Origin of the sequence: Thalassobaculum sp. (genome assembly GCF_040219615.1) — a bacterium.
In the GTDB taxonomy this organism is placed as follows: domain Bacteria; phylum Pseudomonadota; class Alphaproteobacteria; order Thalassobaculales; family Thalassobaculaceae; genus Thalassobaculum_A.
The window spans coordinates 168,232-218,101 of record NZ_JAVJSE010000008.1 but is presented as its reverse complement, the minus strand read 5'-3'; the positions used below and the strand labels follow the sequence as shown (position 1 = coordinate 218,101).

At 70.3% G+C, this 49,870-nt stretch carries 52 protein-coding genes (1 of these 52 cut by a window edge); 23 read left to right on the top strand and 29 right to left on the bottom strand.

Annotated features, from left to right (window positions below; all coding sequences use genetic code 11):
• From RIC31_RS04120 to RIC31_RS04105, 4 genes are all read right to left on the bottom strand, one after another.
• A partial coding sequence (locus RIC31_RS04120) for an SDR family NAD(P)-dependent oxidoreductase (RefSeq protein ID WP_350103335.1) occupies positions 1-162 on the bottom strand: 162 nt, incomplete at its 3' end.
• Positions 163-205: 43 nt separating this feature from the next.
• Complete coding sequence (locus tag RIC31_RS04115) at positions 206-457, bottom strand: glutathione binding-like protein (RefSeq protein WP_350103334.1); 252 nt, start codon at positions 455-457, stop codon at positions 206-208.
• 24 nt (positions 458-481) lie between these two features.
• On the bottom strand, positions 482-868 hold the full coding sequence (locus RIC31_RS04110) for a glutathione S-transferase family protein (protein WP_350103323.1): 387 nt from the start codon (positions 866-868) through the stop codon (positions 482-484).
• Positions 869-1,081: 213 nt separating this feature from the next.
• Positions 1,082-3,421, bottom strand: a complete 2,340-nt coding sequence (locus RIC31_RS04105; protein ID WP_350103322.1) for a xanthine dehydrogenase family protein molybdopterin-binding subunit — start codon at positions 3,419-3,421, stop codon at positions 1,082-1,084.
• A 252-nt stretch (positions 3,422-3,673) separates the two neighbouring features.
• On the opposite strand from RIC31_RS04105, the gene RIC31_RS04100 reads away from it, so the two are divergent.
• From RIC31_RS04100 to RIC31_RS04075, 6 genes are all read left to right on the top strand, one after another.
• Positions 3,674-4,141, top strand: coding sequence for a CYTH domain-containing protein (locus tag RIC31_RS04100; protein ID WP_350103321.1), 468 nt, complete (start codon positions 3,674-3,676; stop codon positions 4,139-4,141).
• A gap of 94 nt (positions 4,142-4,235) precedes the next feature.
• Positions 4,236-5,741: a M81 family metallopeptidase gene (locus RIC31_RS04095; protein WP_350103319.1), complete on the top strand. Its 1,506-nt coding sequence runs from the start codon at positions 4,236-4,238 to the stop codon at positions 5,739-5,741.
• A gap of 32 nt (positions 5,742-5,773) precedes the next feature.
• Positions 5,774-6,688 (top strand): DMT family transporter, encoded by a 915-nt coding sequence (locus RIC31_RS04090; RefSeq protein ID WP_350103318.1) that lies wholly within the window; start codon positions 5,774-5,776, stop codon positions 6,686-6,688.
• A 229-nt stretch (positions 6,689-6,917) separates the two neighbouring features.
• On the top strand, positions 6,918-7,625 hold the full coding sequence (locus RIC31_RS04085; protein WP_350103315.1) for an SDR family NAD(P)-dependent oxidoreductase: 708 nt from the start codon (positions 6,918-6,920) through the stop codon (positions 7,623-7,625).
• 41 nt (positions 7,626-7,666) lie between these two features.
• The gene (locus RIC31_RS04080; protein ID WP_350103313.1) at positions 7,667-8,581 is read left to right on the top strand and encodes an aldo/keto reductase; all 915 of its coding nucleotides are present in this window, start codon (positions 7,667-7,669) and stop codon (positions 8,579-8,581) included.
• Entirely contained in the window at positions 8,582-9,235 is a 654-nt protein-coding gene (locus tag RIC31_RS04075; protein ID WP_350103312.1) for a DUF6064 family protein, read from the top strand. It begins immediately after the preceding gene.
• Between the two features lie 37 nt (positions 9,236-9,272).
• Here RIC31_RS04075 and RIC31_RS04070 read toward each other — a convergent pair whose 3' ends face one another.
• Complete coding sequence (locus RIC31_RS04070) at positions 9,273-10,523, bottom strand: M20/M25/M40 family metallo-hydrolase (protein ID WP_350103310.1); 1,251 nt, start codon at positions 10,521-10,523, stop codon at positions 9,273-9,275.
• A 185-nt stretch (positions 10,524-10,708) separates the two neighbouring features.
• On the opposite strand from RIC31_RS04070, the gene RIC31_RS04065 reads away from it, so the two are divergent.
• Both RIC31_RS04065 and RIC31_RS04060 read left to right on the top strand, forming a co-directional pair.
• A complete protein-coding gene (locus RIC31_RS04065) occupies positions 10,709-11,038 on the top strand; it encodes a type II toxin-antitoxin system RelE/ParE family toxin (protein ID WP_350103308.1) in 330 nt (109 codons plus the stop codon).
• Positions 11,035-11,394 carry a helix-turn-helix domain-containing protein gene (locus RIC31_RS04060; protein ID WP_350103307.1) on the top strand — a complete coding sequence of 120 codons (360 nt, stop codon included), beginning with the start codon at positions 11,035-11,037 and terminating at the stop codon, positions 11,392-11,394. Before RIC31_RS04065 ends, RIC31_RS04060 begins: the two co-directional genes overlap by 4 nt.
• A gap of 7 nt (positions 11,395-11,401) precedes the next feature.
• On the opposite strand, the gene RIC31_RS04055 is transcribed toward RIC31_RS04060, so the two are convergent.
• The 7 genes from RIC31_RS04055 to RIC31_RS04025 form a co-directional block, all read right to left on the bottom strand.
• Positions 11,402-12,244 carry a GNAT family N-acetyltransferase gene (locus RIC31_RS04055; protein WP_350103306.1) on the bottom strand — a complete coding sequence of 281 codons (843 nt, stop codon included), beginning with the start codon at positions 12,242-12,244 and terminating at the stop codon, positions 11,402-11,404.
• Positions 12,241-13,158 (bottom strand): allantoinase PuuE, encoded by a 918-nt coding sequence (puuE, locus tag RIC31_RS04050; RefSeq protein ID WP_350103304.1) that lies wholly within the window; start codon positions 13,156-13,158, stop codon positions 12,241-12,243. The genes RIC31_RS04055 and puuE overlap by 4 nt, the downstream gene beginning before the upstream one ends.
• On the bottom strand, positions 13,155-13,889 hold the full coding sequence (locus RIC31_RS04045; protein WP_350103303.1) for an aspartate/glutamate racemase family protein: 735 nt from the start codon (positions 13,887-13,889) through the stop codon (positions 13,155-13,157). The genes puuE and RIC31_RS04045 overlap by 4 nt, the downstream gene beginning before the upstream one ends.
• A 183-nt stretch (positions 13,890-14,072) precedes the next feature.
• Entirely contained in the window at positions 14,073-14,972 is a 900-nt protein-coding gene (locus tag RIC31_RS04040; RefSeq protein WP_350103302.1) for an ABC transporter permease, read from the bottom strand.
• 1 nt (position 14,973) lies between these two features.
• Complete coding sequence (locus RIC31_RS04035; protein ID WP_350103301.1) at positions 14,974-15,855, bottom strand: ABC transporter permease; 882 nt, start codon at positions 15,853-15,855, stop codon at positions 14,974-14,976.
• A gap of 219 nt (positions 15,856-16,074) precedes the next feature.
• Positions 16,075-17,367 carry an ABC transporter substrate-binding protein gene (locus RIC31_RS04030; RefSeq protein ID WP_350103298.1) on the bottom strand — a complete coding sequence of 431 codons (1,293 nt, stop codon included), beginning with the start codon at positions 17,365-17,367 and terminating at the stop codon, positions 16,075-16,077.
• A gap of 41 nt (positions 17,368-17,408) precedes the next feature.
• Complete coding sequence (locus RIC31_RS04025; RefSeq protein ID WP_350103297.1) at positions 17,409-18,416, bottom strand: ABC transporter ATP-binding protein; 1,008 nt, start codon at positions 18,414-18,416, stop codon at positions 17,409-17,411.
• Positions 18,417-18,545: 129 nt separating this feature from the next.
• Here RIC31_RS04025 and RIC31_RS04020 point away from each other — a divergent pair, with 129 nt between their 5' ends.
• Entirely contained in the window at positions 18,546-19,412 is an 867-nt protein-coding gene (locus RIC31_RS04020; protein WP_350103295.1) for a MurR/RpiR family transcriptional regulator, read from the top strand.
• Between the two features lie 66 nt (positions 19,413-19,478).
• Here RIC31_RS04020 and RIC31_RS04015 read toward each other — a convergent pair whose 3' ends face one another.
• Positions 19,479-19,799: a hypothetical protein gene (locus RIC31_RS04015; protein ID WP_350103294.1), complete on the bottom strand. Its 321-nt coding sequence runs from the start codon at positions 19,797-19,799 to the stop codon at positions 19,479-19,481.
• Between the two features lie 135 nt (positions 19,800-19,934).
• Here RIC31_RS04015 and RIC31_RS04010 point away from each other — a divergent pair, with 135 nt between their 5' ends.
• Both RIC31_RS04010 and RIC31_RS04005 read left to right on the top strand, forming a co-directional pair.
• Positions 19,935-20,801: an isocitrate lyase/PEP mutase family protein gene (locus tag RIC31_RS04010; protein ID WP_350103293.1), complete on the top strand. Its 867-nt coding sequence runs from the start codon at positions 19,935-19,937 to the stop codon at positions 20,799-20,801.
• A gap of 23 nt (positions 20,802-20,824) precedes the next feature.
• Positions 20,825-21,274: a PAS domain-containing protein gene (locus RIC31_RS04005; protein ID WP_350103292.1), complete on the top strand. Its 450-nt coding sequence runs from the start codon at positions 20,825-20,827 to the stop codon at positions 21,272-21,274.
• Between the two features lie 8 nt (positions 21,275-21,282).
• On the opposite strand, the gene RIC31_RS04000 is transcribed toward RIC31_RS04005, so the two are convergent.
• From RIC31_RS04000 to RIC31_RS03975, 6 genes are all read right to left on the bottom strand, one after another.
• The gene (locus tag RIC31_RS04000; RefSeq protein ID WP_350103290.1) at positions 21,283-22,185 is read right to left on the bottom strand and encodes a sugar ABC transporter substrate-binding protein; all 903 of its coding nucleotides are present in this window, start codon (positions 22,183-22,185) and stop codon (positions 21,283-21,285) included.
• Between the two features lie 55 nt (positions 22,186-22,240).
• A complete protein-coding gene (locus RIC31_RS03995; protein ID WP_350103289.1) occupies positions 22,241-23,167 on the bottom strand; it encodes a polysaccharide deacetylase family protein in 927 nt (308 codons plus the stop codon).
• A complete protein-coding gene (locus tag RIC31_RS03990; protein WP_350103287.1) occupies positions 23,164-23,835 on the bottom strand; it encodes an aspartate/glutamate racemase family protein in 672 nt (223 codons plus the stop codon). The genes RIC31_RS03995 and RIC31_RS03990 overlap by 4 nt, the downstream gene beginning before the upstream one ends.
• Before the next feature lie 30 nt (positions 23,836-23,865).
• Positions 23,866-25,173 carry a TRAP transporter large permease gene (locus RIC31_RS03985; RefSeq protein WP_350103286.1) on the bottom strand — a complete coding sequence of 436 codons (1,308 nt, stop codon included), beginning with the start codon at positions 25,171-25,173 and terminating at the stop codon, positions 23,866-23,868.
• Entirely contained in the window at positions 25,173-25,694 is a 522-nt protein-coding gene (locus RIC31_RS03980; RefSeq protein ID WP_350103285.1) for a TRAP transporter small permease, read from the bottom strand. The genes RIC31_RS03985 and RIC31_RS03980 overlap by 1 nt, the downstream gene beginning before the upstream one ends.
• Positions 25,695-25,778: 84 nt before the next feature.
• A complete protein-coding gene (locus tag RIC31_RS03975) occupies positions 25,779-26,759 on the bottom strand; it encodes a TRAP transporter substrate-binding protein (protein WP_350103283.1) in 981 nt (326 codons plus the stop codon).
• 297 nt (positions 26,760-27,056) lie between these two features.
• Between RIC31_RS03975 and msrQ the strand changes: the two genes are divergently transcribed.
• The 4 genes from msrQ (at position 27,057) to RIC31_RS03955 (ending at position 31,662) form a co-directional block, all read left to right on the top strand.
• A complete protein-coding gene (gene msrQ / locus RIC31_RS03970) occupies positions 27,057-27,965 on the top strand; it encodes a protein-methionine-sulfoxide reductase heme-binding subunit MsrQ (protein ID WP_350103282.1) in 909 nt (302 codons plus the stop codon).
• A 176-nt stretch (positions 27,966-28,141) separates the two neighbouring features.
• Positions 28,142-28,366, top strand: a complete 225-nt coding sequence (locus RIC31_RS03965) for an Os1348 family NHLP clan protein (protein WP_350103281.1) — start codon at positions 28,142-28,144, stop codon at positions 28,364-28,366.
• Positions 28,367-28,654: 288 nt separating this feature from the next.
• Positions 28,655-30,640, top strand: a complete 1,986-nt coding sequence (locus tag RIC31_RS03960; RefSeq protein WP_350103279.1) for a cyclic nucleotide-binding domain-containing protein — start codon at positions 28,655-28,657, stop codon at positions 30,638-30,640.
• Complete coding sequence (locus RIC31_RS03955) at positions 30,637-31,662, top strand: polyprenyl synthetase family protein (protein WP_350103278.1); 1,026 nt, start codon at positions 30,637-30,639, stop codon at positions 31,660-31,662. Before RIC31_RS03960 ends, RIC31_RS03955 begins: the two co-directional genes overlap by 4 nt.
• A 39-nt stretch (positions 31,663-31,701) precedes the next feature.
• Here the strand turns inward: RIC31_RS03955 and RIC31_RS03950 are convergent, their stop codons facing one another.
• The 6 genes from RIC31_RS03950 to RIC31_RS03925 all read right to left on the bottom strand — a co-directional run bounded on the left by RIC31_RS03950 (position 31,702) and on the right by RIC31_RS03925 (position 37,038).
• Positions 31,702-32,532: an FG-GAP repeat domain-containing protein gene (locus RIC31_RS03950; protein WP_350103277.1), complete on the bottom strand. Its 831-nt coding sequence runs from the start codon at positions 32,530-32,532 to the stop codon at positions 31,702-31,704.
• The gene (gene upp, locus RIC31_RS03945; RefSeq protein WP_350103275.1) at positions 32,532-33,167 is read right to left on the bottom strand and encodes a uracil phosphoribosyltransferase; all 636 of its coding nucleotides are present in this window, start codon (positions 33,165-33,167) and stop codon (positions 32,532-32,534) included. The genes RIC31_RS03950 and upp overlap by 1 nt, the downstream gene beginning before the upstream one ends.
• A gap of 105 nt (positions 33,168-33,272) precedes the next feature.
• Positions 33,273-33,941 (bottom strand): TetR/AcrR family transcriptional regulator, encoded by a 669-nt coding sequence (locus RIC31_RS03940; protein ID WP_350103332.1) that lies wholly within the window; start codon positions 33,939-33,941, stop codon positions 33,273-33,275.
• A gap of 76 nt (positions 33,942-34,017) precedes the next feature.
• Positions 34,018-35,097, bottom strand: coding sequence for an NAD(P)H-dependent flavin oxidoreductase (locus tag RIC31_RS03935; protein ID WP_350103273.1), 1,080 nt, complete (start codon positions 35,095-35,097; stop codon positions 34,018-34,020).
• Positions 35,098-35,210: 113 nt separating this feature from the next.
• Positions 35,211-36,095 carry a LysR family transcriptional regulator gene (locus tag RIC31_RS03930; protein ID WP_350103272.1) on the bottom strand — a complete coding sequence of 295 codons (885 nt, stop codon included), beginning with the start codon at positions 36,093-36,095 and terminating at the stop codon, positions 35,211-35,213.
• 58 nt (positions 36,096-36,153) lie between these two features.
• Complete coding sequence (locus tag RIC31_RS03925; protein ID WP_350103271.1) at positions 36,154-37,038, bottom strand: LysR substrate-binding domain-containing protein; 885 nt, start codon at positions 37,036-37,038, stop codon at positions 36,154-36,156.
• 104 nt (positions 37,039-37,142) lie between these two features.
• Between RIC31_RS03925 and RIC31_RS03920 the strand changes: the two genes are divergently transcribed.
• Complete coding sequence (locus RIC31_RS03920; protein WP_350103269.1) at positions 37,143-38,456, top strand: aspartate aminotransferase family protein; 1,314 nt, start codon at positions 37,143-37,145, stop codon at positions 38,454-38,456.
• 395 nt (positions 38,457-38,851) lie between these two features.
• On the top strand, positions 38,852-39,463 hold the full coding sequence (locus tag RIC31_RS03915; protein ID WP_350103268.1) for a DUF1989 domain-containing protein: 612 nt from the start codon (positions 38,852-38,854) through the stop codon (positions 39,461-39,463).
• Positions 39,464-39,470: 7 nt separating this feature from the next.
• Here the strand turns inward: RIC31_RS03915 and glyA are convergent, their stop codons facing one another.
• Both glyA and RIC31_RS03905 read right to left on the bottom strand, forming a co-directional pair.
• Positions 39,471-40,793: a serine hydroxymethyltransferase gene (gene glyA, locus RIC31_RS03910; RefSeq protein ID WP_350103267.1), complete on the bottom strand. Its 1,323-nt coding sequence runs from the start codon at positions 40,791-40,793 to the stop codon at positions 39,471-39,473.
• A gap of 60 nt (positions 40,794-40,853) precedes the next feature.
• Positions 40,854-41,765 (bottom strand): DMT family transporter, encoded by a 912-nt coding sequence (locus RIC31_RS03905; RefSeq protein ID WP_350103266.1) that lies wholly within the window; start codon positions 41,763-41,765, stop codon positions 40,854-40,856.
• Between the two features lie 93 nt (positions 41,766-41,858).
• Here RIC31_RS03905 and RIC31_RS03900 point away from each other — a divergent pair, with 93 nt between their 5' ends.
• Positions 41,859-42,764, top strand: a complete 906-nt coding sequence (locus RIC31_RS03900; RefSeq protein WP_350103265.1) for a LysR substrate-binding domain-containing protein — start codon at positions 41,859-41,861, stop codon at positions 42,762-42,764.
• Between the two features lie 41 nt (positions 42,765-42,805).
• Entirely contained in the window at positions 42,806-43,681 is an 876-nt protein-coding gene (locus tag RIC31_RS03895; RefSeq protein ID WP_350103264.1) for a hypothetical protein, read from the top strand.
• A gap of 33 nt (positions 43,682-43,714) precedes the next feature.
• On the opposite strand, the gene RIC31_RS03890 is transcribed toward RIC31_RS03895, so the two are convergent.
• Complete coding sequence (locus RIC31_RS03890) at positions 43,715-44,671, bottom strand: tetratricopeptide repeat protein (protein WP_350103263.1); 957 nt, start codon at positions 44,669-44,671, stop codon at positions 43,715-43,717.
• An 8-nt stretch (positions 44,672-44,679) separates the two neighbouring features.
• The gene (locus tag RIC31_RS03885) at positions 44,680-46,437 is read right to left on the bottom strand and encodes a hypothetical protein (RefSeq protein ID WP_350103262.1); all 1,758 of its coding nucleotides are present in this window, start codon (positions 46,435-46,437) and stop codon (positions 44,680-44,682) included.
• A gap of 180 nt (positions 46,438-46,617) precedes the next feature.
• On the opposite strand from RIC31_RS03885, the gene RIC31_RS03880 reads away from it, so the two are divergent.
• The 4 genes from RIC31_RS03880 to RIC31_RS03865 all read left to right on the top strand — a co-directional run.
• Positions 46,618-47,682, top strand: a complete 1,065-nt coding sequence (locus RIC31_RS03880; protein WP_350103261.1) for a glycosyltransferase family 17 protein — start codon at positions 46,618-46,620, stop codon at positions 47,680-47,682.
• An 86-nt stretch (positions 47,683-47,768) separates the two neighbouring features.
• Positions 47,769-48,545 carry a glucose-1-phosphate cytidylyltransferase gene (gene rfbF, locus RIC31_RS03875; protein ID WP_502989927.1) on the top strand — a complete coding sequence of 259 codons (777 nt, stop codon included), beginning with the start codon at positions 47,769-47,771 and terminating at the stop codon, positions 48,543-48,545.
• Positions 48,527-49,783, top strand: a complete 1,257-nt coding sequence (locus tag RIC31_RS03870; protein WP_350103260.1) for a methyltransferase domain-containing protein — start codon at positions 48,527-48,529, stop codon at positions 49,781-49,783. Before rfbF ends, RIC31_RS03870 begins: the two co-directional genes overlap by 19 nt.
• A protein-coding gene (locus RIC31_RS03865) for a dTDP-4-dehydrorhamnose 3,5-epimerase family protein (protein WP_350103259.1) crosses the window boundary here: on the top strand, positions 49,783-49,870 show its beginning. 443 nt of this gene lie beyond the right edge of the window; the window shows 88 of its 531 coding nt (coding positions 1-88); its start codon is at positions 49,783-49,785; its stop codon lies off the right edge, out of view. The genes RIC31_RS03870 and RIC31_RS03865 overlap by 1 nt, the downstream gene beginning before the upstream one ends.

Here is a 49,870-nt window from a genome sequence, read left to right as displayed (position 1 = left end):
GCCGCGCAGATCGCCCACGGCGGCATCGACCTTGGCTGCATCGCGCCCAGCCATCACGACATGGAAGCCGTGGTCCCGGGCGAGTTGCCGGCAAATCTCAAACCCGATGCCGCGATTGGCGCCGGTGACGGCGGCGATCTTTTTGTCTGTGGTTTCAGTCATGGCTTTCTTCTCTGCATGGTCCTGATGGTCCTGGGCGTGGCGGCTATTCGGCGATCTTTGCCGCCCACGGCGCACCGACTTTCTTTTGTTCGTCGGTCGGAATGGCGAGGCCGCGTTGAACCGCCGGGCGCGCCGCGATGGTCTCCATCCAACGATTGAGGTGGGGCAGGCCCTCGATCGAGACGCCTGAAAACTCGAACACCCGGACCCAACCGAAGCAGGCAATGTCGGCGATTGAGTAGTCGCCCGCGAGATAGGGGTTGTCAGAAAGCCGAGACTGAATAACTTCGAAAATCCGCAGGGTCTCGTTGACTTACCGCTAGATCGCCTTGGGCGTATTTTCTTCCTGCCGGTTCCACCACCCGGCTTGGCCCTGCATTGGGCCAAGGCCGCCCATCTGGAACATCAGCCACTGGATGACCTGGTAGCGGGCACCCATCTCCTGCGGCATCAGCTTGCCGGTCTTCTCGGCCAGGTACATCAGCATCGCGCCGGACTCGAACAGCGTGTAGGGCTTGCCCCCCGGGCCGTCGGGATCGACCAACGCCGGGATCTTCGAGTTCGGGTTGATCGCGATGTATTCCGGGGTGAACTGGTCGTCCTGTCCGATGTTGATCGGGTGGACGTTGTAGGGCAGCCCGAGCTCCTCGAGCATGATCGAGGCCTTGCGGCCGTTCGAAGTCTTCCAGGTGTAGAGTTCGATCATCGGGCTATCCCCTCGTCTCTTGGATGGCGGCGGCGCGCGCCGTGAACAGCGAGGGCGCGCTCGGACGGCGCGCCCGGAAGGACGGCAGCGACCATATCCCGGCCGGTGGGGGGGTCAAGCCCGCGGCCGGATCACGAGGCGGAGAGGCCCGGCAGCACGCTTATCCCGGACCGCCCCCCGACTCGACCGAGGGGCGGAGCCGGGACCCCGCCTCTACGCCGCCTTGCCGGCCTTGGCCGCCTGCAGGGCCTGCCAGATCGACAGCGGGGTCGCCGGCATGTCGATATGGGTCAGGCCGGTGCTCGGGCGCAGGGCGTCGACCAGGGCCGAGATCAGCGCCGGCGGCGCGCCGATCGCCCCGGCCTCGCCCGAGCCCTTGATGCCGAGCGGGTTGGTGGTGCAGCGCACGTTGTGGACGTTGAAGTCGAACATCGGCACGTCGCTGGCCCGCGGCAGGGTGTAGTCCATGAACGACCCGGTCACGAGCTGGCCGGAGCCGTCCTCGTACACCGTGTGCTCCTGGATCGCCTGGCCGAAGCCCTGGACGATGCCGCCATGCACCTGGCCGGCCAGCAAGGCCGGATTGATGGTGTCCCCGAAGTCGTCGACGATGGTGTAGCGCTCGATCGACATCTCGCCGGTGTCCGGATCGACCTCGATCTCGCAGACATGGCAGCCGTTCGGGTAGGTCGCGGCCTCCGGCACCCGCTCGTGGATCTCGTCCAGCCCCGGCTTCATGCCGTCGTCCAGGTTCGCCGGCTCCTTCGAGGCCTTGGCCACCTCCTCGATGGTCATGCGCTTGTCGGTGCCGGCGACCGTGAAGACGCCGTCGCCGAACTCGATGTCGGCGGCGGCCGCCTCCATGACGTTGGCGGCGATCTTCCTGGCCTTCTCGACGATCTGCCGGCCGGCCAGCAGCACCGCCGCGCCGCCGACCGGAACCGAGCGCGAACCGCCGGTCATGCCCGGCGGGGTGTTGTCGGTGTCGCCCTGGATGACCCTGACCTTGTTGCCGTCGATGCCGATGGTATCGGACAGGATCTGCGCGTAGGCGGTCTCGTGGCCCTGGCCGTTCGACTGGGTGCCGATGCGGATCTCGACCCGGCCGTCGTCGGCAAAGCGGACATCGGCGGTCTCCGGATTGCCGCCGCCGCATTTCTCGATGTAGTAGCCCATGCCGATGCCGCGCAGCATGCCGCGCTTCCTGGCCGCCTCGCGGCGCGCCTCGAAGCCGGCCCAGTCGCCGCGCTCCATCGCCTCCTCCATGAGGGTCTGGAACTCGCCGGTGTCGTACACGTTGCCGAGCGGCGTGGTGTAGGGCATCGCCTCGGGCGGGATGAAGTTGCGTCGCCGCACCTCGTCCGGGCTCAGCCCGAGCTCATATCCGACCGAGTCGATCACCCGCTCGATCAGGTAGGCGGCCTCCGGCCGGCCGGCGCCGCGGTAGGCGTCGGTCGGCGTGGTGTTGTTCAGCACGCCCTTCACGTTCACATAGATGTGCGGGATCTTGTAGACGCCGGACAGCATGTGGGTGCCGGCGGCGGTCGGAATGAACGAGCCGAAGTGGCTGAGATAGCCGCCGAGGGCGGCGTATGTGGTCACCCGCAGCGCCTGGATGACGCCGTCGGCGTCGACTGCGGCCTCGGCGTAGGAGACGTTGTCGCGGCCCTGGACGTCGCTCACGAACGCGTCCGAGCGCTCCGGCAGGTACTTCACTGCCCGCTTCAGCTTGCGCGAGGCCCAGGTGCACAGCGCCTGCTCGGGATACAGGAAGATCTTCATGCCGAAGCCGCCGCCGACGTCGGAGGTGCGGCACCGCAGCTTGGCCGGGTCGATCTTCAGCACCGCCTTCGCCAGCATGGCCTGGAACACGTGCGGGCCCTGGGTCGACGACCACAGGGTCGATCGGTCGGTCGCCGGGTCGTACTCGGCGACCACCGGACGGACCTCCATCGAGTTGACGACGATCCGGTTGTTCACGACCCGCACCTTGACCGTCCTGTGGGCCTTGGCGAAGGCGGCGTCGACCGCCGCCTCGTCGCCGTCCTGCCAGTCGAAGGCCAGGTTGTTCGGGATGTGGTCGTAGAGCTGCGGTGCGCCGTCGGCCACCGCGCCCTCGGTGTCGACGGTCGCCTCCAGCTCGTCGAACTCGACCTCGATCAGCTCGGCGGCGTCGCGTGCCTGCACCTGGGTCTCGGCGATCACGAAGGCGATCGGGTCGCCGACGTGGCGGACCTTGGTCTTGGCCAGGATCGGCCGCGGGGTGTCGGCGCGCGGGCTGCCGTCCTTGTTGTTGGCCGGCGGCACGCAGGGCAGGTCGCCGAGGCCGTCCGCCGCGACGTCGGCGCCGGTATAGACCGCGATGACGCCCGGCGCGGCGCGGGCGACCTCGACGTCGACGCTCCTGATCACGGCATGCGCAACGGGGGACCGAAGGATCGCGGACCGGGCCGCACCGTCGACCTCGATGTCGTCGGTGTAGCGGCCGGCGCCGGTCAGCAGCCGGTTGTCCTCCACGCGATGCACGCCCTGACCGATTGCGAACTTCACCATGTCGCTGTCTCCGCTTGCGCGATGATGGGGGGCTCCGTCGGGCATCGGCGTGGCGCGGTCGGCACGGCCGGGCACCCGAGGAGGCTTACGTCTCGATACTATTCTAAGGCGGATTCCCATGATGGCCACCCCTCGTGTCGCGGTGCACCATTTCCCGACCGGAACCGTTCGGCTCACGGCAACGGCAGATGACGCCGGCCGACGACTGGGGTATCAGGGGGCAGCCATCCGCCGCCGCTGAAGAGCGCGACCATGACTGCCGAAATCGAGCGAAAGTTCCTGGTCACCGGTACGGGATGGACGGCTCTTGCCGGTCTGCCGATCCCGATCCGCCAGGCCTACCTGGCGCAGACCGACCGGGTGTCGGTCCGGGTGCGCATCAAGGGTGACGACGTCGCCTTCCTGACGGTCAAGAGCGCCGAGGCCGGGATGTCCCGGCTGGAGGTGGAGACCCGGATCGCCGTCGCCGAGGCCGAGGAGCTGCTGAAGCTCCGGCAGGGTGCGCTGATCGAGAAACAGCGCTATCCGGTGCCGTTCGGCGGTCTGGTCTGGGAGATCGACGTGTTCGCCGGCGACAACGCCGGCCTGGTGATCGCCGAGGTCGAGCTGCCGAGCACCGAGCACCCCGTCGACCTGCCGGACTGGGTCGGCGCCGAGGTCACCGACGACGTCCGCTACTACAACGCCAGCCTGGTCCACAACCCGATCCGGGGCGGCTGAACCGCGGTACGTGACGGCGGCCGGCAAGCGGGCCTATGCTCGGCCTCCCACCCAAGGCCCCATCCCGCCCCGACCAGCCCCGGAGGATCCGCCCATGCGCATCGTCCTCGCCATGATGCAGCACGAGACCAACACCTTTTCGACGGTGCCGACGCCGCTCGCCCGGTTCTCGCGCGGCAACGCCGAGCCGGTCCCGCTCGAGGGGCAGGCCGCGATCGACGCGTTCCGGAACACCGGTACCGCGCTCGGCGCCTTTATCGAGCTGTGCGAGGCCGCCGGCGCCGAGATGGTGGTGCCGTTGGCCGCCAGCGCCTGGCCGAGCGGACCGGTCGAGGACGCCGCCTACACCTACATGACGGACCGGATCTGCGCCGCCGTGGCCGAGGGCTGCGACGCGATCCTGCTGCACCTGCACGGCGCCATGGTCACGGAGAGCCTGGAGGACGGCGAAGGCGCGCTGCTGGCGCGGGTGCGCGCGCTGGCGCCGGACACCCCGATCGGCCTCGCCCTCGACATGCACACCAACCTGTACCCGGCGATCGTCGAGAATGTCGACGTCCTGGCCGGCTACCAGACCTACCCGCATGTCGACGTCTACGAGACCGGCATGCGGGCCGCCAAACCGATCTTCGCCATGCTGAACGGCAAGGCCCGTCCGGCCGTCGCGTGGGGCAACCGGCCGATGCTGCCGCATGTCATGCGCCAGGGCACCGACGACTTCCCGAACCGCGAGATCCAGGCGCTGTGCGCCAAGATGGAGGCCGACGGCGACGCCCTGTGCGCGACCTTCTTCACCGGCTTCCCGCATGCCGACATCGAACTGGCCGGCTCCAGCGCGGTGGTGGTTACCGACGGCGACCAGGCCAGGGCCGACGCGCTGTGCCGGGAGATCCTCGACCTCGCCTGGAAGAGCCGCGAGGCCTTCGTCTACGAGATCGAGCCGCTGGAACGGTCGCTGGCGCGCGCCGGCGCGATGACGGACGGCCCGATCGTGCTGCTGGACCATTACGACAACGCCGCGTCGGGCGGGTCGATGGACAGCATGACGGTGCTGAAGGGCATCCTGGAGGCCGGTCTCGACAACGTCGCCGCCTTCGCGGTCTGCGATCCCGACGCGGTGCAGGCCATGGCGAAGGCCGGGGTCGGCGCCACCGTGACCCTGCCGCTCGGCGGCCGGACCGACATGCCGTCGATCGGCCGCAAGGGCGAGCCGCTGACCGTCACCGGCCGGGTCCGGCTGCTGTCCGACGGCCGGTTCCGCAACATCGGCCCGATGAGCCGCGGCGTGCTGAACGACATGGGGCCGACGGCTGTGCTGGACACCGGCAAGGTCGAGATCGTGGTGGTCTCGACCCAGCAGGAGCCGAACGACTACGCCTGCTTCCAGAGCCTGGGCATCGACCCGACCGCCAAGCGCTACCTGATGCTGAAGAGCCGGATCCACTGGCGCGCGGGCTTCAAGCCGATCGCCAGGCAGATCGTCGACTGCGCCGGGGTCGGGGTCTGCACCTCCGACTACTCGATGCTCGACTTCAAGCATGTGCGGCGGCCGATCTATCCGCTCGACCAGGACCTGCAGCCGACCTCCACGGCCCGCTGAGCGCGGCCCTCACGCCGGAACGGAGACGATCCTTGTCCCAACCCACCGCAGCGGCCGAGACCGACCGGGGCGGCACCCCGGTGCTCGCCGTCGCCCTGCTGGCGATGATCGCGGTGCTGTGGGGGTTCAACTGGCCGATCATGAAGGTCGGGCTGTCCGAGATCCCGCCCTGGGTGTTCCGGGCCGGCGCCAGCGTCGTGTCCTGCGCCGGGCTGTTCCTGATCTCGGCGATCGCCGGGTACTCGCTGAAGGTTCCGTCCGGCGAATGGCGGGTGGTGATCCTGGGCGGGATCCTGAACATCACCCTGTTCAACGTGCTGGTGGCCTACGGCATCACCCTGATGGACGCCGGGCGCGCCGGTATCATCGCCTACACCATGCCGCTGTGGGCCACGGTGATCGGCACCGTCGTCCTGAAGGAGCGGCTCAGCGGCCGCGCGGTCGCCGGCTTGGCGGTCGGGCTGTTCGGCATGGTGCTGCTGTTCTCGGTCGATGCCGCCTCGCTGACCGGCTCGCTGGCCGGGCCGCTGTTCGTGCTCGGCGCCGCCGTCTCCTGGGGTGCGGGCACCGTGGCGATCAAGCATGCCCGGCTGACCATGCCGATCACCGTGGCGGTCGCCTGGCAGCACCTGATCGGGGTGGTGCCGATCGCCGTCGTGGCGGTCGCCTGGGACTGGCGGAACGTCGGCGAGGTGAGCTTCTGGCCGCTGATGTCGCTCGCCTACAACATGCTGATCACCGGCATCATCTGCTACTGGGCCTACTTCAAGGTGGTGCAGATGCTGCCGGTGGTAGCCTCGACGGTCGGCACCCTGATGGTGCCGGTGATCGGGGTGTTCTCGAACGAGCTGATCTTCGGCGTGCATCCGCACCTGGTGGACTACACCGCCCTGGTCTGCGTCGGCATGGCGGTGTTCCTGGTGGTGCTGCGGCCACGACGGGGCTGAGCGGCAGCGCGGCGGGTGGGTTCCGGCTCCGACCCGCCGCCGGCGGTCCGGTCCGGAATGACGTCAGGAGAGAGGAATGCGCCGCCCCGTTCGTCGTCATTCCGGACGGGCGCGCCACCCCGGCGCGGTCGAGCCGGAACCCATGGCGCGACGGATGCCTCGACGCCCCGTCCCGCCGGAACCATGATGGCATGACCAGCCGACCAGCCGATCCCGACCGGAGGACGACATGACACGTTTCGCGAACAGGACCGTGGCGGTGACCGGGGCGGCCGGCAATCTCGGGCGCGCGGTGGCGGCCCGGTTCGCCCGGGAGGGCGCCCGGCTGCTGCTGATCGACGTCGACGCCGAGCGCGCCGCCAAGCTGGGCAGCGAACTGCCGGGCGACCACCTGGGAATCGCCGTCGACCTGCTGGACGCGGCCGCGGTGCAGTCGGCGATCGCCGACGCCGCCGGCAAGCTCGGTGCCGTCGACGTGGCGGTGGCGCTGGCCGGCGGCTTCGACATGGGGCCGGCGGTGCACGAGACCGACGCGGCGGTCTGGGAGCGCATGCACCGGCTCAACCTCGGCACCCTGCTGCCGCTGCTGGCCGCCGTGACCCCGGCGATGATCGCCCGCGGCTCCGGCAAGATCGTCACGGTCGGGGCCCACGCCGCCCTCAAGGGCGTCGCCGGCATGGGTGCCTACTGCGCGTCGAAGGCATCGGTCATGCGGGTGACCGAAAGCGCAGCCGCCGAACTGCGCGGCCGCGGCATCAATGTGAACTGCGTGCTGCCGACCATCCTCGACACCCCGCAGAACCGCGCCGCCATGCCGAAGGCCGACCCTTCGCACTGGGTGTCGCCGGACGCGCTGGCCGCGGTCATCGCGTTCCTGGCCTCCGACGACGCCCGTGCGGTGCATGGCGCCCTGCTGCCGGTGACCGGCCTGTCCTGACGGGACTTGGCCCGGCGGTCCCGGCGCGCCATATCGAGGAGATGACCTCTAGCCCCGACCGACGCTCCGTCCTGTCCGGCCTGATCGCGGCCGGGCTGGCCCCATGGACCTCCGCCGCGGCCGAGGCCGCGCCGATCACCCGGCCGATCCCGGCGACCGGGGAGCGCGTCCCGGCGATCGGCATGGGCACCTGGATCACCTTCAACGTCGGCGACGACCGGGAACTGCGGGACAGCCGCCTGGAGGTGCTGCGGACGTTCTTCGAGCTGGGCGGCCGGATGGTCGACTCCTCGCCGATGTACGGCACCGCCGAGGCGGTGGTCGGGCACTGCCTGGCCCGCCTGCCGGCCGACGTGCCGCTGTTCTCGGCGACCAAGGTGTGGACCTGGTGGCAGAGCAACGGGCCGGAGCAGATGGCGGAATCCCGCCGGCTGTGGGGCGTCGAGCGGTTCGACGCCATGCAGATCCACAACCTGCTGAACTGGGAAGGTCACATGGCGACCCTGGCCGCCGACAAGGCGGCCGGCCGGATCCGGCTGATCGGCATCACCACCTCGCATGGCGGCCGGCACGAGGAGATGGAGCGCATCATGCGCGCGCAGCCGGTCGACCTAGTGCAATTCACCTACAACATCGTCGACCGCGAGGCCGAGAAGCGGCTGCTGCCGCTGGCCGCCGAGCGCGGGCTCGGCGTGATCGTCAACCGGCCGTTCCGGCAGAAGCAGCTGTTCCACATGTTCGCGCGGCACCCGCTGCCCGGCTGGGCCGGCGAGATCGGTTGCGCCAACTGGGCGCAGTTCTTCCTGAAATTCGTGATCTCGCACCCGGCCGTGACCTGCGCGATTCCGGCGACGTCCCGGGTCGACCACATGCGGCAGAACATGGGCGCCCTGCGCGGGCCGCTGCCGGACGCCGCGATGCGCCGGCGCATGGTCGACTACGTCGAGAGCCTGTAGGTGGGCCCGGTCCTGCCGTTCTCCGCCGAAGCGCTCGATGCGTTGATCGGCCTCTACAACCTTGCGATCTGGCCGGTGCCGCTGCTTGGTGCGGCTCTGGCCGCCGCCGCCGTCGCGCACTCGCTGCGGCCGGTTCGCGGCGGGGACCATTTGGTCGCTGCGCTACTCGCCGTCGCATGGGGCTGGGTCGGGATTGTGTTCCACGTCCGCCAGGTCGCCGCGATCGATTTCATGGCGCCGGTGTACGGCGCGTTCTTCGTCCTGCAGGCCTTGCTGCTGGCGTGGGCCGGAGCGACCAGCCGGTGGCAGCCGCTTCGGTTTCGGCCGGACGTGGGGGGCTGGACCGGCCTCGGTCTGGCCACGGTAGCGGTCGTCGGTTACCCGATACTGGCCGTGCTCACAGGTCACGACTGGCCGCGCATACCCTTCGCCAGCACCGCTCCGGACCCGACGGTCATGCTCACCCTCGGCCTGCTGATGTTGAGCGCGGGTCCGGTTCGCCTGTACCTGCTGGCCGTTCCCGTCCTCTGGTCGCTGGTGGCCGGGATGACCGCGCTGTCCCTGGACACGCCCGACCGTCTGATTCTGCCCGCGGCGGCGGGCCTGGCGGTCGGAGTCGAGCTGTGGATCCGCCGTCGCCGCCCCTCCGCCTAGACGCTCCTCCGGCTTCGGTCGATCCGACCGGCCCGGATCAGGGCCGGGCCAGCACCTCGGCGACCGCCAGCGCCACCACCTCGGTGGCGACCCGCAGGTCGTTGAGCACCAGTTTCTCGTCGGCGCGGTGGCCGTTGGCGTCCAGGAAGGTCCGGGGGCCGGCGCCGTAGCCGATGGTCGGCACCCCGGCCTCGGCGTAGAGACGGGCGTCGGTGTACAGCGGCACGCCCTCGACCGGGACCTCCTCGCCCAGCAGCCGCCGGGCGTGCCGGCGCACCGGGTCGATCAGCTTCTCGGCACCGTCCAGCCGGCGCAGCGGCGAGGCCAGAAGCACCCGTTCGATCTCGACCGCTATCCCGGCATGGCCGGCGACCGCACCCGCGATCACCGTCCGCAGCCGCGCCTCGACCGCCGCCGGGTCCTCCTCCGGGGTCATCCGCCGGTCCAGGCGGATGGTGCAGCGGTCGGGCACCACGTTGGTGTTGATGCCGCCCTCGATCAGCCCGACGGTCAGGTTCGGGTGGCCGATGCCGGGGATCGCCGACACCCGCTCCGGATAGGCCCGGCGCTCGACGTAGAGCGCCTGCAGCACGGCGGCCATGGCCTCGATGGCGTCGGCGCCCTCGTCCGGCTTGGCGGCATGGGCCGAGCGGCCGCGCAGCGTCACCGCCAGGTGCACCACGCCGTTGTGGGCGGTGACGATGGCATGGCTGAAGCCGGCGCTGATCGCCAGGTCGGGCCTGCTGATTCCCTGCCCCAGGATCCAGGCCGGGCCGATGCCGCCACCGGTCTCCTCGTCATAGGTGAAATGCAGCTCGACGGTGCCGGAGAGCTTCTCGGCGACCGGCTCCAGCGCCAGCAGCGCGAAGGCGTAGGTCGCGAAGTCGGATTTCGAGACCGCCACGCCGCGGCCGTACATGACGCCGTCGACCACCTCGCCGCCATAGGGGTCGTGGGTCCAGCCGTCGCCCGGCGGCACCACGTCGCCATGGGCGTTCAGGGCGACGGTGGGGCCGTCGCCGAAGGATTTCCGCACGACCAGGTTGGTGCAGGAGACCATGCCAACGGTCCGCACCACGTCGTCCGGGACCCAGTGGCGCTCGACCGTGAGGCCGAGCCCTTCCAGCAGCCCGGCCGCCACCTCGGCATGCGCCGCGCAGTCGCCCGGCGGGTTGTCGGAGGGCTGACGCACCAGCGCGCGCAGGAACGCAATCTCGGCATCCCAGCGGGCGTCGACCGCGGCGGCGACCGGAGAGACGAAGGCGTCGGACGGGCGGGTGTCGGGCATGGCGGGGACTCTTGTTGAACTCGCCGCATCCTGTCGCGCATCGGCGAGCGCGTCGAGGGGCGAGGAACCGCTCCGTGCGTCCCATAGCCGACACAAGCGTCGAGACCAAATAATGTCATTGACCACATATGCCATAAAGAACATATTCTGAACGCTCATGGCTTGTCGAACTGGTCGACGAGTTCGTGCCGGAATTCCAGCGACTGCCGAAGCCGGTCCGGCTCGAGCTTCTGGCCCAGGCGCGCAGGCTGGCGCGGTTCGGTCCCGGGCTCGGGAGATCCGCGGTGGACACGCTGGCCGGGTCACGCCATGCCAACATGAAGGAGCTTCGGTTCAGGGCCGACGACGGAATCTGGCGGGTTGCCTTCGCATTCGACCCCCGCAGGATCGCAGTTCTGTTGGCGGCTGGGGACAAGTCGGGCGCTTCGGGAAGCCGGTTCTATCGACGGCTGGTCGCCACCGCGGACCGCCGGCTCGACCGCCACCTGAACCAGCAGCACGAGCGCGAGGAATGACGATGCCGACCACACTCGACGACCTGATGGCGGAGCTCTCGACCGAGGATCGGGTGGCAGTCGAGAACCGGGCCGCCGACCTGATTGCCAAGGAAATGACGCTTCGCGATCTGCGCAAGGCGATGGATCTGACCCAGGAGCAGCTCGCCACCCAGCTCCGCATGTCCCAGGACGGAGTCTCCCGGCTCGAGCGGCGCAGCGACCTGCGGATATCCACCCTGCGCAGCTTCATCGAGGCGATGGGAGGAGACGTGCATTTCGTCGTCTCCTTTCCAGGGCGCCCGCCCGTCCGGCTGACGGGGCTCGACAAGCTCGTCAGTCGCCCTCCGGTCCCACCGCGGCGCGAACGAGCCTAGCGAAACCTCACCCCAGCTCGAAGGTCGTCACCCCGAACAGCCGCAGCAGCGGCAGGTCGGGGGCCGGGCCGCGGTACATCCGGGCGGTCTCGAACACCGGCTGCAGGCCGTAGCGCTCCGCCAGCGCCACCGCCGCGGCATTCGGCTCCGGCGTGTCCAGCGACACCTCCCCCGGCATCGACGCCGATAGCCGCCGGAACAGCAGCTCGGCGCCGGCCGCGTCGTCGGCGAACAGCGGGCCGATCTTCGCTCCCGACCGGCACCGGCGGATCACCCCGTAGCCGGTCACCCGGCCGTCCTCGACCAGCGCCCAGCCCTGGCGGCTCCCGTCGGCCAGCCAGCAGCGCATGAAGGCCTGGCGCGGGGCCGGGAAGAACGGCCGGTCGTAGGCGATCACCGCGTCGACCAGGTCCGGCCCGATCGGCACCAGCCGAGGGTCTACCGGCGCCTCGACCGCCGGCACGCCGGTGTGGCGGATGTTGCGGTACACCAGCTCGAAGCCGGACTTGCGGTAGTTGTCCTGCTGGTCGACCACGCCGTCCAGGCCGACCACACGGTCGCCGTGATGGGCCATGCCGGCCTGCCACAGCCGGTAGCCGATGCCGCGGCCGCGCATCCCGGGCCGGCAGATGTAGAAGCCGAGGAAGCCGAATTCCGGGCCGTAGTTGACCACCGAGATGCTGGCCGCCGGCTCGCCGTCGACGAAGGCCATCCGGAACCCTTCCGGGTCCTCCGCCATGAAGCAGCGGGCGTCGTCCAGGCCCGGGTTCCAGCCCTCGGCCGCCGCCCAGTCGACCGCGATGCCGACCTCTTCGGCGGTCATCGCCCGGATCTCCACGGCGCCGCTCATGACGTCGGCCTGTGATGGGCGTGCCAGTGGCGGGCGATGTCGATGCGCCGGCAGATCCACACGTCGCCGAAGCCGGCGGCATAGTCCAGGAACCGCATCAGCGCCGCGGCGCGCCCCGGACGCCCGACCAGCCGGCAGTGCAGGCCGACATTCATCATCTTCGGCGTCTCCTCCCCCTCGGCCCGCAGCACGTCCAGGCTGTCGCGCAGATAGGCGAAGAACTGGTCGCCGCTGTTGAAGCCCTGGGCGGTGGCGAACCGCATGTCGTTGGCGTCCAGGGTATAGGGGATCACCAGGTGCGGCCCGTTCGGGCCCTGCAGCCAGTACGGCAGGTCGTCGGCATAGCTGTCGGAGTCGTAGAGGAAGCCGCCCTCCTCCATCACCAGCCGGCGGGTCTGCGGGCTGACCCGGCCGGTGTACCAGCCGAGCGGCCGGCTGCCGGTCGCTTGCGTGTGCAGGCGGATCGCCTCCTGCAGCTGCCGGCGTTCCTCGTCCTCCGGCATGTCCTGGTAGTCGATCCAGCGCAGCGCGTGGCTGGCGATCTCCCAATCGGCCTCCTTCATGGCGGCGACCGCCTCGGGGTTGCGGACCAGCGCCGCCGTCACCCCGTAGACGGTTACCGGCAGGCCGCGCTGGGTGAACGCCCGCCACAGCCGCCAGAACCCGGCGCGCGAGCCGTATTCGTAGATCGATTCCATGTTGACGTTGCGCTTGCCGACCAGCGGCTGGGCGCCGACGATCTCCGACAGGAACGCCTCCGAGGCCGGGTCGCCGTCGAGGATGGTGTTCTCGCCGCCCTCCTCGTAGTTGATCACGAACTGCAGGGCCACGCGGGCACCGTCCGGCCAGGCGGCCTGCGGCGGCGTCCGGCCGTAGCCGATCATGTCGCGGGGGTAATCGGGATTCACGGTCATCCTCCCTTCGGCGCAAACCGGGCGAAAGCGCCAGCATATGGCTTGGCGAGCGGTGGCGCATACCCGCCGATCCGACTGTTGCGCACCCCGAGCCCTACCAGTCCCTCGATCAGCTTGACTGCGGCCGCCACCCCGTCGATCACCGGCAGCCCGTGCGCCGCCGTCAGGTCGGCCGCCAGTTCGGCCATGCCGGCGCAGCCGAGCACGATCGCCTCGGCCCGGTCCTCGGCCTTGGCGGCCTCGATCCCGGCGCCGAGACGGGCCCGGGTGAGTTCCGGGTCGTCGTGCAGGGCCAGCACCGGCAGGTCGACTGCCCGCACCCCGCAGCAGCGGCGGTCCAGGCCGTATTTCAACAGGTTGGTCTCGAGCGCGCCGATCGAGCGGGCGAGCGTGGTGATCACCCCGAACCGGCCGGACACCAGGGAGGCGACGTGGTAGCCGGCCTCGCCGATGCCGATCACCGGCCGGTCGGTGACCGACCGCGCGGCATCCAGGCCGGGATCGTCGAAGCAGGCGACCACATAGCCGTCGGCCTCCGGGTGTGCCGCGATCTCGGCCAGCAGCCCGGGCACCGAGAACACCTCGTCGTACCAGCCCTCGATGCTGGCCGGCCCATCGGCCGGGTTCACCGCCACGATCTCGGTGCCAGCGGCCACGACCGCCCGGGCGGCCCGGCCGATGCCCTCGGTCATGGCGGCGGTGGTATTGGGGTTCACGACGACGATCTTCACGGGGGGTCTCCTTCGGGAACGGCGCCCGTCGCTTCGTGGGTCCCGGAGCCGTCCGCTACCGCGGCCTCTCCGGAATGACGAAAGGGTAAAGCGACACCCTCCTTGTTCGTCATCCCGGACCGGATCGCTTCAAGCGAGACGGATCCGGGACCCACGCCGCGACGGGCCGGCGAACAGTAGCCCTTACACCATCCCCTGCCCGGCATCCGACCCCTTGCGCTCCTGCCGGCGCCGCGCCCACAGGATCAGCGCCAGGGCCGAGCCGATCACCACGAACGACACCGCCGTGGTGACCGTGCCGAGCGCGTAGATCTCCGGGGTCGTCACCGTGGTGGTCAGGCCCTGCAGTTCCAGCGGCAGGGTGTTGACGTCGCCGATCGCCTGCGACGACCGCGCCAGCTCGTCGTAGGACAGGGTGAAGCCGAACAGCGCCACGCCGATCAGGCTGGGTGCGATGATCGGCAGCACCACGAAGCGGAAGGTCTGCCAGGGCGAGGCGCCGAGGTCGCGCGCCGCCTCCTCGTAGGCGCGGTCGAAGCGGTTGAACACCGCGAACATGATCAGCAGGCCGAACGGCAGGGTCCAGGTCAGGTGAGCGCCGAGGCCGGAGCTGAACAGCCCCATGGTGGTGGTGAAGCCGTCGACCAGCCACGGCCAGTCGCCGCCGAGCGCATTGACCTGGTCGTCGAGCAGCCGGAATTCGAGCCCGATGCCGAGGCTGACGCAGATCGACGGCACGATCAGGCTGGCGACGGTCACGAAGAACAGCAGGCCGGAGCCCTTGAACCGATTTCGGAACGCCAGGCCGGCCGCCACCGAAAGCGCCACGGTCAGGCCCATCACCACCAGCCCGAGTCGGATCGATCGCCGGAACGCCGCCCAGATGTCGACCACGCCGACGCCCTCGTACAGCTTGGCGAACCAGTGCAGCGACAGCCCGTTCATCGGAAAGGTCAGGCCGCCGTCGGGGCCCTGGAAGCTGAGCAGCAGGATCGTGAAGGTCGGGCCGTACAGGAACAGCACGAACAGGGTGAACACCAGGGCCAGGCCCCAGAAGGCGGCGCCGCGCGGCCGGCCGTCCACCTCACAGCTCCTTGCGGATGTCGACCATCCGGGTCAGGCCCCAGATGATCAGCAGCACGATCGCCAGCAGCACCACGGCGTTGGCGGCGGCGGCCGGGAACTGCAGGTAGGACATCTCGACCTGGATGATCTTGCCGATCGAGGCGATCTGCTGGCCGCCCATCACGCCGATGGTGACGAAGTCGCCCATGACGATGGTGATCACGAAGATCGAGCCGATGGCGATGCCCGGCTTGCACAGCGGCACCACCACGTTCCAGACGGTCTGCCAGCCGGACGCGCCGGCGTCGCGCGCGGCCTCCAGCAGCGCCCGGTCGATCCGCATCATCGAGTTGAAGATCGGAACGATCATGAACAGCGTGTAGAGGTGCACGAAGGCCAGCACGACCGAGAAGTCCGAGTACAGCAGCCAGTCCTGGCGCTCGCTCACCAGCCCGGTCGACAGCAGCGCGTCGTTCACCAGGCCGTTGCGCCCGAGCAGCGGGATCCACGAGATCATGCGGATCACGTTGGAGGTCCAGAACGGCACCGTGCACAGCAGGAACAGCACGACCTGCATGGTCAGGGTCTGCACGTGGAACGCCAGGAAGTAGGCGACCGTGAAGCCCAGGACCAGGGTGATCGCCCACACCGTCAGGCAGAATTTCAGGGTGCTGAGATAGGTGGCGAAGGTCAGGCACAGGTCCGGCAGGTCGGCCAGGCAGCCCTCGAACACCTCGACGTAGTTCTGCGCCGTGAACGCCGGGATGATCTGGTAGCCGTTGTAGTCCCAGAAGCTGACCATCAGGATCAGCGCCAGCGGCAGCACGAAGAACAGCAGGAACACCAGCGCGAACGGCAGCGCCTGCCAGTAGGGGGTCGAGGTCTTGCCGAAGGCGTTCATGGTCGTCCCAGGTCGAGATGCTTGCTGCCCGTCGCTGCGTGGGTTCCGGCTCGACCGCGCCGAGGGCGGCGCGTCCGTCCGGAATGACGACTCTTAATGTTCGTCATTCCGGACCGAACCGCCACGGGCGGGACGGAGCCGGAACCCACGAAGCGACGGGCATGGGCGACGGGCATGGGCGACGGGGAGCCGGCACCGCCGCCTCCCCGCCCCGTGTCGTCAGGCCGCGATGAACTCGTTCCACTTGCGGACCATGTAGCGGTTCTCGTCCATCACCGCGTTCCAGCAGGCGACCGCGCCCATGCGGGCCTCGAAGGAGCCGCCGTCGCGCACCGTGCCGGCCTTCTCGAGCAGGGTGCCGTCGGGCGCCATGATGTCCTTCGCCGCCGGCTTGCCGAGCATCCAGAAGTCCCACTCGTAGGGCTCCATGTTGGCCTGCGCGGTCGTCAGCACCGCCGAGTAGTAGCCCTGGCGGTTCAGGAACGCGCCGGCCCAGCCGGACAGGAACCAGTTGATGAAGTCGTAGGCGGCGTCGAGCTTCTTGCCCGACAGCGTCTTCGGCAGGCCGAGCCCGCCGGCCCAGGCGCGATAGCCCTCCTTCAGCGGCTGGTAGGTGCAGGGCACGCCCATCGAACGCACCTTGGTGACCGCCGGCGACCACATCGACTGGATCACCGTCTCGCCGGACGCCATCAGGTTGACGCTCTCGTTAAACTCCTTCCAGAACGCCCGGAACTGGCCGGCCTTCTTGGCCTCGGTCATGACCTTGAGGGTCAGGTCGATCTCCTCCTTGGTCATGTTGCCCTTGTCGGGATACCTGTACTCGCCCATGGATTCCACGACCATCGCGGCGTCCATGATGCCGATCGACGGGATGTTCAGGATCGAGGCCTTGCCCTTGAACTCCGGGTTCAGCAACTCGCTCCAGCTCTCGATCGGGCGCTTGATCAGGTCCGGCCGGATGCCGAGGGTGTCGGCGTTGTAGACCGTCGGGATCAGCGTCATCCACTGGGTCGGCTCCTCGACGAAGGTCTTGCCGTCCTTGGCCGGCAGGAAGCTGACCTTCTTCGGCGCGGTGCCCTGGTCGCCGATCTTCTTGCCGCCGACCTCGCCGACCGTGAACACCGTGGTGATGTTGCCGGACTCCTTGATCTTCGTGGTGTCCAGGCCCTGCAGGTTGCCGGTCGGCACGATGTTCTTCAGCATCCAGTATTCGGAATCCAGGATGTCGAAGCTGTTCGGCTGGGTGACCGCCCGCTTCACCACGTCGTCCGAGGTGACCGGGATGTACTCGATGTCGATCCCGAGGTCGGCCTTCACCTTCTCCTTGATCCCGGCGTGCTGGTTGACCGCCGTCCCCATGTAGCGGAGCGTCACCGGCTCCGACGCGATGATCGCCGGGAACCCCGTGATCGCACCGCTGCCGACCGCCAGGCCGCCGGCCGCCGCCGCACCCTTCAGGACCCGCCGGCGGCTGATGCCACCGGGCTTCGTGTTCTTCGTGCTCGCCATTGTCGCTCTCCTCGCCGGAAGCTCGTTTTCCCTGTCCCTGTTCAGGCCCTTCCTCCCGTGAGCGCGTGCGCATCCTCCGGCTTCCAGGCTGCGACCACCGGGTCGCCGATCCCGACCGGATTGTCGAAGAACGCACGTTCCGCCACATCCACCGTCAGCTCCAGGTCCGCGCCGGCCGCGACCGTCACGCGCACCGTGCTGCCCTGGAACTCGATCCCCGAGACCCGGCCCTCGCGCCGGACCTCGCCATCCACCCCGGCGCCGCCATCGACCAGGCGCACCAGGTCGTTGCGGACCGCGACCGCCGTGGCGCCGTCGTCGATCACGTTGTGGCCGCCGATGAAGCGGGCCACGAACAGGCTGGACGGCCGGTTGAACACCTCGCGCGGGGCGCCGACCTGCTCGATCCGGCCGCCGCTCATCACCACGATCAGGTCGGCCAGCGCCATCGCCTCCTCCTGGGAGTGGGTGACGTGCAGGAAGCTGATCCCGAGTTCCTTCTGGAACCGCCGCAGCTCGGCTCGCATGCGCACCCGCAGGAACGGGTCGAGCGCCGACAGCGGCTCGTCCAGCAGCAGGATCCTCGGGTCGGTGATAAGGGCGCGGGCCAGCGCCACCCGCTGCTGCTGGCCGCCCGACAGCTGGGCCGGCAGCCGGTCGGCATAGCCGTCCATCTCGACCAGCTGCAGCATCTCGTGGGCGCGCCGCCGGCCGTCGGCCTTGCCGACCCCGCGCATCTTCAGGCTGAACGCCACGTTGTCGAGGCAGGACAGGTGCGGAAACAGCGCGTAGCTCTGGAACATCATCGCGGTGCCGCGGCGCGCCGGCGGCAGGTCGTTGACCACCTCGCCGCCGAGCAGGATGTCGCCGTCGCTGACCTCCTCGTGGCCGGCGACCATCCGCAGGGTCGAGGTCTTGCCGCAGCCGCTCGGGCCGAGCAGACAGCAATAGGTGCCGGCCGGGACCCGCAGCGAGACCGCGTCGACCGCCACGGTCCGCCCGTACCGCTTGGTGACCGCCGCGAGTTCGAGACCGGCCGGCTCCGACATCGACGCTACCCCCGTACCGTCTTGGCCCTGGCATCGCACCGCCACAGGAATGCTGCGATGCAGTATTTTGTGGACATACTGAAACAGTGGTTTCAGGCTGTCCAGACCACAATTCGAGTTTTATGCGCGATGGCGCCTCCCTCCGATCCGCCGCCCCCGCCCCTGTCCGGTTCGCTGGAGCAGCGGGTCGCGGCCGCCTACGAGCGCCTCAGCCCGAACGAGAAACGGTTGGCCGACCTGGTGCAGGAGTTCCCGCACCTGCTGGTCACCCATTCCGCGACCGAGCTGACCGAGCGGGCTGGGGTCTCGAAGGCGGCCGGCACCCGGTTCTTCCGGCGCCTCGGCTTCGAGAGCTTCGAGGAGGCCCGCAAGCTGGTGCGCGACGCCCGCGCCTGGGGCTCGCCGGTCTATCTCGACGACCGCGAGAGCGGCCTGTCGCGGGCGCTGGAGGCGCATCTGCGCAAGGACGTCGACAACCTGGTGCGGACCATCGAGTCGCTGCCGTCGGAGGAGATCGCGGTGATCGCCCGGGCGCTCGCCAACGCCCGGCGGGTGCGGATCTTCGGGCTGCGCAACAGCCACATCTTCGCGACCTACCTGCGCTGGCAGCTGATCATGCTGCGCGACCGCGTGGTGCTGGCACCCGGCGCCGGCGAGACCACCGCCGAGTACCTCGCCGACCTCGGCGAGGAGGATGTCGCGGTGGTGGTGGCGATCCGCCGCCGGCCGCCGGCGGTCGAGCGCTGGCTGACGATCCTGCGCAAGAGCGGGGCCCGGGTGCTGCTGGTCACCGACCGCTCCGGCCAGGCGCTGCGCGACCGGGCGACCTGGACGATCGCCTGCGACGTGCGCAGCACCGCGCTGTTCGACAGCTACGTCTCGGTGCTGAGCGTGCTCAACCTGCTGAGCTCGCTGGTGGCCTCGCAGATCGGCGCCGACGGCCGCCGACGCCTGCGCCGGATCGAGCAGGTGCATGGCGAGTTGGGGGATCTGTAGCGCGGGTCGGTTTGAAGTCGGCCGGACGCCCTTTGTACATGCCAGGCTTCTACGGCTCCGGCGGCTTCACTCCCGAACGCCGCCTTCGTCCACCAGCAGATAGGCGCGCCGGCCGTCGTCGTGCCAGGCCTGGGCCCGACCCGGCCGGACGGCGGTCAGCGTGAACCGGTTCACCTCACCGCCCCGGAACGCCGCGTAGCGCGTCCAGTACACCGGACCGTCGAACCCGTATCGGCCGTCCTCGACCGCCCCGCCGGCGAGATGCCGAAGCCGGCAGCTGCCGTCGGGCCGGTAGGCGACCGTGGCCACCCCCGCGCCGGTCTCAGGATCGAGCGCCCGCACCGTCCGGCCTTCGATGAAGCGGCGCAGTTCGTCGGCGGTCATCATGGCATCCCCTCCGCTGTGGCGTGCCAGCCTGCCAGACATCCGGCCGGCGGGGACAGCGCTTGCCGCTCTCCCGCCGGATGCCTATCGTCTTAAGCGCCCGTCCGCCTGCCCCACTCTCCCGCAAGGATCCCGACCATGACCGCCTCCGCCCCCGACCGTCTGCGCGCCCTGCTCGCCAAGCCCGGCTTCGTCGTGATGCCGGCGGTGTGGGACGGGCTGAGCGCCAAGCTGGCGGCGTCGGCCGGCTTCGAGACCGCGTTCCTGTCCGGGTCCTGCGTGGCGGCCAGCCGGCTCGGCGGCCCGGACCTCGACCTGGTGTCGTTCGGCGAGATGCTCGACTCCTTCCAGATGGTTCACAACGCTGCCCCGCGGACCCTGGTGCTGGCCGACGGCGACCACGGCTACGGCAACGCCATGAACGTCCAGCGCGTGGTCTCGACCTACGGGCGGGCCGGCGCCGCTGCGGTGCTGATCGAGGACAAGATCACCCCGCGCGGGCTCACCGCCGCCGGCAAGCCCTGCCTGCCGCGCGAGGAGGCCCGCATGAAGATCCGCGCCGCCGTGGAGGCGGCGAAGGAGTCGGGCATCCTGGTGCTGGCGCGCACCGACTGCCGGCCGACCCAGGGCATCGACGAGGCGGTCGCCCGCATCGAGATGTTCGTGCAGGAGGGCGCCGACATCTTCCTGCTCGATTCGCCGGCCGACGAGGACGAGATCCGGCGCGCCGTCGCCGCCGCCGGCGGCCGGCCGTCTTTCTCGGTGCTGTCGCCGGGCGCGCCGCGCGCCACCCCGACCCAGGCCGAGGCGGCGGCGATGGGCTACAAGATCGGCACCTTCCCGACCGGCATGCTGTCGCCGGCAGTCGCCGCCATGAAGGCCGGCCTGGCGGCGCTGGCGGCCGGCGAGTCCGAGTCCTCGGCCGCGCTGCCGCCGCCCGAGCTGCGCGCGACCCTGGGCTACGGCGACTACGACGCCCAGGCGAAGCCGTTCATCACCGGGTGACGCCCGCCGACGGGTCGACGCCGGTGGGGCTTGAGATATCCCATCCGCTGCTGCGGGAACTGCATGCGTACTGGGACGGCAAGCGGGCCGGCCGGGAGATGCCGGCACGTAGCGACCTGGACCCGGTCGAGATTCCGGCCCTGCTGAAGCATCTCATCCTGCTCGACGTCAGCCACGAGCCGCTGCGCTTCCGGGTCCGGCTGTACGGGACCGCGGTCGCCGAGCTGCGCGGCCGCGACCTGACCGGACGCTACCTCTACGAGGACGGCGTCACCCAGATCGGCCAGCAGACCCGCCCGTGGAACGTGGCGACGGTCGAGGAGCGCCGGCCGCATTTCCGGATCGGCGACTACACCGACATCAGCGACGGCCGGACCGGCACCTACAATCGGCTGGGGCTTCCGCTCTCGAGCGGCGGAGAGGCGGTGGACATGCTGATGATCGGCCTGATCCGCGAATGGGGCGACGCGTAGCCGGTCGCTCAGGCGATCCCGGTCGCACTCTCCCAGGTCGGCAGCGGCCGCTGCTCGTAGGGCACGTCCCAGGCCGCGCAGTTGCCCACGTCGACGACGTCCGCCGGCAGTTCCAGCAACCGGGGAACCGGCCGCCCGGTCAGGATCCGCACCGCCGCATGCACCCCGGTGCAGACCAGGGACAGGGCGTCGTAGCTGACGGTCGCCAGCATCGCCCCGGACCGGATCGCCCGGATCGCGTCGGGCATGGCGTTGATGCCGACCACCGCGGCCTCCCGCCCGGCCTCGCGCAGGGCCGCGATCGCGCCCAGGGCCATGGCGTCGTTGGCCGCCACCACCCCGTCGATCCGGGCGTGGCGCTCCAGCATCCGCGCCATCGCAAGCCGGCCGCCGGCGTGCTGGTAGTCGCCGACCGCCGAGTCGACGATCCGGATGCGCGGATAACCGGACGCCGCCGCGCGGAACCCCTCGGCGCGCGGCGCCGCGGTCGGCGACTGCGGCAGGCCCTCGAGGATCGCGACCTCGCCGGTTCCGCCCAGATGCTCGAACAGGCGGCCGGCGGCGGCGGCGGCGAGCGTGCGGTTGTCGGCCGTGACGAAGGTGTCGGCGGCGATCGCCGGCGCGCTGGCCACGAAGAAGACCAGCGGGATGCCGGCATCGACCACCTTGCGGAGGGTCGGGTCCAGGGCGGTGGTGTGGACCGGCGCGATCAGGATCGCGTCAGGCCGGCTGGCGAGCGCCTCCTCCAGGAGGGCGATCTGCTCGCCGGGATCGTCCGGCGTCGCCGGGGCCGCGCCGACCAGCGTGCAGCCGAGGCTGTCGGCCAGCCGGGCGGCGCCGATCTGGGCGCCGACATAGGCCGGGTTGGTGCGGTTCTTGGTCAGGCAGTGGAGGCGGAAGTTCCGGGCCATGGGCGATGCTAGCGCAGGCCCGGCCGCCGCGTCATGCCGGTCGCTCTGCCCGGGCTCACCGTTCCCCGGTCCAGCCCGGCAGCCCCGCGACCTCCCGCCAGTGCCGGGCGATCCGGTCGCGGCGGGCGACCCACACCTGGCCCTTGGCCGCGATGTGCGCCAGCACCTTGTCCAGCCCGGCGATCCGGCCAGGCCGGCCGACGATGCGCAGGTGCAGGCCGATCGACAGCATCTTCGGCGCGCGACCGCCCTCCTCCCACAGCCAGTCGATGGCGTCGGTGCAGTAGCGCGCGAAGTCGTCGGCGTGGGTGAACCCGCCCTGGCGCTGAAACCGCATATCGTTGGTGTCGAAGGCGTAGGGCAGCACCACATGCGGCCGGCCGGCGACCTCGGTCAGGTAGGGCAGGTCGTCGTTGTAGGCGTCGCTGTCGTAGAGGAAGCCGCCCTCCTCGACCAGCAGCCGCCGGGTGTTCGGGCTGGGCGCCGAGCGGGTGTGCCAGCCGAGCGGCCGCACGCCGGCGGCGGCGCGGATCTCGGCCACGCAGCGGTCGATCACCGCGCGCTCGTGATCCTCGGCCATGCCGGCGTGCCGCTCCCAACGGTAGGAGTGGCAGGCGATCTCGTGACCGCGTTCGACCGCGTCCTGCGCCAGCCAGGGCGACAGGGTCAGCGCCCGGGCGCAGCAGTTCATGGTCGCCGGCATCGAGTAGCGGTCGAACAGCTCCATGATCCGCCAGTAGCCGGCGCGGGTGCCGTAGTCGAAATGGGTGTCCTTGCAGGGGTCGGGGGCGCCCGCCACCTCCTCGACGATCTCGTAGACCGCCTCGTTGCGCTCGTCGCCGAGGCTGACCGACAATTCGGCACCCTCCTCGACATTGACCACGAACGACACCGCCAGCCGGGCGTCGGCCGGCCAGTGCGGGTCGGGCGGGCGGTCGCCGTAGCCGCGCAGGTCTCGGCCCTGCCCGCCATGGGCGCTCATGTTCCCCACCGCCGCGCCAGGATCGTCGACATCTCGCGCACCGCCGCCGGCACCGGCTCGATCAGCGGCACCGGCGATGTCGCGGCCAGTTCCCTGGCGGCATCGGCCAGCGGCCCGCCGCCGACGATCACCGCCTCCGCCCCATGGTCGCGCACCGCCCGGCGGACCAGGTCGTCGAGCGCCGCCAGCACCCGGTCCGGATCGGCCATCAGGACGTGCGGGTCGCCGGTGGTGCTCGGCACCGCCACCAACCGGTCGGCCAGGCCGAGCCGGTCGGCGTAGCGCCGCACCATGGCGACCAGCCCGGGCGTGGTCATGGCGATCGCGAACCGGCCGATCGCGGCGGCGGCGCGCATCGAACTCTCGCCGATGCCGACCACCGGGACCGACAGCCTGGCCCTGATCGCCTCGATGCCGGGGTCGATATAGGCCGAGACGATGATGCCATGCTCGCTTCCGAAGTCGCGCCCGGCGGCGGCCACTACCGCCGCCTCGGCCTGCGCCGCGCCGGCCTCGTCGACGATCAGCACCGGCGACGCCGCCGTGGTATAGCCCTCCACCGACAGCCACTCGGGCGCAGCGACCCGTGCCGCGGCGACCATGCGCTCGGTCGCCGCAGTACCCGCATTCGGGTTGACCAGCCGGACCAGCCGCGGCGGCGGACTCATCGTGCCGACCTCCTCATCGTGTCGACCTCCTCATCGTGCCGCGACCATCCACTGCACCGGCCAGAGCACCAGTTCCGGGATCGCGGTGATCACCACGATGCCCAGCAGCATGAGGAAGAAGAACGGCATCGCCGCCCGCGTCACCTGCAGGATGTCGCGCCCGGTCATGCCCTGCAGCACGAACAGGTTGAAGCCGACCGGCGGCGTGATCTGCGCCATCTCGACCACGATCACCGTGAAGATGCCGAACCACACCAGGTCGATGCCGGCATCCTTGACCATCGGCAGCACCACCGCCGCCGTCAGCACCATCATCGACACCCCGTCCAGGAAGCAGCCGAGGAAGATGTACAGCACCGTCAGCACCACCAGCAGCATGGTCGGCGACAGGTCGAAGCTGTCGACATAGCCGGCCAGCACCCGCGGCACCCCGGTGAAGCCCATGGCGATCGACAGGAACGCCGCCCCGCCCAGGATGAAGGCGATCATGCAGGAGGTCCGCACCGCCCCCATCAGGCTTTCCATGAACGACGCCCGGTTCAGCGACTTCGACCACCAGGCCAGTACCAGCGCCCCGATCACGCCGACGGTCGCCGCCTCGGTCGGGGTCGCGAAGCCGCCGTAGATCGAGCCGATCACCACGAAGATCAGCAGCATGACCGGGATCAGCAGGCGCGACGCCCACAGCTTCTGGCGCAGGGTGGTGCGCTCGGTCTCCCTGGGCGCCAGGCTCGGGTCGAGGGTCGTGCGGATCATCACGTAGCCCATGAAGATCCCGATGAGCATAATGCCCGGCAGCACGCCGGCGATGAACATCCGCGAGATCGACTGCTGGGCGATGACGCCGTAGACGATCAGCATGATCGACGGCGGGATCAGCAGCCCGAGGGTGCCGGAACCGGCCAGGGTGCCGATCGACAGCGCCTCGTCGTAGCCGCGCTTCTTCAGCTCCGGGATGCTCATTCGGCCGACGGTGGCGCAGGTCACCGCGCTGGAGCCCGCGACCGCCGCCATCACGCCGCAGCCGACGATGTTGACGTGGAACAGCCCGCCCGGCAGCCGCGACAGCCACGGCGCCAGGCCGTTGAACATGTCCGACGACAGCCGCGTGCGGAACAGGATCTCGCCCATCCACACGAACAGCGGCAGCGCGGTCAGCGCCCAGTTCCACGACGCATCCCAGACCGTGGTGGCGAGCAGCGACCCCGCAGGCGCGGGCGAGAAGAACTCGAGCGCGATGAAGCCGACGGTCAGCAGGGCCGGCGCCACCCACAGGCCGCTCGCCAGCAGGCCGAGCATGGCCGCGAACAGGATGATCGAGATGGTTCCCGCGTCCATCAGTCGTCTCCCGGCCCGGCCAGCACCGTCTCGGCGTTGGCCTCGTAGGACGGCACCGCGCCGCGCGCGATCCGCACGAACTCGTCGGCCAGGGCGATCGTCAGGATCGCGCTGCCGACGGCCATGGCCAGGCGCGGGATCCAGAACGGGATGGCCAGCAGGCCGGGGCTGATCTCGTGGAAGACGTAGGAATAGTAGACGAGGTCGATCGCCCAGTACGAGAAATACGCCATGCCGGCGGCCCCGAAGCCGACCGACCACAGCTCCAGCGCCTGGCGGACCCGCCCCTTCGCCAGCCCGACCAGCAGGCTGACGCGGATGTGCGCGCCCTGCTTGAAGGTGTGGGCGAGGCCCAGGAAGGTCGCGGCGGCCATGCTGAAGCCGGCGGTCTCGGTCGAGTCGACCGCCACGCCGAGGAACCGGCCGACGATCTGGGCGATGATGGTGGCGGCGATCGCCACCAGGAAGACGGCGGCCACGTAGCCGCTCCACAGATACAGGGTGTCCAGCACGCGTCGCACGGGGGTCACCGAATTGGTTTCGTATCCGGCGGTCCCGGCCGCCGCTTCCGGCGGCCGGGGGCCGTCAGGGTCGTCGCTGCAGGGTCACTGCACGGCTAGGTAACGGTCGAGAACGGCAGCCGCTTCCGGGCTGGCGGTCTTGCGCCAGTCGTCCATCATCGCCACGCCGATCTTCTTCATGGCGTCGATGACCTGGGCCGGCGCCGTGCCGGTGGTCATGCCGTTCTTCGCCAGAACCTTCATCTGGTCGGCGGTGGTCTGGGCGCTCATCTCCCAACCGCGCAGCTCGGCATTCGCGGCGGCCGCCAGGATGCCGGACTTGTCGGCGTCGGACAGGGCGGAGAAATACCGCTCGCTGACGATCACCGCGTTCTTCGACAGGATCGCGCCAGCATAGGTGAAGTGGCTGGTGTTGTCCCAGGCCTGGATGTCGATGCCGGTCTGCGGGCTGGTGAACAGCGCCTCGATCAGCCCGGTCGAGAAGGCCTGCGGGATCTCGGCGAACGGCAGGATGGTGGCGTTGAAGCCCAGCATCTCGCCCATCTTCTGGGTCGCCGTCGAGTAGATCCGCAGCTTCTTGCCCTTGAAGTCCTCGGTCGAGGCGACCGGGAACTTGGTGTAGAAGCCCTGCCCCGGCCACGGCGTGTAGTACAGGATCCGCATGCCGTCCTTGGCGAACTTGTCGGCGAAGTACCCCTTCTGGAGATCCTTCAGCATCCACGCCTCGGAATAGCTCGAGGCGATGAACGGCAGCCCCGCGAGGATGTACATCGGATCCTCGTTGCCGTAGACGCCCAGCCGGATCTCGCCGATCGGCACCTGGCCGCGCTGCACCGCCGTCTTGATGGCGTCGAGCTTGATCAGCGAGTCGTTGGAATTCAGGTTGATCTTGACGCTGGTGGTCTTCTCGACCTCCGCGATGAACATCCGGATGTTCTTGGTGTGGAAGTTCTCCTCCGAATAGCCGGAGGCCATGATCCAGTCGACCGCAAGCGCCGGGCCGCTCGCGACCGCGAGTGCCGCGCCGACCACGGCCGCCGCCACTCGGTTGCGTGTCCAAGCCATCCCCGAAATCCTCCTTATTGATGCCTCCACCCGCCTCCCCCGACCGATCGCGGTGGGAAGGCCAGGTCGCTCGATGTCCGAAACGGACGGTGCTGGTTAGCAAGATCGAGTCCAGGCGCGCGCCCGCCGGTATCCGGCGGAATCCCGGGACTCGGGCGGGCCGGCTCACGGGATTGTGCTTGCTGCGATGCACAAACAGCAGGCATCGGCCGGTCGCTGTGGTTCATTTGCAGGCGCGGCGAAACCAGATGGCGGCGGCTGACATTGGTTGATGCAAGACAGCGAGGAGTCCACGGGATGTCGACCGCGACCGAGACGATGCGGGCCGGACCGGAACCGGCAGGGCGGCGGCCTGCGGCGGCGCGGCCGCTGCGACGCTGGCTGCCCTGGACCGACGGCGCCGGGCGGCTTTCGCCCCTGAAGCTGGTCGCCTTCCTAGCGCTGCTGGTTCCGGCCGCCCTGCTGGCCGTCGATGCGCTGGCCGGCGACCTCGGGCCGCGACCCTGGGACCTTGCGATTCACCGCGTCGGGTGGTGGACGGTGCTGTTCCTGATGGCCTCGCTGACGGTCACCCCTTTGCGCCGGACCCTGCGCTGGAACGGCCTGGTCGCGGTGCGCCGGATGATCGGCGTGACCGTCTTCCTGGCGGCCGCCCTGCATCTGGTGCTGTACGCCGGCGAGCGGGCCTGGGACCTGTGGAAGGTCTCCAGCGAGATCGTGCTGCGCTTCTACCTGACCATCGGCCTCGCCGCCCTGCTCGGCCTCGCGGCCCTGGCCGCCACCTCGACCGACGGCATGGTGCGGCGGCTCGGCGGCAAGCGCTGGCAGGTGCTGCACCGGCTGGTCTATCCGATCGCGGTGCTGGCGCTGGTGCACTTCTTCCTGCAGACCAAGGCCGACGTGACCCAGCCGATCCTGTTCAGCGGGCTGTTCGTCTGGCTGATGGCGTACCGGCTGTGGCGCAGCCGGCTCGGCGACCCCTCGGTCGGCGGGCTGGTGGGGCTTGCCGTCGTGGCCGCGGTGCTGACCGCAGCCGGCGAAGTGGCAGGCATCTCGATGGCCTTCCACGCCCCGCCTTCGGTGATCGCCGCGGCGCATTTCGACCTGGACATCGGCGTCCGCCCGGCCTGGTGGGTGCTGGCGGCCGGTCTCGCAGTGGCGGCCGGCGCCCTGGCGCGGCGGCACGGGCCGCTCGCGCGCCGATGAGTCTCGGCGGCGACCAGTTCCCACGCTCCAAGTCCAATCCCCCACTGCCTGTGATTGAATTCAAGACAGGACGATAAATTGCATTCCGGCTGGCGTATCGATCCCGAGAGCGACAGACTGCAGATCGCAGCGCCACTCCGACGGTCCCAAGACAGCTGACGACCGAGGAGTTTGGGATGAGCGAAGAGATCGTGAAGGAGATCTTGGACAAGTACGTGTCCGACGAAACGTTCCCGGCCGACGTCCGAACCGATCCGGAGGCCGCCATCCGGAACGCTGGCTTCGAGCTGGACGATGAGGAACGGGCATTGTTGAAGTCGATCGACTTCTCGCAGACGGATGAGCAGCTCGCGGAGCGGATGTCGGCGGGGACCTTCGATGTTGGGCAAGTCGGCGGTTGATGGTTCTGTTCACCTGAAAGCGCCAGGCTACGGTGGCCCCGGCCGGTCCGGAAGGCGTGATCAGGGGCGCCGGATGCGACCCGACGACCGACACCGCGCGTTGCCGAGGTGGATCGACGTCGGGCAAACGGAAGAGCCCTTCCGCAACGGATCTCCCTGACGGCAGGATCTGATGTGAACCCGCAAGACCACGACCCTTGACCGATTGTGCCATCCAAGGATCAATCAACGGCCGATAGAGTCGGCGTCCTTGCTTCCCACCCGGCCTTTGCGGCGCTGTCCGGGGAGGTGCTGGCGTCGCTCGCCGGGCATTTCACGGAGGCGCCGTACGGCCCGGGCGAGGTGATCGTCCGCGAGGGCGACCCCGGGGACCGGCTGTTCCTGATCGCCGCGGGAACCGTCGTCGTCCACTCCGCCGACCGCAAGCGGTCGGTGTTCATGAAATCGCTGGGGCCGGGCGACATGTTCGGCGAAATGGCGCTGCTCGAGCCGGACGGCCGGCGCAACGCCACCGTCACCGCGACCGGCCCGGTTCGGGTTCTCAGCCTGCCGGGAGCGGTCTTCGTCGAAGCGCTCGAGACCGAAAGCGGGCTGCGCGACGCGGTGCTCCGGCTGCGCGACAGCATCCTCCGATTCCGGTTCCTGCGCATGGCCAGCCCGTTCGGCGCGCTGGAACCGGGGATGCTCGACGCGCTGTCGGCGCGGATGACACGAACACCCTTCACGGCCGGCGACGAACTGATCCGGCAGGGCGATGCCGGCGACTTCGCCCTGCTGATCGCCGAGGGCGAGGTGGAGGTGGTCCGGCGCGACGACGGGGACGACCGCCGGCTCGCCACGCTCGGCGTCGGCGCCATGCTGGGCGAGGCGGCGATCCTCACCGGCGAGGTCCGCAACGCCACGGTCCGCGCGCTCAAGGACGGCAGCGCCTTCCGGATCGACCGCGACGCCCTGCTGGAGATGTTCGAGCACGACCGGCGCATCGGCCTGCAGGCGATCCAGTTGCTGCGTCTGCGTGAACGGCCCCGGCAGGCGCCGAATGTGGAGGTGCACGAGCGGCGGGCCGCGGACGGCGACACCCTGCACATCCTGAAACGGACGGACACCGGCGCCTTCTTCCAGCTGTCGGAGAGCGGCCGGCGGCTGTGGGAAAAGCTCGACGGCGAGGCGACGATGCGCGACATCGCGATCGCCCACATGCTCGCGACCAAGACCTTCGCACCACAGGTGGTGGCCGACACCATCGCCGCCCTCACCGCCGCCGGCTTCGTCGAGGTCCAGAGCGTGACCCCGGATGTCTCCGGGCGGCTCGCCGGCCGGACCACCGGCGGCAGCGTCGGCGGCAGAGCGCCGCGCCGGATCGCCGCCGCCCTGCAGCGGATCTTCGTCTGGCACTGGGATCTCGGTTCCGGCGACCGGCTGATCGGGCGGCTCTACGATCGCGGCGGGCATCTCGCCTATCGCGCCGTCGGCCTGACGATCATCGCCGCGATCATCCTCGGCGGGACTGCGGTCGTTGCCTTCGCCGGCCCGGAGGCGCGGACGGCGATGGAGGGCGGCTGGACCGAGGGCCGGCTGTGGCTGGTGGTGCCGATGATCTACGCCAGCATCGTCCTGCACGAACTCGGCCACGCCCTATCGGTGAAGCACTACGGGCGCGAGGTTCTCGGCGCCGGCCTCGGCTGCCAGGGGCCGTTCGTCTTCGCCTACGTCAACACCAGCGACATGTGGCTGGAGGGGCGGGTGCCCCGGCTGGTCGTCGACGCCTCCGGCATGGTGGTGAACATGATCCTCGCCGGCTTGGCCGGGCTCGGCCTGCTGGTCGCCGAGGACCCGGCGACGGTCGCGGTGCTGTGGCTGTTCGCCGTGTTCTCCTGGCAGATCGTCCTGGTCAACCTGAACCCGTTCTTCGACCTGGACGGCTACTACCTGCTGTCCGACTGGCTGGACCGTCCGAACCTGCGGGAAAAGTCGTTCCGGCGGTTCCTTGACCTGGTCCGGTCCGGGGACCTGACGATCGCCCGCCGGCATCCGGTGGAGATCGCCTACACGGCCTTCACCCTGGTCTACGTATCAGCCATGGGCGTCGTGCTGTTTCTCGTCTATCGACCGTTGCTCGCCGCCTGGTTCGGTGACGCCGTACCGGCCCTGCCGGCGACGCTGGGCGCGCTGGCCGTCGCCCTGCTCTGGTATGCGAGCAGCGCCGCCTTCCTGTCCCGGAGCGTGAGGTTCGCCCTGGCAGCGTCCCGTAACCGGCCGGCGGCCCGGACATGACCGCCGCACCCGACGCCGACACCGCGAGGCTGGACGACCCGGCATTCGCCGAGGCGCTGACAGCGTGGATCGACGACCTCGCCGACGGGCTCGCCCGCAGCGCGGGACAGCGCGACATGCTGCGGCTCGCGCGGGCCGAGCTGGCGGTCAAGGAGCGGGGCAGCCGCGAGGTCTGCGGATTCTCGCTCTTCGCCACCCTGCCGGTCGCGATCTTCGAGGCGGTGGCCCCGGGCCGGCCGGTGCCGATTGCCCTGCCGGCCGCCTCGGCCCTGTCCTTCCTGGCGCTCGACGTCCTCGACGACCTGGCCGACGGCGACTGGCCGGCGCATTGGGGCGACCGGCGACCGGCGGAGATGGAGCTGACCGGGGCGCTGATCCTCTCGGTGCTGGTCCCCGAGGCGCTGGCGCGCGCGACCGGGGATCCGGCTCTGCTGGCCGCGCTCGGCCGCATCCATCGCCGGTCGCTGCTGCGCATGGCCGACGGCCAGCGCGAGGATCTTGCCGCGCCCGGGCCCTCCTCCTGGGACATGGTCACCGCCCGCCGGGTGCTGACCGCCGGCGGCCCGGACCAGGCGTCGGGATACGCCGAGATGGCGGCGGTGCTGGCCGGCGCCGGTCCGGAAATCGTGCGGCACCTCGCCGGCTACGCCCACCACCTCGTCGGCGCCCTGACCCTGTGGAGTGACCTCGCCGACCTGCTGAGCCCGGAGGGAGGCGACCTGAAGCAGGGCAAGCGCAAGGTGCCGCGGGCCGCCCATGTCAATGCGCTGGCGGCTTCGGAGCGGCCGGCCTTCCTCGCCCGCCTGGAGGCGGCACGGACGTCGGAGGTTGAGCGTGAAGCCCTCCGCCAGGAGCTTCGCGCCAGCCCGGCCGTGGCTGCGGTGATGGCATACCGGAACATCGACCTGGCGATGGCGCGGGCCGCCTTGAACAGGGCCGAGCTCCCGGATCCGCGAAACCTCGCGGGCTTCATCGAGTCCCTTGCCGGTCCCGGCCAGCGACGAGCCGGTTCACACAGGTGAAAATCCGCAAGGCCGGCCTGGCTCGATCGCTATGCGCTCCTAGCGCAGCGTGATCTCGGCGGTCCCACCGTCCTCCAATGGCACCGCCAGGCGGCCCGGCGCGACGACCCGGATCCGGTCGGTCACCCGGCCCGGCAAGCCGTGCGAGCCCAGCACCCGCAGCCCGCCCGCGAAGCCGACGAGCACGACGCGGCGACGTGCCAGGTCCGGCAACGCCAGGTCGGCGGCAGCGTCGCCGTCGACGTCCACGACGGCCGCCAGCGACAGCACCCGCGAGCCGATGGCGTGGGTCGAGTAGCCGGCCGCCGGGCCGGCAATCCGGGCCAAGCGCTCGCCACGCAGTTCCAGGAGTTCCAGCACGCCCGACAGATGCGGCGTCCGCACCACCGCTATCCGCGGGACGCCGTCGCCGAGAAAGTCCGCGATGGCGGCGATCGACAGCCAGCGGTTGGCACTGCCGATCGGCGCGGTCGCCGCGATCTCGACCAGGGCTCCGTCACGGATCCCGTAGACCGCGACAGCCGCGCCCGACGCCAGGTCCGAGCGGATGGCAACGACCTCGTTGCGGCCGTCCCCGTCCAGGTCGGCCAGTCGCGGCGTGATGTCCTCGAACACCCGGCTGACCGGCAGGACGTGCTCGTGCCGACGGCCCTCCGGGTCGACCGCGACCAGGCTGCCGCCCTCGATCGCGTCGCCCAGCACGCCATGGCCGTAGCGCCCGGTCGGGCGCTCGTACCAGGCCCGGACCACGCCCTGCCCGGCGGCCTCGGCGATCCCGCCGTCCGGCAGCCGCTCGGCCGTCGCCTGGCCGGGTCCGGCCAGGACGGCGAGGCCGAACGCGGCCAGTCCCGCCAGCGCCGTGCGCCGCACTACTTGGTGCCGTACATCCGATCGCCGGCGTCGCCCAGGCCCGGCATGATGTAGCCGTGGTCGTTCAGCTCGCGGTCGATCGCGGCGGTGAACACCGGCACGTCGGGGTGCGCCTTGGTGAAGGTGGCGATGCCCTCCGGGGCGGCCAGCAGGCACACGAACTTTATGCGGGTGGCGCCGGCGTCCTTGATGCGCTGGACGGCGGCCGCCGCCGAGTTGCCGGTCGCCAGCATCGGGTCGACGGCGATGCACGGCCGGTCGCCGATGTGCTCGGGCAGCTTCATGTAGTACTCGACCGGCTCGAGCGACTGCGGATCGCGGTACAGCCCGACATGGCCGACCCGGGCCGACGGCACCAGGTCGAGCATGCCGTCGAGCAGGCCGTTGCCGGCGCGCAGGATCGACACGAAGCACAGCTTCTTGCCCTCCAGCTTCGGCGCCTGCATGCGCTCCAGCGGGGTGTCGATCTCGACCATGCTGCATTCCAGGTCGCGCAGCACCTCATAAGCCAGCAGCAGACTGATCTCGCGCAGCAGCTGGCGGAACTTCGAGGTCGCCGTGGTCGCCTCGCGCATGATCGTCAGCTTGTGCCGGATCAGCGGATGGTCGACGACGGTCGTGTTCTTGTACTCCATCGACGCGGCCTCACAGGGGGACGGGGTGGGCCGACCATGTCTCCGCCGTTCCACGCTGGCAAGAGGCTGTCGGTGGCCCTGGCCAACCGTCTGAAAACGGGGACTTCAGCCCGACGGAGCCGCGGCGACTCGCCCGGAGCGGCGTGGCGGCAGGCCGAGGCCGCGCAGGATGATCGCCGTGACGGTGCCGACCGCCAGCCGGTAGTCGGCCTCCTCCAGGCGGTCGACGCCGAGCACGGCGGTGACCTGCGGCGAGAAGTCGGCATAGGTCTGGGTCATCGCCCAGATCGCGAAGAACACATGCTCGGGCGACAGGTCCGCCATCATCCCGCGGCGCTGCCAGACCCGGAACACCGCGCCCTGGCGCTCCACCCAGTCGCGCAGGGCGCCACGCAGATACTCGCCGATCACCGGCGCGCCGGTGATGAGTTCCATGGCGAACACCCGCGACCCCTCGGGGCGTTCGCGCGACAGCGCCATCTTGCGCTCGACGTATCCGGTCAGTGCGTCGGCCGGGTCGTCGTCGACGCTGATCTCGCCCAGGGCCGCCAGCCAGGCCTCGAGGATGTCCGAGACGACCGCGTGGTAGAGCGCCTGCTTGCTCTTGAAGTAATAAAGTAAGTTTGCCTTCGGAAGCATTGATTCTTTTGCAATTTCATCCAGCGTCGCCCCCTGGTATCCGCGGCGGGCGAAGACCCGCTCGGCGGCCGTCAGGATGCGGCGGCGGTTGCGTTCGCCGATGCGGCCGCGGCGCCGGGACGACGACGCCGGCATGACGCCGGCGTCGGAGGAACTCACTTCGGTCATGCCTCAAGAATAGGCATCGAACCGGTCCGGCCGAAACCCCGTATCAGCCGTCGGCCCGGCCGAACGCCGCCGCGGTCCCGGCCGCCAGCCTCGCCATCAACGCCGACGCCGGGCCACGACCGGCCAGCCGCACGCCCTGGCCGGCCCACAGCGACAGGCAGTCGGCCTTGCCCTGCCCGCCGGCCGCGGTGCGCATCGGCCGCGTCAGGGCGTTCTGCAGCGGGAAGCCCAGGATGTCGCCCGGCCCGGCCCCGGCCTCGACGATCTCCATGAAGCGGTTGACGATGCCGCGCGCCGGCCGGCCCGAAAATGCCCGGGTCACCCGGGTTTGATGCTCGGCAGCGGCGAGGATGGCCGCCTTGTAGGCCTCCGGCACCCCGGCCTCGTCGCAGGTCAGGAAGGCGGTGCCCATCTGGACCGCCTGCGCCCCCAGCACCAGGGCGGCGGCGATGCCGCGGCCGTCCATGATGCCGCCGGAAGCGATCACCGGCACCGACACCGCGTCGACCACCTGCGGGACCAGCGCCATCGTGCCGACCACCCCGGCCCCGAGGTCGCCCAGGAAGGTGCCGCGGTGGCCGCCGGCCTCGCCGCCCTGGGCGACGATGGCGTCGACGCCCGAGCGTTCCAGCGCCACCGCCTCGTCGACCGAGGTGGCGGTGCCGATCAGCGTCATGCCGCGCGCCCTGGCCGCCTGCATCGCCGGCTCCGGCAGCAGGCCCATGGTGAAGCTGAGCGACGACGCGCCGGTCTCCAGCAGCGCCGCCAGCCGGTCCTCGAAATCGTCGGCGGCCGATGCCGGAACCGACGGCGCCTCCAGCCCGAGTTCGGCGAAGAACGGCGCCACCCGCGCCACCGCGGCCTCGGGATCGGGCGGCAGCACCGGCGCCGGCTGGGGCGCGAACAGGTTGACCCCGAACGCCCGGTTGGTGCGGGCACGGACCGCCCGGGCGACCTCTCCGATCCTCTCGAGCGGCAGGTACTGGGCGCCGAGGAAGCCGATGCCGCCGGCCTCGGCCACCGCGGCGACCAGCGCCGGGGTGTCGCCGCCGCCGGCCATCGGCGCCTGGATGATCGGATGCGCGAGCCCGAGGGTCTGCATCAGCGGGGTGCGGACGGGCATGGCCGGCTCCTGTCTCTGTCGCGGGACTCGAAGCTAGGCGGCCCAGAGCATCCGGGAAAACGGTTTGTCGAGATGGTATCCATCGCTGCCGGCGATGGCCCGCCCGCCGGCCCCTATTCCGCCGCCGCCGCGCGCCGCTCCGGCCGCGCCCGCTCCAGGAACGCCGCCAGCGCGCTCGACAGCCGGGTATCGGCGCGCCGCACGAACACCGTCTCGACCGCCGCCTCGGCCGCCGGCAGGTCGTGCACCGCCACCCGGCCGTCCTGCCAGACCGGCCCGATCAGGCCGCGCGGCAGCAGGGTGACCCCGAGCCCCGCCGCGACCGCGCCGAAGATCGCCTCCAAGGTTCCGAACTCCAGCATCCGGTAGCCGACCGCGCCGCGCGCCGCCAGGATCGCCTCCAGCCGCTGGCGGTAGGAGCAGCCGGCCCGCAGCACCACGATCCGCAGGTCGCGCCGGTCTGCCAGCGCCTCGGGCGAATGCACCGACGGCGCCGTCAGCAGGGCCAGCCGCTCGCGGAACACCGGCTGTCCGACCAGATCCGGATGCGCCACCGGCCCGCACACGAAGGCGCCCTCGACCCGGCGCGCCAGCACCGCCGCCACCATCTCGGCCGTGGTGCCGGTGCGCAGGGTCAGGTCGACTCCGGGGAACGCCCTGGCATAGCCGGCCAGCACCGGCGACAGGTGCAGGGCGGCCGTCGTCTCCAGCGACCCGAGCACCAGGGCGCCGCGCGGCGTCCCGTCGTCGCGCGCCGCCGCCGCCGCCTCGCCCAGCAGCGCTGCGATCCGATGGGCGTAGGGCAGCAGCCTTGCCCCGGCGTCGGTCAGGTCGACGCCGCGGCTGTGCCGGCGGAACAGCGGTTCCCCCAGTTCGTCCTCGAGCCCCCGGATGCGGGCGGTGACGTTGGACTGCACGGTGTTCAGGTCGGCCGCGGCCCGGCTCATCCCGCCGCAACGGGCGACCGCCTCGAACACGCGGAGGTCGGAGGCATCCATGGCACACCCCATCGCTGAGAGAGATGGATCATGCCACGGGCCGGTGCCTGGTGGAATATCAACGCCCTGCCGCCGTCAGCAGCCAGTCGCGGACCAGGACGACGGCCAGGCGGTCCTCGGCTTCCGTCGAGGCGAGCAGCCAGTAGGCCATGGCGGTCACCGCGAAGCCCGGCAGCGGTGCCGCCAGGCGGCCGTCGCGGCGCTCCTCCTCGGTCAGCACGTCGCTCTCCAGGACCACGCCGAGGCCCTTGGCCGCGGCGTCGATCGCCACATCCGACGGGTCCAGCTCCATCGCCGGGCCGGCGCGGCCCGGGTCGATGCCGTGCCGCCGGAACCACTGGGCCCAGGACAGCCCGTTGCCGCGCGTGCCGATCAGCGGCAGCGCCAGCAGGTCGGCCGGCGTGCGGATGCCGGCCGCCAGGGCCGGCGCGCACAGCGGCTGCAGCGCCTCGTCGAGCAGCGGCCGCGCCGACCGGCTCCATGCACGGGCGTCGCCGTAGACGATCATCAGGTCGACGCCGGCCGCCCCGGGCCGCTGGTCCTTCTCGGCATTGACCCGGATGTCGATGCCCGGCTCGGCCGCCAGCAAGGCCGGCAGCCGCGGCAGCAGCCAGCGCCCGGCGAAGGAGGGCGGGGTCTGGACCCGCACCACCTCGGCACGCCGGCCGGCGCGGCGGCGGACCATGCGCTCGGTGGCGCGACGCAGCTGCTCGAAGCCGTCGCGGATCCCGGCGAAGTACTCGGCGCCGTCGGCCGACAGCGACACGCCGCGGCCGACCCGCTCGAACAGGGTCACGCCGAGCCCGGCCTCCAGCGCCCGCACCTGGTGGCTGACCGCCGACGGGGTCAGGGCGAGTTCCTCGGCGGCGGCGCGGAAGCTCCCGAGACGGGCGGCGGCCTCGAACACCACGAGCGCGCGCAACGGCAGGCTGGATCCGGACATGCCGCAAGAATGGTGAACCCAGCTCACCTGTCCAGCGAGTTCTTTGCGCTTGCCCGGACGCCCCGCCGGTCGCCTGATGATGCGGCCAACCGGAGGATGCCGCCATGAACGACGCCGCGCCCACCCGCACCCCATCGGCCCGCACCAACGACAGCTTCTGGGCCCGCGCCAACCGGCACCTGATGCGCTATGGCGGCGACTTCGTGCCGTTCGTGCCGGTGCGCGCCGAGGGCGCGTTCCTGTATGACGCCGACGGCCGCCGCGTGCTCGACTTCACCTCCGGCCAGATGAGCGCGATCCTCGGCCACTGCCACCCGGAGATCGTGGCGACCGTGCGCGACCATGTCGGTCGGCTCGACCACCTGTTCTCCTCGATGATCTCGGCCCCGGTGGTCGACCTGGCCGAAGCGCTGGCCGGCCTGGTCCCCGCGCTGCCGAAGTCGATGCTGCTGTCGACCGGCGGCGAGGCCAACGAGGCCGCGATCCGGATCGCCAAGCTGGTGACCGGCAAGTGGGAGGTGGTCGGCTTCGCGCAGTCCTGGCACGGCATGACCGGGGCAGCCGCCTCGGCGACCTACAAGGCCGGGCGCCGCGGCATCGGCCCGCTGATGCCCGGCTCCTACGCGATTCCCGCCCCGAACCCCTACCGGCCGCGCTTCCCCGGCGTCGACTGGCGCCAGGAGCTCGACGACTCCTTCGACCTGCTGGACCGCCAGTCCACCGGCAACCTGGCCGCCTTCATCGCCGAGCCGATCCTCAGCTCCGGCGGCGTGCTCGACCTGCCGCCGGGCTATCTGGCGGCGCTCAAGGCGCACTGTGCGGCGCGCGGGATGCTGCTGATCCTGGACGAGGCGCAGACCGGCATCGGCCGGACCGGCCAAACCTTCGCCTTCGAACGCGACGGCGTGGTTCCGGACATCCTGACCCTGTCTAAGACCCTGGGGGCCGGGCTGCCGCTGTCGGCCGTGATGACCTCCGAGGCGATCGCCGACGCCGCCGAGAAGCGCGACTTCCTGTTCTACACCACCCATGTCAACGACCCGCTGCCGGCGGCGGTCGGCGTGACCGTGCTGGAGGTGGTCGCGCGCGACCGGCTGGCCGAGCGGGCGGCGGCGGCCGGCCAGCGGCTGAGGGACGGCCTGCTCGCCCTGCAGCAGCGCCATCCCTGCATCGGCGACGTGCGCGGCCGCGGCCTGCTCCTCGGCCTGGAGTTCGCCGACCACGGCGGCATGGCGGCCTCGGCGATCTCCGACGCCGTCACCGACATGGCCCTGGTGGTCGGGCTGTCCGCCAACATCGTGCGGGCCGGCAGCTCCGGCGGCACCATGCGGATCGCCCCGCCGCTGACCGTGACCGACGAGGAGATCGACCTGGGCGTCGAGCTGCTGGAGGCGGCGATCGGGCGGGTGACCGGCTGAGGACCGGACGGACGCCGGTCCTCCTCCTGTCGTCATTCCGGACCGGATCGCCGGAGGCGGGACGGCGCCGGAATGACGAAGAATGGGGGAACCCGGCCGGTCTTACCGCGAGATCCGACCTCCTTTCCGTCATCCCGGAGGGGCTGCGCGAGCGGCCGGCTCCGGGACCCACGAGGTGACGGGCGTTGCGAATGACCTTAGGCAGCACGCATTTTCGGGATGTGTGAACACCGTAGGTCGCTGCATGGGTTCCGGCTCGGCCGCGCGAGTGCGCGCCCGTCCGGAATGACGCCAGAGAGAGGGGGTGCCGTCCGCTTCAGGGGAGTGACATGGACACGCAGTCCACCGGCGGCGATGCTCATCGCTGACCCGACCGACGAGATCCGGCACGGACCATGACCGATACGCCACCCCTCCTCGAGCACGTCGTCCCCGCCACCACCGTCTGGAGCCGGGTGATCCGGGCCGGCGAGACCCTGCGGATCGTCGACATCGCGGGCCGGCAGGCGGTCGACTTCCTGTGCTACGACGCCGTCGACCCGGGCGACCGCTACAACGCCACCAACACGCTGAAGGTCCAGGGCTCGGCGTTCATCGGGCTCGGCACGGTGTTGTACGCCGACAGCGGCAAGCCGCTGCTGCGGGTCACGGGCGACAGCCTCGGCCGGCACGACACCATCTACGGCTGCTGCAGCGAGGCCAACAACCGGCTGCGCTACGGCGTGGCCGGCACCCACAGCTGCTACGCCAACTTCGAGAGCGAGCTGGCCAAGCACGGCCTGGACCGAAGCGCCATCGTCGCCAACGTGAACTTCTTCATGCAGGTGCCGGTCGAGGCGGACGGCACGCTCGGCGTCGCCGCCGACGTCTCGCCGCCAGGCAGCCATGTCGACCTGCTGGCCGAGTCCGACGCCCTGGTCGTGCTGTCGGCCTGCCCGCAGATGCTGAACCCGTGCAACGGCTATAACCCGACGCCGGTACGGGTGATCGTGACCGCCGCCGGGTAGCTTGCGGCTACTGCCGGACGTAGTGCAGGCCGGCGAAGCGCGCCCGCAGCGCGGCGGTGCGCGGCGCCACGGTCTCCGGCGCGTTGGCCCGCAGGGTCTCGGCGATCAGCGCCGCGATCGCCGGGGCGTCGGCCGGCGTCACGCCGCGGCGCACCAGTTCCGGGGTGCCGATCCGCAGGCCGTTGAGGTCGCCCGGCACCTCGGCGATCGGCAGGCCGATGCCGCAGGCCAGGAACCCGCCCTTGCGCAGGGTCTTCGAGGCCGCCTGGCCGCCGCCGAAGGCCGCCGCCTCGATCGCGAACTGGTGCGACCGGGTGATCCCGCGGTCGGCCGCGAACACCGGCAGGCCGAGGGCCAGCAGCTCGCGGGCCAGGGCGCCCGACAGCTCGACCATCGCCCTCGCGTAGGCCGCACCGTGCTCGCGCCAGTCCAGCAGGGTGATCGCCAGCGCCGCCGACTTGGCGGCATCGAAATTGGCCGTCATCCCCGGGAAGGCGATGGCGTCCAGCCGCTCGGCGATCGCCGCGTCGTTCGTCACGATCAGGCCGCCGGCCGGACCGCCCAGGCTCTTGTAGGTGCTCATGGTCATCAGGTGGGCGCCCTCGGCCAGCGGGTTCGGCCAGGCACCGCCGGCGATGATGCCGCACTGGTGGGCGGCGTCGAACAGCACCTTCGCCCCGACCTCGTCGGCGATCGCCCGCACCGCACGGACCGGGTGCGGGAACAGGTTCAGGCTGCCGCCGACGGTGATCAGCTTCGGGCGCACCTGCAGGGCCAGGTCGCGCAGCCGGTCCAGGTCGACGGTATAGCCGTCGGCGTTCACCGGAGCGGGATGGGTGTGCAGCCCGTACAGCCCGGCGCAGCCGTCGGCGTGATGGGTGACGTGGCCGCCGACGCTGGCCGGCGGCGCGACGATCGCGTCGCCCGGCTTCGCCAGCGCCATGAAGCCGTACAGGTTGGCGAGCGCGCCGGAGCCGACCCGGATCTCAGCATGGGTGGCGCCGAACACCTCGGCCGCCAGCTCGGCGGCGATCACCTCGATCTCCTCGATCGCCTCCAGCCCCATCTCGTACTTGTCGCCCGGGTAGCCGAGCGACGGCCGGCTGCCGAGCCCCCGCGACAGGGCCGCCTCGGCAGCCGGGTTCATCACGTTGGTCGCCGGGTTGAGATTGAAGCAGTCGCGGTCGTGGATCTCCAGGTTGCGGCGGATCAGCGCCTCGATGCGCTCGTCCACCGCGGCGCCGCTCGCGCTGGCGGTCCGGCCGGCGATCGACTGCACGAGATCCTCGCAGGCGGCGGGAACCCAGGGGCGGCGGGCGAGCTGGTGCATGGCGGTCTCCTTGTCCGGCGACAGGGAAGCCGCGGCGCGCGCCGGCGGCAAGTGCGTTCTTCAGGTTCCCGGCGCCGGCCCGGGTCTCGCGGCACGGCGCCCGGCCGGCCGGCCGAGCGTCACGCCCAGCCCGGCCAGCACGATCAGGCCGATCCCGGCGATCTGGGCGGGCTCGACCAGGCGGCCGTAGACCACGGCGTCGACCGCGACGGCGCTCGCCGGGTACAGGAAGGTGAGCACCGCGATCACCGGGGTCGCCAGCCGCGGGACCGCGCCGTAGACCAGCGCGTAGACCAGGCCGGTGTGAACCAGCCCGATGCCGGCCAGCCAGCCCCACTGGACCGCCCCGATCACCCCCGGCGCCGCCGGCCCCAGCACGAGCAGCAGCGGCGCCCCGACCAGGCACTGCACGAGCGTCAGCGTCGGCCCCGGCACGCCGGTCAGGCGGCGGGCGATCAGCGTCACCCAGGCATACAGAAACGCACCGCCGAGCGCGCAGGCGATCCCGACCGCCGCCGGCTCGCCCGGCGCCATGACCTCCGGCCCGATCGCGGCCAGCAGGCCGCCGAAGGCGAGTGCCACCCAGGCGAGCCGGACGACGCTCAATCCCTCGCCGAACACCAGGGCGCCCAGCAGCACCACCAGGAACGGCTGGATGTGGAACACGATGGTCGCGAGCGCGATGCCGACATGCCCGAGCGCCGCCGTGAACAGCACCCAGTTTCCGGCCATGAGCACGCCGGTCAGCACCGCCAGCAGCGCGGCCCTCCGGGTCATGGCCCGCAGGCCCGGCAACCCGGCGTGCCGGCAGTACAGGGCCATCGCCGCGGCCCCGAACAGGCAGCGGTAGAACACCACGGTGACCGGGTCCTGGCCGCTCTCGACCACGAACATCCCGAGGGTACCGAGCAGCAGGTTGCCGGCGGCAAGCTCCAGGACGGCACGGCGACTTGTCGCGACGGACGCGGGCACGGGGAACCTCCGGCAGCGGTCCCGCATCATCCGTCGGCCTCGCATTCAAACAATCGAATTGATCTGAGAAAACTATTCAGAAATTCTAATGAAATGGATCCGCGCCTCGATCTCGACCTGCTGCGCAGCTTCGTCGCCGTGCTCGACGTCGGCGGCTTCGCCAGGGCGGCCCAGGTGGTGCACCGTTCGCCGGCGGCGGTGTCCATGCAGATCCGTAAGCTGGAGGACACCCTCGGCAGGCGGCTGTTCGACCGCGACACCCGCAATGTGCGGCCGACCGCCGATGCCGAGATCCTGATAGGCTATGCCCGACGGATGCTGCGGCTGCACGACGAGGCCCTGGAGGCGGTCCGGCGGCCGGAGGTCGCCGGCCGGGTGGTGGTGGCCGCCCCCGACGACTACGCGCGGGCCCTGTTGCCGGGCCCGCTCGGCCGGTTCGGGGCGCTGTTCCCGCGGGTCGAGGTCGAGGTGGTGTGCGCCCAGACCACGCTGCTGCTGCCCATGCTGGCGGCCGGAACCGTCGACCTCGCCTTCGTCTCGCGCACCCGTGGGGTAACCGGCGACCTGGTCCGGGTCGAGCCGATGGTGTGGGTGGCCGCCCCGGGTTCCGACATCCACCGCCGCTCGCCGCTGCCGGTGGCGCTGTACGAGTCGCACAGCCCGGCGCGGCTGCGGGCGACCGAAGCCCTCGACCGGGCCGGCATCGACTACCGCGCCACCCATTCGAGCCCGAGCCTGCTGGGGCTGCTGGCGATGGTCGAGGCGGATTTGGCGGTGGCTGCCCTCGCCCGCTGCTCGGCCCCGGCCGGGGTCGCGGTGCTGGACATGCGCCACGGCCTGCCGCCGATCGCCGACCTGGAGGTCGTGCTGTCGCGCAGCGCCGGCTCCCGCCGACCCGCCTGCGAGGCGCTGGTGGAGCTCATCATCGGTGGTTCTAAGGCGCCGTCGCCGCCCGGTCCGACACCCGAGGTTGACTCGCAGCCCAGGTTCGCGAAGTAAAATGCAGAACAAATGACCATATCCAGGCGACGAGCGACACCATGCCGACGACGCCGACCCAATCGCTGAGCGCAGTCGCGCAGGCCGTTCGCGAGAACCGAGACCCGGCCGAGGACGTCGAGTACGCGCCGCCGGACAGCAGTGTCCCGATGGCGGTGCGGCTGGATTTCGCGGCCTTGCTGACCCAGGCCGACCGGGAGGCACTGCCGATTCCGGACAGCCGCTTCGGCCCGCTTCCCGCGCTTCCGGCGCTGGTTTACGCCGCGTGGCGGATCCGGATGGATCTGCACGCGTCCTTCGATCTGCGGACGACGGAGGGCTATGCCGGGCTGTGGGTGTGGGCGATTCGGGACGGGCGCCGGGAAATCGACGCCCTGGGCTCAGCGGTCGCCGACGCCCGACCGCTGGTCGCCGGCACGGTGGAGCGCGTGGTCGACGGCCTGCCGGTCAGCTTCCCGTGGTGCGCCGCCCTGCTCTGGTGCACGCGCCCCGACCTGCAGGAGGCGTACCCGCTGTCCGACACCCAGAATTCGGCGGGGTACCTCGGCTGGTTTCTGCGCAATGGCCTCTTCGATCTGCACTGTTGCGATCTGGTCCCGGACGATCACGTGAACCTGCTGTCCACCATCAGGCAGGAGCCTGCCCCGCCGCCGCCGTTGACGCTGTATCTCGAGTTCATGCATGCCGCACGGCCCGACATCGCGTCAGCTTTCGACCTCGGGACGTTCGAAAGCCGGCGCGCGTTCCTGAAGTGGTTCTACGACCACGGCATCTCGGAGTTCCCGACCCACCCTGAGATCACCGCACGCCAGACCCAGATCCTGATGGACTGGGGCAAGGCCGCCAAGGCCGAGAGGAACAACGCAACGGCAGAGCCGGGGACGCAGTCCGCGACCGGGACGACACCGGGCGACTAGAGCAGATCGCTACGATGCGGTCGGATCGGCCTGCTAGGACTTCTCCGATCCTTCTGCCGCCTTGCGGAGCTGCCAGATCGCCGGGCCGGTCCAACCGGACCCGGCCAGCGCCCGCCCGGCTTTCAGTGACCTCTGGCGGCGCGCCGACGAATCGCCGCCGACCCGATCCTTCGACGTGTCCCGGGGCGCATGCTCCTCTTCCGCCACCGCCTCGAGTTGGGCCCGCGCATAGGCAATCAGAGCGGACCGCGCCTCCCGGACCTCCTCCACGTCGATCCGTTCGAGCGGCCCTTCTCCGAGCAATGCAAGAGCGTCGGCGCGGCGGTCGGCATGGTGCAGCAACACAAGCAGTCGCGCCCTGAGGCTCGCATCACCGGTCCGGCCCAGCGCCGCCCGCAGAATCTCGATCAGCACCTCCGGCCGCCTGCCGTCTCGCACCGGCCAGGACATCCGGAGATAGGCCTTGATGGCCAGGGTTCCGCAAGGGATCGCCCGACGGTAGGCGGTCAGTGCCTCGTCCTGCCGCTTCATCTCCCACAACTCATCGGCCAGCCGCACGGTCCCGGCTGCCGTGGCCGGCGCAATCACCAGCGCCTGCTTCAGGTCGATCATCCGGCCCGACGCGAGCGCCTGGTCGCGCCAGGCGACCATCACCGATCTCGCCAGCGCACCGTCGTCGTGGCGGCGGAGCAGCGGCCGCAACAGGCGGCGCGCGGTCCGGTGCAGACCGGCCTTTGCGGCCGCGGCCGAGGCGAGGATTCGGACCTCGGGACGATCCGCCACCGCCTCCAGCGCCCAGCAGGCGAGGTCCATCGCCAGCAAGGCCGAGCCGAAGCGGTGCTCGAGCCGGATCAGCCGGATCAGCGACTCCAGGTCGGGGGTGCGCGCAGCCCAGCGCCCGGACAGTCCGGGGTCCGCGGACGGGGCCCTGCGATCCGTTTCGAGACGGATCGCGACCTCCTCCCAGCTGCTGACCTCCTGCAGATCCATTCGATGCCCTACCGGTTGTCCGGGATCCTGCGGATCCAGTCGCTCAGAACCGCCGTATCGGTCGGCAGCAACAGTCGCTCGTAAGCGGCCGGGTCGCGCGCCACGCAGGCCGGCATGTACTGCCCTGCCGGGACCGCCGCCCAGCCCTCCTCGGTCTCGCCGGCACGCAGCCGGTCCAGGCTGGCCCGCACTCGGTCGACTTCCACGAGATCCCGCTTCTTGTGGTGCTCTCGATGCGCGTAAGAGCTGAATTTGTACTGAATGAAGCGCTCGTCGCCCAGGGCATGGAAGTGCCATCCGGCATCGTCCAGCCAGATCCCTTCCTGCTTGCGTTGCCGTCGGGACAGATTGAACCGGACCGCGTTGGCGCCATGCTGGCGAACGTTGCGGTAGCGCGAGATCGCCGCGGTGTCCCGATTGGCCCGCCCGGTGGCGATCGCCTGGTAGTTCAGGAAATACTTGCTCATCCGCATGCGCAGCGTCGCCATCTCGCCTTCGAACCGGCCGAGGACGTCCCAGCGCCAGATCTCGTCCGCGTCGGCGATCACGACGTAGTCGTCCTCCGCCGCCAGTCCGTCCAGCCCGCGAAGCATGGCATCGCGCTGATAGAAGTCCTTGGCCCAGGGATGCTGGCAGCAGACCGGGAACGACTCCACCGGCACATGGACGATCTTGTCGCGGAACTCGGCGAAGCGATCGATGTTGTCCCTGAACATCAGTGGCTTCGGGGATCCCGTGAAGGTCTCCGCGGCCTCCACGACAATGAACTTCTCGACATGGTCCCAGAGTTCGGTGAACCGCATCACCGCAAGGTCGAACTCGCCGTTGAACATGAAACAGTCGAAGTAGCGCGGCGGTCCGTCGCGGTGCCAGGGGGGAGTCCGCAGCCGATCGCACCAGACCCGGCCGGTGGCCTGCGCCAACTTCCACCGCACCTGGATATCGTGGGTGTTCTCGTAGCTGCAGTGCCCGTAGCAGCGGACCGCGACATGCGGGTTGCCGGCCGCCAGATGGGCATCGCCGAGGCGTTCGATCGCCGCGGTGCCGCCCTTGGCAGCCGGAACGCGCCCGTACGACCGGGCCGCCATCTGGAACTGCCCGAGGCGAAAATAGGCGTCGCCGACCAGAGACCAGGCCACCGGATCGGCGGATTTTGCGGAGGCCAGCGGCAGGCAGACCTCCAGTGCCTCCGCCGGCCGGTCGGCCGCGAGCAGCGCCGCACCGAGATCGATTCCGGGATCGGGAAGCCGCCGTTTGGGCTTGGCTTCCTCATCCTCTAACCCGTCCTCCAGGGCGGCGATCCGGGCGAACAGCCGCTTGGCGTCCGCGAATCGCGCGGCCATCCGATCGGTCGCCGGATGATCCGGAAATCCGTCCCGCAGTCGCCGCACGAATACCGCCGCGAGATCGAGGCGCGCGCAGTCGAGACTGAGTTGGGCAGCGTTCTCATAGACCGCCGGCAGACCGATCCGGCGTGTCGACGCCCACTCGAGGGCGCGCTCCGACAGGCGATACAGACCGACGCGCGAGGCGATGCTGGCCGACCGGATCAGGACCTTCCAGGACGGCTCGCCCGGGTCCTCGCACTGTCGGTCGAAGACGCGCAGCAAGTCGACTTCGTCGGACCGGTAGGTCTTGGCCAGTCCGCTCAGGACCGCCTCGCCCTGCTGGAGGTCATCCTCGTCGAGCGCCGACACCAGCGCTCGCACCCGATCGGTCGGGTCGGACGGAGTCGGGCGACCGTTCCGGATCATATTCAGCCCCATGCGCTGCCCTCACAGATCTCGGCAACGTCCTCGGGTATGCTCCGCCGCCCGACCGGCGCCCACTGATTGGAACAGCATATCAGAATGTCTGTGACCTCGTCGTTTCATCAGGGCTACATTCTGCGGAAATATTCTGCTGGCAACTGAATTCGCCTCCGACGACACACAACCGACGGCACGATGGCAACGGTTTCGAACGGTGACCAGCCCCTGCTGACCACCCTGGATCTCCAGGCGGCGACGGCGCGCCTGCAGGCGCTTTCGGTCGGAATCGCCGATCCGCGCGAGCGCCGTCGCATGATCTCCCAGGGGCTGGGCGTGATCTGGCGTCGCGAGCATCCGTTCCGGCTGGAGAGTGCCTCCGCCGCCGAGTCGCGGGTCATCGATGCGGTGCTCTTCTGCGGCGAGTGGGAGCTTCTCGCGCATCGCGTAAGCGCGCTCGCCGACGTGACCGACAAGACCCTGGTCGTCGAGGCCGACCGCACATTCGCCGGCGAGAAGCGGGCCTTCGCCCTGACCGACGCCGAGCTTGCCGCCCGCGGGTGGCAGGACCGGGTGGTCGCGCTCCGGATCACGCTGCCGGACTGGCTGAACGACCGGAATCTCGTCGAGACCTGGCAGCGCAACCACATCGCCTTGGCGCTGGCGGAGACAGCCGGCCCGTCCGACCTGGTGCTGATAGGGGACATCGACGAGCTTCCCTTCCCCGGCGCAATCAATGCCAGTGCGCCGGAACGGCGGGCTCTCGGCATGCGGCAGACCCGCTTCTTCGCCAATCACGAGCGTATCGGAGGAACGGCGTATCAGCACTTCGGCGCCGCGATCGTCCCGGTCACGGAGTTCGAGCACGCGACTCCGTCCGAGATCCGCGAGGACGCCAGACGCCCCTCGCCCCCGGCATGGACGGTCGTGGCCGACGCCGGGATCCATCTGCAGTACGTGACGGCCGGTGAAACGCTGGCGGATCATCTCGGCGCCCTCGGCCATACCGGCGACGAGATCGAGCGCGTGCTGCGGGATCGCGACCGGGTGCGCGCCGGAACAGCGCTCGATGGCTATGCCTGCCTGGTCCCCGATTGCGCGTTGCCGGGCGAACTCGCCGACGTCGACGAGGACCGTCTGGATGCGGCCCTGGAATTTACAATCGCCTTGTCGGACCGGCGCTCCGGACGACGGCAGGCTCCGGTTCCGGATCATCTCGGCCTGCCCACGGATGCAGACGACGAACCCGTCCATGGCGAGTGATCGACGACGGGCGCTCCGGCAACGCCCTTGCGTCCGCCGTCGCGGACCGGTAACCAACCTCAGGGCTGATCGGAACGGAGCGTCTGGTGACGAAAGTCGTCATTCTGGCGGGTGGACGCGGTAGTCGGCTCTCGGAAGAGACCGACGTTCGGCCCAAACCCATGGTGCGCGTCGGCGAGCAGCCGATCCTGTGGCACATCATGAAGATCTACGCCGCGCATGGCTTCACCGATTTTGTCGTTTGCCTGGGCTATCTCGGCTACGTCATCAAGGAGCACTTCGCCAACTATCTGCTCCACCGCAGCGACGTGACGGTCGACCTGGCCACCGGCGGCCTCGATTTTCACTCGCAGCACGACGACCGCTGGCGCGTCACCCTGGTCGACACCGGGGACGCGAGCAACACCGGCGGACGGCTCAAGCGGATTCGCCATCACCTCCCGGACGACGAGCCGTTCCTCATGACCTATGGCGACGGGGTCGGCGACATCGACATCGGCGCGCTGACGGCATTTCACCGCAAGCACGGCCGGAAGGCCACCGTCACCGCCGTCCGGCCGCCCGGCCGGTTCGGCAACCTGGCGATCCACGACGATCTGGTCGAAGCCTTCACCGAGAAACCCGACATCGACGGTCAGTACATCAACGGCGGGTTCTTCGTTCTGCACCCCTCGGTGCTGGACTATGTGGAGGACGACCAGACCGTCTGGGAGCACGAGCCCATGACACGGCTGTCCACCGACGGCGACCTGCTGGCCTACCGCCATTCGGGCTTCTGGCAATGCATGGACACCACCCGGGACAAGCTCCAGTTGACCCGGATGTGGGAAGAAGGCCGCGCACCATGGAAGATTTGGCGCTGAAGGAACAGTCGCCCACGGGCAGCTGCCGTTTCTGCGGCTCGACAAGGCTGTCGCCGGTCGCGGATCTCGGCGCCCAGGTCCCCGCCAACGCCTTCGTCGCCCCCGACCGGGTCGACCGGGTCGAGGCGCGGTATCCGCTGCGCACGGTGGTGTGCCACGACTGCTGGCTGGTGGAACTCGACCACGTTGTGCCGCCGGAGTCGATCTTCCGGGACTATGCCTATCTGTCGTCCTATTCCCCGTCGTGGCTACGGCATGCCGAGCGGTTCGTCGACGCGGCGGTGGCGCGCTTCGGCCTCGGCCGGGACAGCCTGGTCCTGGAGATCGCCAGCAACGACGGCTACCTGCTGCAGTATGTGGTCGCGCGGGGCATCCCGGCGCTCGGCATCGAGCCGGCGGAAAACGTCGCGGCCTTGGCCCGCGCCAAGGACATTCCGACCGAGGTCGCGTTCTTCGACGAGTCCACCGCCGCGAGCTTGCGGGCACGCGGCCTGTCCGCCGACCTGATCGTCGCGAACAACGTGCTGGCGCATGTGCCGGCGCCCGGCTCGCTGGTCGCCGGGCTTCCCGCGGTGCTGTCCGCGGAAGGCGTCGTCTCCGTCGAGGTGCCGCATCTGCAGCGTCTGCTCGAGGGCGCGGAGTTCGACACGATCTATCACGAGCACTACTCGTACTTCTCGCTGGGCTTCCTGCAGCGACTGTTCCGGACCCACGGCCTCCGGGTGTTCGACGTCGAGCACCTGGCCACCCATGGCGGCAGCCTGCGGGTCTTTGCCTGCCACCAGGCGTCGCGGCATGTCACGCAAGGCTCCGTCGCCGAGACTGTCGAGGCAGAACTCGCGGCTGGACTGGAGACCAGGGAGACCTACGACCGGTTCGGCGAGCAGGTCCTGCGGGTTCGCCGAGACCTCCTGGCCTTCCTCGAAGGCGCCCGGCGCGGGGGGAAGTCGGTAGTCGGCTACGGTGCCGCGGCGAAGGGCAACACCCTGTTGAACTATTGCGGCCTGGGCGTCGACGACATCACCTATGTCGTCGACATGAACCCGCTCAAGCAGAACCAGATGCTGCCGCAGAGCCGGATACCGGTCCTGGCACCCGAACGGCTGGCGGCGACCAAGCCCGACTACGTGCTGATTCTGCCCTGGAACCTGCGCGACGAGATCGCCGAGTCGATGAGCCATGTCCGCGACTGGGGCGGGCGCTTCGTGGTCGCGGTGCCGCGGCTGGAAGTGCTGTGATGCAGTTCCGCCCGACCCGGGTGGCTGGCGTCGTGCTGATCGAGACGCAGGCACATCGGGACGATCGGGGCAGCTTCGAACGCACCT

Bases quoted from the DNA above. Each gene is read 5' to 3' on its own strand.
- RIC31_RS03870 (WP_350103260.1), top strand. From the start codon at position 48,527: ATGGAAGATTTGGCGCTGAAGGAACAGTCGCCCACGGGCAGCTGCCGT.
- RIC31_RS04110 (WP_350103323.1), bottom strand. From the start codon at position 868: ATGATCGAACTCTACACCTGGAAGACTTCGAACGGCCGCAAGGCCTCG.
- RIC31_RS04055 (WP_350103306.1), bottom strand. From the start codon at position 12,244: ATGAGCGGCGCCGTGGAGATCCGGGCGATGACCGCCGAAGAGGTCGGC.
- RIC31_RS04030 (WP_350103298.1), bottom strand. From the start codon at position 17,367: ATGGCGAGCACGAAGAACACGAAGCCCGGTGGCATCAGCCGCCGGCGG.
- RIC31_RS03930 (WP_350103272.1), bottom strand. From the start codon at position 36,095: ATGGATGCCTCCGACCTCCGCGTGTTCGAGGCGGTCGCCCGTTGCGGC.
- RIC31_RS04025 (WP_350103297.1), bottom strand. From the start codon at position 18,416: ATGTCGGAGCCGGCCGGTCTCGAACTCGCGGCGGTCACCAAGCGGTAC.
- RIC31_RS03890 (WP_350103263.1), bottom strand. From the start codon at position 44,671: ATGGATCTGCAGGAGGTCAGCAGCTGGGAGGAGGTCGCGATCCGTCTC.
- RIC31_RS04100 (WP_350103321.1), top strand. From the start codon at position 3,674: ATGACTGCCGAAATCGAGCGAAAGTTCCTGGTCACCGGTACGGGATGG.
- RIC31_RS04015 (WP_350103294.1), bottom strand. From the start codon at position 19,799: ATGATGACCGCCGACGAACTGCGCCGCTTCATCGAAGGCCGGACGGTG.
- RIC31_RS03925 (WP_350103271.1), bottom strand. From the start codon at position 37,038: ATGTCCGGATCCAGCCTGCCGTTGCGCGCGCTCGTGGTGTTCGAGGCC.
- RIC31_RS03955 (WP_350103278.1), top strand. From the start codon at position 30,637: ATGACCGCCGCACCCGACGCCGACACCGCGAGGCTGGACGACCCGGCA.
- RIC31_RS03985 (WP_350103286.1), bottom strand. From the start codon at position 25,173: ATGGACGCGGGAACCATCTCGATCATCCTGTTCGCGGCCATGCTCGGC.
- RIC31_RS03940 (WP_350103332.1), bottom strand. From the start codon at position 33,941: ATGCCGGCGTCGTCGTCCCGGCGCCGCGGCCGCATCGGCGAACGCAAC.
- RIC31_RS04010 (WP_350103293.1), top strand. From the start codon at position 19,935: ATGACCGCCTCCGCCCCCGACCGTCTGCGCGCCCTGCTCGCCAAGCCC.
- upp (WP_350103275.1), bottom strand. From the start codon at position 33,167: ATGGAGTACAAGAACACGACCGTCGTCGACCATCCGCTGATCCGGCAC.
- RIC31_RS04020 (WP_350103295.1), top strand. From the start codon at position 18,546: ATGGCGCCTCCCTCCGATCCGCCGCCCCCGCCCCTGTCCGGTTCGCTG.
- RIC31_RS04085 (WP_350103315.1), top strand. From the start codon at position 6,918: ATGACACGTTTCGCGAACAGGACCGTGGCGGTGACCGGGGCGGCCGGC.
- puuE (WP_350103304.1), bottom strand. From the start codon at position 13,158: ATGACCGTGAATCCCGATTACCCCCGCGACATGATCGGCTACGGCCGG.
- RIC31_RS04000 (WP_350103290.1), bottom strand. From the start codon at position 22,185: ATGGCCCGGAACTTCCGCCTCCACTGCCTGACCAAGAACCGCACCAAC.
- RIC31_RS04095 (WP_350103319.1), top strand. From the start codon at position 4,236: ATGCGCATCGTCCTCGCCATGATGCAGCACGAGACCAACACCTTTTCG.
- RIC31_RS04080 (WP_350103313.1), top strand. From the start codon at position 7,667: ATGACCTCTAGCCCCGACCGACGCTCCGTCCTGTCCGGCCTGATCGCG.
- RIC31_RS04060 (WP_350103307.1), top strand. From the start codon at position 11,035: ATGACGATGCCGACCACACTCGACGACCTGATGGCGGAGCTCTCGACC.
- RIC31_RS03975 (WP_350103283.1), bottom strand. From the start codon at position 26,759: ATGGCTTGGACACGCAACCGAGTGGCGGCGGCCGTGGTCGGCGCGGCA.
- RIC31_RS03990 (WP_350103287.1), bottom strand. From the start codon at position 23,835: ATGAGTCCGCCGCCGCGGCTGGTCCGGCTGGTCAACCCGAATGCGGGT.
- RIC31_RS03965 (WP_350103281.1), top strand. From the start codon at position 28,142: ATGAGCGAAGAGATCGTGAAGGAGATCTTGGACAAGTACGTGTCCGAC.
- glyA (WP_350103267.1), bottom strand. From the start codon at position 40,793: ATGCACCAGCTCGCCCGCCGCCCCTGGGTTCCCGCCGCCTGCGAGGAT.
- RIC31_RS04105 (WP_350103322.1), bottom strand. From the start codon at position 3,421: ATGGTGAAGTTCGCAATCGGTCAGGGCGTGCATCGCGTGGAGGACAAC.
- RIC31_RS04035 (WP_350103301.1), bottom strand. From the start codon at position 15,855: ATGAACGCCTTCGGCAAGACCTCGACCCCCTACTGGCAGGCGCTGCCG.
- RIC31_RS03935 (WP_350103273.1), bottom strand. From the start codon at position 35,097: ATGCCCGTCCGCACCCCGCTGATGCAGACCCTCGGGCTCGCGCATCCG.
- RIC31_RS03915 (WP_350103268.1), top strand. From the start codon at position 38,852: ATGACCGATACGCCACCCCTCCTCGAGCACGTCGTCCCCGCCACCACC.
- RIC31_RS03895 (WP_350103264.1), top strand. From the start codon at position 42,806: ATGCCGACGACGCCGACCCAATCGCTGAGCGCAGTCGCGCAGGCCGTT.
- RIC31_RS03880 (WP_350103261.1), top strand. From the start codon at position 46,618: ATGGCAACGGTTTCGAACGGTGACCAGCCCCTGCTGACCACCCTGGAT.
- RIC31_RS03885 (WP_350103262.1), bottom strand. From the start codon at position 46,437: ATGGGGCTGAATATGATCCGGAACGGTCGCCCGACTCCGTCCGACCCG.
- RIC31_RS03995 (WP_350103289.1), bottom strand. From the start codon at position 23,167: ATGAGCGCCCATGGCGGGCAGGGCCGAGACCTGCGCGGCTACGGCGAC.
- msrQ (WP_350103282.1), top strand. From the start codon at position 27,057: ATGTCGACCGCGACCGAGACGATGCGGGCCGGACCGGAACCGGCAGGG.
- RIC31_RS03900 (WP_350103265.1), top strand. From the start codon at position 41,859: ATGGATCCGCGCCTCGATCTCGACCTGCTGCGCAGCTTCGTCGCCGTG.
- RIC31_RS03920 (WP_350103269.1), top strand. From the start codon at position 37,143: ATGAACGACGCCGCGCCCACCCGCACCCCATCGGCCCGCACCAACGAC.
- RIC31_RS04070 (WP_350103310.1), bottom strand. From the start codon at position 10,523: ATGCCCGACACCCGCCCGTCCGACGCCTTCGTCTCTCCGGTCGCCGCC.